Here is a 56244-nt window from a genome sequence, read left to right as displayed (position 1 = left end):
TGGTGGACGCGGCCGGCAACGTCGTGATCGAGCAGCCCGTCGCCGCAGGTGACATCTTCCGCGCCTGCCAGACCAAGGACGCGCCGATCAAGGACTGGGTGAAGCTGGCCGTCACCCGCGCCCGCGCCACCGGCGACCCGGCCGTCTTCTGGCTGGACGAGGGCCGCGCCCACGACGCGCAGCTGATCGCCAAGGTCAACGCGTACCTGCCGGAGCACGACACCGAGGGCCTGGACATCCGGATCCTCTCCCCGATCGAGGCCACCAAGCTCTCGGTCGAGCGCATCCGCCGCGGCGAGAACACCATCTCCGTCACCGGCAACGTGCTCCGCGACTACCTGACCGACCTCTTCCCGATCCTGGAGCTGGGCACCAGCGCCAAGATGCTGTCGGTCGTCCCGCTGATGGCGGGCGGCGGCCTCTTCGAGACGGGCGCCGGCGGCTCCGCCCCGAAGCACGTCCAGCAGCTGGTCAAGGAGAACTACCTGCGCTGGGACTCGCTCGGCGAGTTCTTCGCGCTCGTCCCCTCCTTCGAGCAGTACGCCGACTTCACCGGCAACGCCCGCGCCAAGGTGCTGGCCGACACCCTCGACCGCGCCACGGCGACCTTCCTCAACGAGGACAAGTCCCCGACCCGTCGCGTCGGCGGCATCGACAACCGCGGCAGCCACTTCTACCTGTCCCTGTACTGGGCGCAGGAGCTGGCCGCGCAGACCGACGACGCCGACCTGGCCAAGGCGTTCGCGCCGTTCGCCGAGTCGCTCGCCGCCGACGAGCAGAAGATCGTCGACGAGCTGCTCGCCGTCCAGGGCTCCCCCGCCGACATCGGCGGCTACTACCAGCCCGAGAAGGCCAAGGCGGACGCGGTCATGCGCCCGTCGGCCACCTGGAACGCGGCCCTCGCGGCCCTCTGAGCCACAGCCGCCTCCTGAAGTCCTGAAGTTCTGCAGTCTCCGCCCCGGCAGGCACCCCGCCCGCCGGGGCGGAGCCATGTCCGGGGCCCGTCGCGCCGCCACCGCGGCCGGCGGTGTGTATCCCGTTCGTGAAGTCTGCATGTCACGCGCGCCGGCTGTCTGGTCCGTCCGGATCCGCTGTGGTTCGCTCAGCGCATGACGGTGCTTGTGAGCCGACGCCACGTGGACCTCGTGCGCGTCACCACCATGGGTTGTCCGGCCGTGAGCTGACCTCCGGCCCGACCCCGACTCTCTTCCGTTCTGCCGACGCGTGCCCCCGCGCGCACGCCGTCATGCCTTCCGCACGAGGAGCAGCACCATGAGCCAGCCCATCGACTCCGTCACCGCCGGTCACACGCCCGAGGAGCCGTCCGCCGGGCCCGACACGTCGGCCTGGTCGTTCGAGACCCGGCAGATCCACGCCGGGGCCGTGCCGGACCCGACGACCGGCGCCCGGGCGACGCCGATCTACCAGACGACGTCGTTCGTGTTCCGGGACACGCAGCACGCCGCCGACCTGTTCTCGCTCGCCGAGCCCGGCAACATCTACACCCGGATCCACAACCCCACCCAGGACGTCTTCGAGCAGCGGATCGCCGCCCTGGAGGGCGGGGTCGCGGCGGTGGCGCTGGCGTCCGGGCAGGCCGCGGAGACCCTGGCGATCCTGACGCTGGCGGGCGCGGGCGACCACATCGTCTCCAGCACGTCCCTGTACGGCGGCACCTACAACCTGCTCCGGCACACGCTGCCGAAGTTCGGGATCGAGGTGTCCTTCGTGGACGACCCCGACGACGCCGAGGCCTGGCGGGCGGCGGTCCGGCCGAACACGAAGGCGCTGTTCGCGGAGACGCTCGGCAACCCGCGCGGCAACGTCCTCGACGTACGGGCGGTCGCGGACGTGGCGCACACGGCGGGCGTGCCGCTGATCGTGGACAACACCGTCCCGACGCCCTACCTGCTGCGGCCCCTCGAACACGGCGCGGACATCGTGGTGCACTCGGCGACCAAGTTCCTCGGCGGGCATGGCACGGCGATCGCGGGCGTGGTCGTGGACGGCGGCAGCTTCGACTTCGGCGCCCACTCCGACCGCTTCCCCGACTTCACCGAGCCCGACCCCAGCTACCACGGCCTGCGGTACTGGCCCGCCCTCGGCCCGGGTGCCTTCGCCATCAAGCTGCGGGTGCAGCTGCTGCGCGACCTCGGCCCGGCGCTCTCCCCGCACTCGGCGTTCCTGCTGCTCCAGGGCGTGGAGACACTGAGCCTGCGTCTTGAGCGGCACTCGGCCAACGCCCAGGCGCTGGCCGAGTGGCTGGAGCAGCGCGACGAGGTCGCCGCCGTCCACTATCCGGGCCTGCCGTCCAGCCGCTGGTACGAGGCGGGGCAGAAGTACCTGCCGAACGGCGCCGGCGCGATCGTCTCCTTCGAACTGCGGGACGGCATCGAGGCGGGCAAGCGGTTCGTGGACGCCGTCGAGCTGTTCAGCCACCTCGCCAACATCGGTGACGTCCGCAGTCTGATCATCCACCCGGCGTCCACCACCCACAGCCAGCTGGACGAGGAGCAGCTGGCCGCCACCGGGACCACGCCAGGGCTGGTGCGCCTGTCCGTCGGCATCGAGAACCTCGCCGACCTCAAGGCCGACCTGGAGGCCGGTTTCCGCGCGGCCAAGGGCGCGGCGTCCTGAACGCCACGGCGCGCCCCGAGGTTCCCCTTCCGCCGGCCGGCGGGGCCTGGCGGGAGGGGGATCCGGTGGGGAGGCGCCAGTGGTATGTCACACAGCACCCGCTCCCCCTGGAGACCGGCGGCCAACTGCCCGGCATCCGGCTGGCCTTCGAGACCTGGGGCCGGCTCGCCCCGGACGCCTCCAACGCCGTGCTCGTGCTGCACGCGCTCACCGGTGACAGTCATGTCGCCGGGACGGCCGGGCCCGGTCATCCGACCCCGGGCTGGTGGGACGGGCTGGTCGGGCCGGGGCTGGCGCTGGACACCGACCGCTGGTTCGTCGTCGCCCCGAACGTCCTCGGCGGCTGCCAGGGCAGCACCGGCCCGGCCTCCCCGCGTACCGACGGGCGCGGCCCCTGGGGCGGCGCCTTCCCCTTCCTGACCCAGCGCGACCAGGTCGCCGCCGAGGCCGGGCTGGCCGACGCCCTGGGCGTCGGGCGGTGGGCGCTGGTCGTCGGCGGCTCGATGGGCGGGATGCGGGCCGTGGAGTGGGCGGTGTCGTACCCGGAGCGGGTCGGCGCCCTGCTGCTGCTCGCCACGGCGGCCGCGGCCGGCGCGGAGCAGATCGCGTGGACGAACACCCAGCTCACCGCTATCCGTTCGGACCCCGACTGGCACGGCGGCGACTACCACGGCACCGGGCGCGCCCCGCACACCGGCCTGGGCCTGGCCCGCCGGATCGCCCATGTCACCTACCGCAGCGAGCCCGAGCTCGCGATCCGCTTCGGCCGGACCGCGCAGGATGCCGAGGACCCCTTCGCCGGCGGCCGCTACCGGATCGAGTCCTACCTCGACCACCACGCAGCCAAGCTGGTACGGCGGTTCGACGCGGGCAGCTACGTGGTCCTGTCGGAGGCGATGAACGCCCATGACGTCGGCCGCGCCCGGGGCGGGGTGCGCGCTGCCCTCGGCCGGGTCACGGCCCGTACCCTGGTGGCGGGCGTGGACTCCGACCGGCTCTATCCGCCGTCCCAGCAGGCCGAGTTGGCGGCCCTGATCCCGTCCGCGGACCGGCTCCGGGTGATCGAGTCGCCGTACGGGCACGACGGCTTCCTGATCGAGACCGGGCAGGTGGGGGCGCTGGTGCGGGAGCTGCTCGGCTGACGGCTCACCACTCCCGGGGCGCGATCAGCTCCTCGATGTCGGCGTCCGCGAAGCCGTAGGCCTGGGCGACGACCCAGAAGTCCCCGCCTATCTCCTCGCGGGCCACGGTCTCGATCTCGCTGCCGGCCGCCTCGAACTCGGCCTCCAGGGCGTTGAACTCCTCGGTGGCCGCGTGGGTGAGGACATAGAGCGCGGACAGGTCGGCGGGGCGGTCCGCCTCGATGCGCTCGCACAGCCTCAGGAGGATGTCCCGGCCCCGGTCCACCACCTGATCGGGGAAATATCCGTCCTTGTACAGTCCCGCGAGAAACGTGTGCCCGGTGATCCGGGGATTGCCGATCGGCATGGTGCCGCCCCACCCTCGTCCGTGGTCGATGTGACACCTTGATCCTGCACCCCGCCACTGACAACGCCCCGGAGCCGCCCGTGTCCCAGCCGTCGTACGCGCTCCTGCCCGGCGCCGACGAGTCACCCGTGATCCTGCACGTCCCGCACTCCGCACGGACGATCCCGGCCGCCGTACGGGCGGACATCGTGCTCGGCGACGCCGCGCTGGAGCGGGAGCTGGACCACATCACGGACGCGCACACCGCCGAGCTCGCGGAGGCCGCGGCCGGTCTGGCCGGGGTGACCCCCTGGCGGTTCGTCAACCGGCTGTCGCGGCTGGTGGTCGATCCCGAGCGGTTCCCGGACGAGCGGGAGGAGATGCTCGCCGTCGGCATGGGTGCCGTGTACACGCGGACCACGCACCGGGAGGTGCTGCGGGACGCGTCCTGCGCCGCCGAGCCGCTGATCGAGCGGTACTTCCGGCCGTACGCGCGGGCGATGACCGAGGCCGTCGCCGGTCGGCTGGCCGCGACCGGGCGGGCCGTGGTCATCGACGTGCACTCCTACCCGAGCCGGGCCTTGCCCTACGAACTGCACGCGGCGGGGCCCCGGCCGCCGGTGTGCCTGGGCACGGACGCCTTCCACACGCCGGCCGGGCTGACGGCGGCGGCCCGCGAAGCCTTCGCGGAGTGCGGAGAGACCGGACTGGACAGCCCGTTCGGCGGGACCTACGTACCGCTGGAGTTCTACGGGACGGACGCGCGGGTCGGCGCGCTGATGGTGGAGATCCGGCGGGACCTCTACATGACCGAGCCGGGCGGTCCGGCGGGCGCGGGGCTGGAACGGCCCGCCGCCGCCCTCGCCGCGCTCGTGGACGCCGCCGGCCGCTGACCCTCCGGCTGGAGCATTCCGGCAGGACACCGGGTGCGGGCCGTACGACCGTGGAGGCATGACCACGGAGATAACCGCGCCCACGACCACGGAGACGGCCGAGCCGGCCACCACGGAACCGCTCGTGCCCGTCCGCGAGACCGCGCCGCCGGTCGAGCCGCCGGTGCGGGACTGGCCCGCGCTCGACCTGGAGGGGACGGACTTCGACCCGGTCCTCGCCTCCCTGATGACGGAAGCGCCGGTCACCCGGATCCGGCTGCCGTTCGGCGAGGGCTGGGCGTGGCTCGCCACCCGGTACGAGGACGTCCGGACCGTCACCAACGACCCGAGGTTCAGCCGCGCCGAGGTCACCCGGCGCCAGGTGACCCGGCTCGCCCCGCACTTCAAGCCCCGGCCGGGCTCGCTGGCCTGGGCCGACCAGCCCGACCACAACCGGCTGCGCAAACCGCTCGCCGGTGCCTTCACGGTGGGCGCGATGAAGCGGCTGCGGCCCCGGGCGCAGCAGATCCTCGACGACCTGGTCGACGGGGTCCTGCGGGACGGGCCGCCCGCCGATCTGGTCGAGCGGGTCCTCGAACCGTTCCCGATCACCGTGGTCAGCGAGGTGATGGGGGTGCCGGCGGCCGACCGGGAGCGGGTGCACGCCTGGACCCGGCAGATCATCTCCACGTCCGGCGGGGTGGAGGGCGCGGACCGGGCCAAGCAGGGCCTGTACGGGTGGATCACCGAGGCGGTCCGCGCGCGCGGCGACGGGTCCGGCGACGACGTGTACACGCTGCTCGGGCGTGCCGTGGCCGGTGGCGAGATCGGCCTGGAGGAGGCCGTGGGGCTGGCGGGTCCGCTGCAGATCGGCGGCGAGGCGGTCACCCACAACTGCGGCCAGATGCTGTTCCTGATGCTGACCCGGCCGGAGCTGATGGCACGGATGCGGGACCGGCCGGTGGAGCGCGGGCCCGTCCTGGACGAGCTGCTGCGCTGGATCCCGCACCGCAGCACGGTCGGGCTCGCCCGGATCGCCCTGGAGGACGTCGAGTTGAGCGACGGCACCAGGATCGCGGCCGGCGACCCGGTGTACGTCTCCTATCTCGCCGCCAACCGCGACCCGGCCGTCTTCCCCGACCCGGACCGCATCCTCCCGGACCGCGAGCCCAACCCGCACCTGGCCTTCGGCAACGGCTCCCACTACTGCACCGGCGCGGTCCTGGCCCGGCTGCAGACCGAGCTGCTGGTCGACACCCTCCTCGACCGGCTGCCGGGGCTGCGCCTCGCGACGCCGGCCGGGGAGGTGGAGTGGCGGCGCAAGACGATGATCCGGGGGCCGGTGACGTTGCCTGTCGTGTGGTGACGGGGCGGTGGTATGTCACATGCCACGCAGGGTGGGGTGGTATGTCACATGCCACGCAGAGCCCGGTGGTATGTGACATGCCACCCCCGCTCGGTGCCGTGTGACATACCACCGGGCCCGGTTCAGGCCCGCAGCCACTCCGTCACGATCACCTCGCCCCCGGCCCGCAGCCGCAGCGCGAACGGCCCGGACGGTGGGGTGGCGGTGGTGAAGCGGCCCATGCCGTCGACTGTGAGCGGGTGGGCGGCGGCGGGGCCGCCGAGCACCTCGATGTGCGCCGACTGCGGGGGCAGCACCTGCCCGAGCAGCCCGTCGTCGGTGACCTCGACGTCCACGGTGAGTTCGCCCGCCCGGAAGGTCAGCATCCGGGGCGGGTCCTCGACGCCTCTGACCGGGATGGCGTCGACGAGGGAGTCGAAGGTCAGCTCGGCGATCCGGGCGTCCAGGTCGTGCAGCGCGTAGGCGTCCATGGCCAGTTGGAGCAGCCCGGCGGGGAGCGGGTCGAGGACGGCGGCCGCCTGGCGCAGTTCCTCCTCCAGGAGATCGGCGTCGAACTCGGCGTCGCCCGGGCCCTCGTCGTCCGGGAAACCGTCGTCGTCGGTCATGTCACACCGCTCCCCTCGCGTCGAGCCGGGCCCGCAGCCGGCGCAGACAGCGCTGGCGCAGCGGGCCGATGCTGCCCACGGCGATGCCCAGTGCGACGGACACCTCGACGTAGCTGGGCGGCGGTGAGGTCATCAGGACGCGCAGCAACTGCCTGCAGCGGTCGCCGAGTTCCTCGAACTCCTGCCACAGCAGGCGGACCCGCTCGGTGTGGTCCGCCTCGTCCTCGGCGTCGATCAGGGACTGTTCGGGCGTACGGTCGTCGCTGACCCGGTCGAGGACCTGGGGGTCGTCGGTCGGCAGCAGCCTGGTCAGTCCGCGGATCACCTTCAGGGACTCGTTGCGTGCCGTGCTGGCCAGCCAGGAGCCCGCCTTGTCGGGTTCCCGGATGCGGCCCAGGTGCTGGGCGAACCGGAACCACACGGTCTGGTACACCTCGTGCCCGTCGGCGTCGGAGAGCCGGTGCGCGCGCACCACCGACCACACCAGTGGGCTCAGCCCTTCCACGAGCGCCTTCCAGGCCGCCGCGTCGCCGTCGACGGCGGACTGGACCAACGCGCCGACCTCTGCTCGGTCCACGGCCCCACCCCTCGTGTACGGCAAGTCATCGTACGCCGTGGAAGGGAGTGTTCCGGACCTCAGGGCGTCGGTGCCAGTTGTACGACCGGGACGGGCTGCCAGCTCGCCGGGCGGAGCGCCGGGACGGTCGCCCCGCGCACCTCGGCGTACTCCGTGATGCTCTGCAGGAGTTGGGCGCCTGCCGTGCGCGGGTCGGCCTCCTGGGTCGTGGTCATCCGGTCGGCGACGAGGCCGGCGGTGATGGGGGTGGCGAACGACGTTCCGCTCCACTGTGCGAACCCTTCGAACATCACTTGGTCCGGTTTGCCGGGGCCGGTCGTCCCGGTGTCGGTCAACACGCCGGTGTGGCGCGGGTACTGGCAGGTGCAGGCGTAGGTGAAGCCGAACCGGCAGGCTTCGTAGGTGGTGTGCTGGTAGACGTAGGGCACGGGTGCGTCGAAGCCGGCCATGGCCCCGATCAGCTGCTCGCCGGGGGCGTAGACCTTGACCCAGCTGCCGTGGTTGGTGAAGCAGGCGCCGTACTCGCCGTCGCTGCGCAGCGCGCCGACCGAGAGGACGGTGTCCTCGTAGCCGGTCAGGTCGGCGCAGGCGGCGGGCCAGAAGTTGGTGGCGCTGCCGTTGTTGCCGGCGGCGGCGACGAGCAGCGTGGACTGGTCGCGCATCGCGTCCATGAAGGCCTCGACGGCGAGCAGTCCGTCGGCGCTGCCGTTCGAGGTGCCGGCGGAGAGGCTGATGATGTCGGGCCAGCCGTGCTGGTCGACCGCCTCGAAGAGCTTGGCGCCGAACTCGGACTCCAGGATGGCGCCCGCGTCGTTGAGGGTGTTGGTGACGGTGATGTCGGTGTTGGGGGCGAGTGCGGCGATGAGTCCGGCGATGAACGTGCCGTGGCCGACGTACTGCTGGAGGATGCCCTCGGCGTCGGTCTCGGCGATCTGCAGGTCGCCCTGGACGCGGGCGAGGAGCGGGTAGGAGCGGTAGTCGTGCACCAGACCGGTGTCCATCACCAGGACGCTGACGGCGGTGTCCGGGTCGTAGCTCCCCGCCACGGCCTCGGGGTTGGGGGTCTGGGTGAGCAGGGCGGGGAGCGGTTCGCACGGGTTGCAGGAGTTGGCGTTGCCGGTGGTGGACACGATGTGGTTGCGGCTGACCATGCGGCGCCCGGTGCGGCCCTCCGCCTCCCGCAGGGCGCGCAGCGCGTGGCGGACGGCGCGGTCGCCGGTGCGGTCGCCGTGGTTCGGGTCGCCGACCTGGATGCGGGTGACGCCGGTGCGGTTGGTCTCCGGTCCCGCCCTGCGCACGTGGTCCTCGACCAGGTCGGCGGTGGCGGTGAAGTGGGCGCGCACGGTGTCCTCGACGACCCGGGCCTCGGCGCCGTCGCGGGCGAGGACGACCCCCTTCTCGTACAGGAACTCGGCCGCGTCGTCGGGCCCCATCGCCAGTGGAACGTCCGGCATGGAGCGCTGGATCTGATCGAACTGCTCATGGAATCGCTGAGGTGCCATGGCCTGTCTCCTCCCCCAGAAACGGCGTTCTTCAGTCAGACTCGCCAGGCCGCTGCTTGATACAGCGTCAAACCTGTGGGGCATGTCTGCCCAGGCCACTACCATCCGAGGGGTGAGTGCGCGAAGCGATTCGGTTACGGAACTCCTGCCGATGGTGTTCGCCGCCCCCGGCGAGGCCCTGGCGCGGGCGGAGGACGTCCTGCGGTCCGATCCGTCGCCGCTCGACGCGTCCGTCGCGCACCAGGTCATCGGTATCTGGCAGCGGGACTTCGGGGACCTGGCCGTGGCCCTCGACCATCTGCGGCGCGCCCGGGACTTCGCGGCCCGGGCGGACTCGGCGGACCGGGAGGCGGACGTCCTCGCCGCCCTCGGGGTCGCCCTGGTGCATGCGGGGCGTACGCGGCAGGGGCTGGCCGCGTTGGACCGCGGGGTGGCCCGGGGCACCGGGCACACCCGGGCGCGGGTGCTGTACCGGCGGGCGTTCGCCGGGTGGGTGCTGGGCCGGCACCGGGAGTCCCTGGAGGATCTGCGGCGGGCGATACCGGTGCTGCGGCAGGCCGACGACGTCATCTGGACCGCGCGGGCGCTGAGCGTGCGGGCCACGGTGCATCTGGCGATGGGCGCGGTGGAGCGGGCCGACGCGGACTTCACGGCGGCGGAGCTGCTGTGGGAGACGACGGGCCAGGAGCACGACAAGGCGGTCGCCGTGGAGAACCGGGGCCTGGCCGCGTACCGGTCCGGCGACATCCCGGCGGCGCTGCGGCTGCTGGCCGAGGCCAAGGAGCGGTACGACGAGCTGGGCACGCCCTCGTTCATGCTGTACATCGCGCGCTGCGACGTGCTGATGGCGGCCGGGCTGGCCCCGGAGGCGCTGGCCGAGGCGGACGCGGCGATCGTCACCCTGGACCGGATCGGCGGGCAGTCCACCCGCAAGGCCGAACTGCTGCTGACCGCCGCCCGGTCCGCGCTCTCGACCGGGGACGCGCAGACCGCGATCGCCCGTGCCGCCGTCGCGGTCCGGCTGTTCTCGGGGCAGCGGCGGTCGTGGTGGGAGACGCATGCCCGGCTGGTGCTGATCGAGGCGCGGGTGGCGGGCGGGGCCGCGTCGGGGCGGCTGGTGCAGGACGCGTCGGCGGTCGCCGACAAGCTGGCGTCGTTCGGTGCGCCGGCCGCGCCGGAGGCCTCGCTGCTCGCGGGGCGGATCGCGTTGGCGCTGGGCTGGACGGCGGACGCGGAACAACATCTGGCGGTGGCCGCGCGCAGCAGGCACGTCGGGCCGCCGCTGGCCCGGATGACGGGGTGGGCCGCGCAGGCGCTGCGGGCCCGGTCCGCCGGTTCGCGGCGGGGTGTGCTGGAGGCGTGCCGGCGCGGTCTGGACGTCCTGGACGACCACCGGATGACGCTGGGCGCCTCGGAGTTGCGGGCCCGGGCCACCGCGCAGGGCGCGGAACTGGCGGCGCTGGCCCAGCAGGCGAGTCTGGCGCACGGCGGGCCGCGTCGACTCCTTGAGTGGAGTGAGCGCTGGCGGGCCACGGTCCTCTCCGCGCCGCCGACCCGGCCGCCGGCCGACCCGGGGCTGCTCGCCTCGCTCACCGCGTTCCGCGAGATCGCCTCCCGTGCGGAGGACGCCCGTCGGCAGGGCCGTCCGGTGCCCGCCCTGGAGCGTGAACAGCGGCGTCTGGAACGGGAGATCCGCTCCCGCACCCACCACATCGGCGGCGGCGCGCCCGGCGGGGGCGACCGCTTCGATCCGGCCCGCCTCCTGGACCGGCTCGGCGAGGCCCGGCTGGTCGAACTCGCGGTCCTGGACGGCCGGGTGCACATCCTGCTGTGCGGGCAGGGCCGGGTACGGCGGTTCGAGGGCGGTCTGCTGGCGGAGGCGGCCGCCGAGGCCGAGCACGTCCAGGCGGGGCTGCGGCGGCTCGCGCATCCCGGGGCGGAGGGGCGGCTGGCGGTGGTCGAGGCGGCGGGGCGGCGGCTGGAGGAGCTGCTGCTGGGCGCGGCGGCGGACCATCTGGGCTCGGGGCCGGTGGTGATCGTGCCGCCGAGCACGCTGCACCGGGTGCCCTGGGCGCTGCTTCCCTCGCTGCGGGAGCGGGTGCTGAGCGTGTCGCCGTCGGCGGGCAGCTGGCTGCGGGCCCGGGAGACCGAGCCGCCGCCGGGCGGGCGGCATGTGCTGGTCCGTGGGCCGGGGCTGGCGACCGAGGGTGCGGAGGTGCCCGAGGTGGCGGGCCACTACGCGACGGCCACGATCCTGGAGCACGACGACGTCCAGGTGCCCCGGGTCCTGGAGGAGCTGGACGGGGCCGCGCTCGCGCACATCGCCGCGCACGGCACCTTCCGTGCGGACAGTCCGCTCTTCTCCTCCCTGCGGATGGCGGACGGCCCGCTGATCGTGCACGACTTCGAGCGCCTCGACCGCAGCCCGTACCGGATCATCCTCTCCAGCTGCGACACCGCCCGCCTGGCCACGGTCGGCGCCGACGAACTCCTCGGCCTCGTCACGGCGTTGCTGCCGCTGGGCACGGCCGGGGTGGTCGCGAGCAGCGCCCCCGTCAACGACGCCGCCGTCGTCCCGCTGATGCTCGCCCTCCACAAGGGCCTGGGCGCGGGCCTCTCCCTGGCGGAGGCCCTCCGCGACGCCCGGTCGGCCCTCCCGGGCGACGCCCTCCACCAGGCCACGGGCTGGGCGTTCGCGGCGTTCGGGGCGGCCTGAGCGCCTCCGGCCGCCCCCGGACGGCCGGCCGGCTCTGGTGACGGCCGGCTCTGGTGACGGCCGGCTTTGCTTACGCCGACTTCCGGTCCGGTTGGTCCAGGAGCCAGGGCAGGGTGGTGCGGTCGGTGGTGCCGAGGCGGGTGTAGGCGCTGTAGAGGTGGTTGCCCACGGTGCGGACGGAGAGGGTGAGGCGGTCGGCGATCTGGCGGTTGCTGAGGCCGGCGGCGGCGAGGGTGACGATCTGGCGCTGGCGGGCGGTGAGTTCGCCGAGGACCAGGCCGGACAGGGCCGGGGTGCGGGCGCCCTGGCAGCGGCGGGCGAGGGCGACCGCGCGGGTGCGGGCCGTCCGGGCGGCGCGCGGGTCGCGGTGGGCGCGGACGGCCTGGGCGTGGGCCTCCGCCGCGAACAGCAGCAGACCGCGTTCCGCCAGGGACTCGGCGGCCCGGTCGAGGGCGGGTCCGTCGCCGCGGGCGAGGGCTTCGGCGTGCCGTGCGAGCACCCCGTCCAGTCGCCCCGCGGCCTCCTCGGGCGCTCCGAGCCGTACGGCTCCGTAGTGCGCGAGACCCCCGTCCTCGCGCACTACGGAGCCTTCCCCCGTCTCGGCGGCGGCCCGGGCGAGTTCGGCACGGCAGGAGGCGTCGCCCGGCGCCGTCCGCAGTCCCTCCCTCGCCCACGCCGCCGCCTCTCGCAGCTCCCCCCGAAGCCGCGAGTACCGGGCACGCACGGCCGCGTACCCGGCCGGTACGGGCAGGTCTCCCGACGCCAGCCACTCCCCCACCGGGGCCGGCACCTCCCGTACGTCCAATTGCTCGATGTGGTCTGCCAGTTGCTGTTCCTCGTCCTTGAGGGCGGGCTCGCACTGGCCGGGGGTGCGGGCCAGCCGCCGGGCCCGGAGCCGGCCCGCGCGGGCGCGCAGCGCGGGGCCGTGCAGGGGGTGGGCGAGGCGGACCAGGCCGTGTTCGTCGACGTGGATCAGGCCGTCCGTCTCCAGCCGTTCTAGGGTGCCGAGGTCCAGGTCGTCGTCGAGGTGGGGCGGCAGGGGTTCGGCGAAGGCGAGCCGTTCGAGGGTGTCGCGCTCGGCGGGGTCCGGCCGGTCCAGCAGCGGTGCGATACGGGCCCGTACGGTCGCGGTGAGCGGCAGCGGGCCGCGCCAGGCCCATTCGCCGGTGTCCGGCACCCGGGTCAGCGGGCCGGATTCGCGCAGGGCGCCGAGCAGGTCGCGCAGCAGCCGCAGATCGCCCCGGCACACCCGGTGCAGCCGGCGCACGGTGAGCGGGTCCAGGTCGGCCCCGGCCAGGAGCCGGGCCGTCTCGTCGTACGGCAGTGGCTCCAGGGCGAGACGGGTGAGGAGTTCGCCGGTCCAGAGCCGGGCGACCGCGTCGGGCAGGGGGGCCGGGTCGGCGGCGGTCACCAGGAGGCGGGTGCGGCCGTGTACGGCGAGCTGGTGGACGAGGGCCGCCGAGGCCTCGTCGAGGAGGTGGGCGTCGTCGACGACCAGGAGCCGTACTCCGGACAGGTGACGGAGCGCGCCGGGGAGGGAGACCCCGTCGGGGAGCAGGTGCGCGAACGCGGCGAACGGGAGGGCGCTGGTCGCGGGGGTGCCGGTCACCCGGGCGCAGTCGGTGCCGCGGACGGCCTCGGTGATCAGCCGGGTCTTGCCGCTGCCTGCCGGGCCGGTCACCACGACGCCCTGCCGGCCGGCCACCGACGACCGCCTGACCAGCTCCAGTTCGTCCTCCCGGCCGGTGAACGGCCAGGGCAGTTCGAGGGTCCGTGCGTCCTGTTCGTAAGTCGTCACATGAGTATGAGTCGGGTTACTCAGCTCTGATACAGGGGGACTTGAGTAGCTTCCGACTCAGGCGCCCGGCCGGGTGAAACGGCAGTCTGGGGCGCATGACCCGACGCTACTGCTCGCTTCCGCAGCAGTCGGACCCGGTGTTCGCGCCGGGCCTGGCCGCCGAGCGGCTCGGCGCGCTCGTGGGCGGGCGGCGGATGTGGGTCAACGGCACGGTGCTGCACTACTACTTCTTCGACGCCGACACCGACACGTCGGTGATCCCGGTCCCGGGGACCGCGGAGACCCGGCTGGTGCCGTGGGCCGGTGCGAAGGAGCAGCGGGACATGGTGCGCGAGTGCTTCCGGGAGTGGCAGGACCTGGGCATCGGGGTGCGGTTCGCCGAGGTCACGGACCGGCGCGAGGCCGAGCTGCGGATCGGTTTCCAGTTGGGGGACGGCTCCTGGTCGGCGGTGGGCCGGGACGCGCTCTCGGTCGGCCGGGGCGAGCGCACCATGAACCTGGGCTGGGATCTGACGGAGCCCGGCGGGCGGTGGACGGCGCTGCACGAGATCGGGCACGCGCTCGGCATGCGGCACGAGCACCAGAGCCCGTTCGCCGGTCTGCACTGGGACGACGAGGCGGTGTACACCGATCTCTTCGGCCCGCCGAACCACTGGAGCCGGGACAAGACGCACTTCAACATCCTGCGCACGCTGGACCCGTCCGAGGCCAACGGCTCGGTGTGGGATCCGCAGTCGGTGATGCAGTACCCGTTCGGTCCGGGGCTGATCCTGGAACCGGAGCAGTACCACAACGGTCTGTACCCGCCGGGGTCGTTGTCCCCGGCGGACAAGGAGTTCGTGCTCCGCTGGTACCCGCCGGCCGACGCCCCGGCCGCGCTGGTGCCGTTCCGCTCGGCGCCGTTCCGGCTGGGGCCGGGCGAGCAGGCGGACTTCGCCGTGGAGCCGTCGGAGACCCGCGTCTACAACGTGGGGACCTTCGGCGAGAGCGACTGCGTCGTCGTGGTCTTCGAGGAGCGCGACGGGGAACCGCGCTATCTCGCGGGCCACGACGACGGAGGCACCCCGGACAACACGAGGATCAGGGTCCGGCTCGTCAAGGGCCGCCGTTACTTCGTCCGCGTCCGTCTCCATTCCACGTGGGGGTCGGGGGAGACAGCGGTCATGTGCTGGTGAGACCGGCACAGGCCCGCGACGCGGAGGTCGGACCACTGTCCGGCGCCGGGGGAAGCGGCTGCGGGACGTCACCTTCGGGGGAGGGAGGCGTCCCGCAGCCATACCCGGCCGGACTCCAGCGGCCGTTCCGGGTCCTTGGACCACTCCTCCAGCGAGCCGTCGTAGACGGAGACGTCCGTGCGTCCGAGCAGGGTGAGCGCGAGGGCCGCCCCCGCCGCCGAGATGCCGCCGCCGCAGTACAGGACGATGGGTGAGGCATCGCTCAACTCCCCTGTCTTCTCGGCGAGTCGGGGACGCGGCAGCATCCGTCCGGTCTCGTCGAGCAGCCCCCGGCCGGGCAGGCTGACGCTCCCCGGGATGTGGCCGCGGCGGCTGTAGCGGGTCGGGGCGGATCCGTCGTATCCGCCCGTCGGCAGCGCGCACACCAGTGTTCCCGGCCGCTCGCCCCGGCTGATCGCCGCCACCTCCTCGATGTCCGACCAGAGTTCGGGGCGCGGCACCGGCGTCACGGGTACGGCGGCGGGCGCGGCCTCGGCCGCACCGGTGGCGACCGGCCGCCCGGCCGCCTCCCAGGCCGCGAGGCCCCCGTCCAGTACCGCGGCCGGCACGGAGATCGCGCGCAGCATCCACCACAGGCGGGCCGCCCAGATACCGCCTCCGGTGTCGTAGGCGACGACCTCGCTGCCCTCACCCACGCCCAGCCGGGCCAGTGCGGCGGCGAGCGCGTCCGGTGCCGGAGCGGCGAAGTGGTGGGGTGCGTCGGGGTCGGAGAGGTCCCCGGTCAGGTCGGCGTGGTGGGCGCCGGGCAGATGGCGTGCGGCCCAGCCCGGGCAGCCGCTCGCCGAGCGGTGGTCGCCGTCGTGGCGGGGCGAGGGCAGCAGCGCGGTGGCGTCGAGGACGACCAGGCGGGGGTCGTCCAGGTGGGCGGCGAGCCAGGTGTCGTCGACCAGGGGGCCGGGCAGCAGGGAGGTCATGGCGGCCGATCGTACGCCCGCGACCTGCTCGTCTCGATGCGCGGGCAGCGGCGTCCCACATCCCGGACGCGGCTTGCACAGCGTCCGGGAGCTGCGGTTATGGTTTCGGCCATCTACGCGGGAGCCCCTCCCCGACCGGGCTGAGAGGGCGTCTGGGATCCGTTCGCCCTGGTGCGGACGCGGTCCCCACGGGGACGCCGACCGCACCAGCAGCGCTATGCGCCCCGCGTAGGAGTTCACGTGTCCACAGCAGTCGAGCCGCAGGTCCCGGTGTTCCGCCGAGCCGCCCGCTCCTGTTGTTGTCGCTCCTCGCACTGACACGGCCGCTTCCCTCCCGCTTCCCTCGCACCCTCGTGCGCCGCTCACGGAGTACCCCCATGCCACACATACGGGTCATGCTCGACTATTTCCATCCTTGGCCTAATTCTGCCGGTCTGTACATCTCGCGTGCCCGCGGGTGGTTCGACACCGCCGGACTCGACGTCGAGCTGGTGGTGCAGGACCCGGGACGGGGCGACACGCTGGAGTACCTGGCGCGGGGCGAGGTGGACTTCGGGATCTTCCCGCCCAACCGGCTGCTCGCCCGGCGGGCGCTGCACGGCCAGCCGCTGATCGCCGTGGCCGCCGTCAACCACCGGGGGCTGGAGGCGGTGCAGACCACGCGGTCCACCGGCATCACCCGGCCGCGTGACCTGGCCGGCCGCCGGCTCGCCTACAACCCGACTCCGCGAGGGCGGGCCATGGTCCGCCACCTGGTCGCGGCCGACGGCGGCGATCCGGACGCGGTGATCACCGTCGACGCCGGCAGCCGGGAGCTGACCGTGGACGACATCGAGGCGGGCGAGGCGGACGCGACCTTCGGCAACTACTGGTCCTGGGACGCCCTGCGCGGCGACCTGCCGGAGGACCGGCGGCTGACCTGGCCGGTGGACGAGATCGGCGCTCCCCGCTACCACAGCTACCTGCTCGGCACGAGTGAGCGACTGCTCGACGAACACCCCTCGCTGGTGCGGGACTTCCTGACCGCCACGGCCCGCGGCTACGCGTCCGCCGCCCAGCAGCCGGACACGGCACTGGAGTTGCTGGAGCGGGTCATCCCGTACTTCCCGCGACCGCTCATCGCCCGCTCACTCTCGCTGGTGGCCCCCACCTGGACGGACGCCCGGGGCCGCTGGGGCGTGATCGACGCCGACCGCATGGGCCCGTACGCGCACTGGCTCGCCGAGCACGGTGCCATCGCGCACGGCCACGACTGGGACCGGTCCTTCACCAACAGCCTGCTGGACGTGACCGCATGACCCTGCTCACCCGGCGGCTCGCCGTCGACTTCAAGCGGGTGGACAGCGCGCTGTGTCGGGCCTGACCGCCCCGCAGCCCGACTCCCCTCCGTACGAAGGAACTTCCCCATGCTCCGCCGCACCGCGCTGTCGGCCCTCGCCGCCACCGCGCTCCTCACCGTCACCACCGCCTGCTCGGCCGGCGCCGACTCCACGGCCGCCGCCCAGGACGGCACCACCACCGTCACCCTGGCCCTGGACTGGACGCCGAACACCAACCACACGGGCATCTACGTCGCCCAGGCCGAGGGCTGGTTCAAGGACGCCGGAATCGACCTGAGGATCGTCCCCTACGGTTCGACCGCGCCCGAGACCCTGATCGCGAGCCACAAGGCCGACTTCGGCATCTCCTACCAGGAGGGCGTCACCACCGCCCGCGCCGCCGGCCAGGACATCACCTCCGTCTACGCCGTGACCCAGAAGACGGACGTGACCGTGTCCGTGCGCGCCGACCGCACCGACATCACCTCGCCGAAGGACCTGGACGGCAGGACGTACGCCGGGTTCGGCGCTCCCTACGAGAAGCCGCTGCTGCAGAAGGTGATCAGGAACGCGGGCGGCAAGGGCGACTTCAAGCAGGTCACCCTCAACACCTCGGCGTACGCGGCGCTCTACGCGGGCAAGGCGGACTTCGCGATGCCGATGCCGACCTGGGAGGGCCTGGAGGCGAAGCTCAGCGGGAAACCGCTGAAGGACTTCCAGCTCTCCGACTACGGCTTCCCCGCGATCTACTCGACGCTCGTCGCCTCCTCCGACCAGTACCTGAAGAAGAACCCGGCGGTGGCGAGGAAGTTCCTCGAGGCCGTCGACAAGGGCTACCGGTACGCGGCCGACCACCCCGACCGGGCCGCGGACCTCCTCATCGCCGCCAACAAGAGCGTGCTCACCAACACCAAGCTGGTGAAGGAGAGTTCGCGGCTGCTGGCCAAGGAGTACTACCGGGGCGCCGACGGCACGATCGGCACCCAGAGCGCGGCCCGCTGGAAGGCGTTCGCCGACTTCGAGTACGGCGCCGGGCTGCTCGTCGACGCGGACGGCAAGAAGCTGACGAAGGCACCGGACACCTCCGCGTTCTTCACCGACGCCTACCTTCCGGACACCAAGTGAGGACCGTGCTGCGGTCGTTGTGGCCGCCCGCCCTGGTGCTCGCCGTGCTGCTCGGCGGCTGGCAGCTCTACGTCACCACGGCCGGCGTCGATCCGACGACGCTGCCCTCCCCCGCCCGGGTCCTGGAGCAGGGCTGGGCGAACCGCGCCGACCTGTGGGCCCAGACGCTGCCCACGCTCCAGGAGACGCTGCTGGGCTTCGCGCTGTCGTTCACGGCGGCCTGGCTGGTGGCGGTGGTGCTGGACTTCTCGTCCGCCGCCCGCCGCGGCCTGTACCCCCTGCTGGTGGCCTCGCAGACGATCCCGGTGGTCGCCGTGGCACCCCTGCTGATCATCTGGTTCGGCTTCGGGCTGCTGCCGAAGATGCTGGTGGTGACGCTGACGACGTTCTTCCCGCTGGCCGCCAACCTGGCCGCCGGGTTCGCGGCGACCGACCGGGAGGCGATGCGGCTGCTGCGGTCCCTGGGGGCGGGCCGGTGGCGGACGTTCCGGCTGGTGCGGGTACCGGGGGCGATGCCGTACTTCTTCACGGGGCTGCGGGTGAGCATCACCTACGCCGTGGTCGGCGCGGTCTTCGCGGAGTACGCGGGCGCCGAGTCGGGGCTCGGCATCTACATGCAGGCGCAGAAGAGCGCGTTCCGGACGGACCTGGTGTTCGCCGCGGTGGCGGTCACGGCCGCGCTGAGCGTCGCGCTGTTCGGCGCGACCTATCTGGTGCAGCGGCTGGTGCTGCCCTGGGAGCGGAAGGAGCGCCGGTCATGAGCGGACTGCGGGTGACGGGGGTGAGCAAGTCCTTCGGCACGCTCGATGTGCTGCGCGACCTCGAACTGGCCGTGGAGCCGGGCGAGTTCGCGGCCGTCATCGGACCGAGCGGCAGCGGCAAGAGCACCCTGTTCAACCTGGTGTCGGGGCTGGACCGGCCGACCTCGGGGCAGGTGCTGGTGGAGGACGAACCGGCCGGGGTGGCCTCCGGCAAGGTCGCCTACATGCCGCAGAAGGACCTGCTGTTCCCCTGGCGGACGGTGCTGGACAACACGGCGCTGGGCCTGGAGGCACAGGGCGTCCGGAAGAAGGAGGCACGGGCACGCGCCGGGGCGCTGTTCGCCGACTTCGGGCTGGAGGGATTCCAGCGGGCGTATCCGTCCGAGCTCAGCGGCGGTATGCGGCAGCGGGCCGCGCTGCTGCGCACGGTGGTGCTCGGCCGGCCGGTGCTGCTGCTGGACGAGCCGTTCGGCGCGCTGGACTCGCTGACCCGCACCGAGCTGCAGCTGTGGCTGGCCGGGATGTGGCAGCGCCACCGCTGGACGGTCGTCCTGGTGACCCACGACATCCGGGAGGCGGTCCTGCTCGCGGACACCGTCCATGTGCTGTCCCCGCGTCCGGCCACCGTGGTCGACCGGGTGGCGGTGCCGCTGCCGCACGGCGAACGGGACTTCACCGCACCGGAGTTCACGGCCGTGGAACGCCGGATCCTGGACGCCCTGCGCGGTACGACGGCGGTGACGGCACCGTGAGCGCGCACCTCTCCCACGGTCTGGGCACCGAGCTGGTCGAGCCGGACTGGCCGCCGCTGACCGACGCCGAGGTCACGGACGTGGTGGGCCCGGCGCGGGTGGTGTGGCGCAGCCCGCGCCCGCTGTCGGCGGCGGCCGTCGTGGAGCGGGACGGACGGCGGCTGTTCGTGAAGCGGCACCATGTCCGGGTACGGCCGCCGGAGGCCCTCGCCGAGGAGCACGCCTTCCTGCGCCATCTGGGAGAGCGCGGGGCGCCGGTGGTGCGGGTGCTGGACGCGGGGGCGCGCGGCGAGTGGACGTACGAGGTGCACTCCACCGGGACCGGCACCGACCTCTACCGGGACGCCCTGTCCTGGTCGCCGTTCGTCGGCCCGGCCCACGCCCGGGCGGCCGGCGAGGCACTGGCCCGGCTCCATCTGGCGGCGGAGGGTTTCACCGCGTCCCGCCGTGCCCCGCGCCCCCTGGTCGCCTCCTTCACGGTGTTCGCGACCCCGGACCCCCGGCCGGCCCTGGACGCGTACATCGCCGAACGGCCGCTTCTGGCAGCGGCGTTGGCGGACTTCCCGTGGCGGAGGGACACCGAACGCGTCCTGCTCCCCCTGCATGAGCGGCTGGCCCCGCACCTCTCCGGGCTGGCCCCGCTGTGGACCCACAACGACTGGCACGCCTCCAATCTCCTGTGGGGCGAGGACGGCGAGGTGTCCACGGTCCTGGACTTCGGCATGAGCGACCGCACGACCGCCGTGCACGACCTGGCCACCGCGCTGGAACGCAACACCGTGCAGTGGCTGAGCCCCGACCGCCCGGTCCGGGAACGGGACGCGGTGGCGCTGCTGCGCGGCTACCAGTCGGTCCGCCCCCTCTCCCCGCCCGAGTCGGCGGCCCTCCCCGCCCTTCTCCCCCTGGTCCACGCCGAGTTCGCCCTCTCCGAGCTGGACTACTTCCACGGGGTCACCCGGTCGGCGGAGAACGCGCGGCTGGCGTACGAGTACTACGTCGGGCACGCCGAGTGGTTCCACGGGCGGGCGGGGCGCGGGCTCGTGGAGCTGGTGGCGGCGGAGGTCTGAGGCTCCGGAGGCGCTCCGTACCCGACAGAGGATGTCGGGTACGGGGCCTAGCGTGAGCGCGGTATCAGTCCCGCTCCCGAGGAGTGCCACGTGATCAACGGCTATGTCATCGGTGAAAGCCTGTGCCCCGGCGCCGAGTTCGCCCCCGCCGGGGTCCGGCTGCGCGCGGTCCGGCGGCTCGACGTCTCGGCGAGCGCCACCGATGCGCAGCCCGGCCGGTGGACCCTCGTGGAGTGGGAGGCCGACGAGGCTCTCGCCGGTCCGCTCGCGGTGGCGCTCGCCGACGTCCTGCGCCCGGAGAACGGCTGGTACGCCGACTTCACGGCCGGGGACGAGCGTGTGGTCGTGTTCGCCGGGAGGGTGTTCCGGTACCGGCGCGGGGACGGGGCCGGGCGTGAGGCCGCGGTCGCGTACGGGCGGTCGGTGGGCACGCCGGAGCATCAGCTGGACTGGAGGGAGTGAGCCGGGAGTGGCTCACCGCCTCGCCCACTCCTGGGCGAGGAGTTCGTACGAGCGGACGCGGTCGCGTGGGTCGTGGGTGATCGTCGTGATGAGCAACTCGTCGGCGCCGGTGGCCTCCTGGAGCTGTTCCAGGCGGTCGGCGACGTGCTGGGGGCTGCCGACGAACTGGGTGTCGAGGCGGTCCTGGACCAGGGCGCGGTCCTCGGCCGTCCAGACGTGGGCACGGGCCTCCTCGGGCGTGGGGAAGGGGATCGCTCCCTCGGCCGTACGGATGCTGCGGACCCAGGGGCCGTAGCCGGTGGCGAGTTCGCGGGCGGTGGCGTCGTCCGCGGCGACCACCACGTCGGCGGAGACACTGACGTAGGGCTTGCCGAGGCGGTCGGAGGGCTGGAAGAAGGAGCGGTAGCCGTCGACCGCCTCCAGGACGGTGGCCGGGCTGACGTGGTAGTTGGCGGCGAAGGGCAGGCCCCGGGCGCCCGCGGCCTCGGCGCTCTCGCCGCCGCTGCTGCCCAGGATCCACACCTCGATGTCGGCGCCCTCCCCGGGGACGACATGGGCCTCGGCGCCGTCCTCGGTGCGGTAGGTGCCGGCGAGCAGCGCGAGGATGTCGTCGAGCTGCCCGGCGTACTCCGGGGACTCGGCGTTCGGGAGCAGGAGCAGCCGGCGCTGGAGGGCGATGCGCGGGGAGCCGAGGAGGTGGGCGAAGGAGAAGCGGGGCGGGATGAGGAGGCCGTTGGGCGCCCGGCCGTCGACCACGGGGGTCGCGGTGGCCGGCGGGGTGGTCCGCTCTCCCGGTGGCCGTCCTGCGGAGCGGCCCAGGCCCAGGTCGAGGCGGCCCGGGTGCAGGGCGTCGATCAGGCCGAACTCCTCCACCGTGGACAGCGCGGTGCGATGGCCCAGCTGTACGGCGCCGGAGCCGAGCCGGATCCTGGAGGTCGCCGCGGCGGTCAGTGCGAGGACGACCGCCGGGGAGGTGCCGGCGACGCCCGGGTTCAGGTGGTGCTCGGCGAACCAGTAGCGGGCGTAGCCGAACTCCTCGGCGCGCCGAGCGAGTTCGATGGAGTTGCGCAGGGCGTCGGCGGCGGTGGCGCCGCTCGGGATCGGCACCAGGTCGAGGACGCCGAGGGGGATGTCAGACATGGGCGGGCTCCTCGACGGCCGGCAGTACAGGGGCCCAGGCGAACGGCGGGTCCGGGATCTCCTCGCGGAGCACGGGCGCGACCGCGGACTGGAACAGTTCGAGGGAGTTGCGGTGCTGAGTGTCCGTCAGACCGCCCGCGTCCGCGTGCAGATGCAGGACGGTGTGCCCGAACCGCTCGTGGTAGCGGTGGACCTTGTCGATGATCTGCTGGGGGCTGCCGATCAGCGCCGAGCTGCGCTCGACGAAGTCCTCGACCGTCTCGAAGACCACCGGCAGACCGGCCTTCTTCTGGAACGCGAGGTTGCTCTCGAAGATCGGCCGGTACACCTCCACCGCCTCCTGCGAGGTGGGCGCCGCGTACAGGCCCGCGCTGCCCGCGCCGACGGCGATGTCCGCCGGGTCGTGCCCGTAGTGCTCCCAGCGCTCCCGGTAGTAGCGGATCAACTCGGCGTACGGCTCTATGGGGTTGGTGACGTTCGCGGAGAACAGCGGGTCGCCGTAGCGGGCGGCGAGGTCCACGGACTCCTTGCTGGTGGCGCTGCCGTGCCAGACCCGGACCGGCTTCTGGTAGGGGCGCGGCCAGACCTCGGCGTCGGTCAGCGGCGGGCGGAAGCGCGTGTCCGCGGTGACCTTGTCCTGCCGCCAGATCCGCCGGAACACCTCGTAGCTCTCGGCGTTGCGGTCCCACTGGTCCTCGGGGGTGACGTGGAACAGCTCGCGCTGGGCGGCGCCGTTGCCCTTGCCGATGATCAGGTCGAGGCGGCCCTCGGAGAGGTGGTCGAGGGTCGCGTAGTCCTCGTACGCCCGGACCGGGTCCAGCAGGCTGAGCGTGGTGACGGCGGTGAACAGCCGGATGCGCCGGGTGCGGGCGGCGACATGGCTGAGGACGACGGTCGGGGAGGAGGAGATGAACGGCCGCTCGTGCCGCTCCCCCACCCCGAAGCCGTCGAAGCCCAGTTCCTCGGCGAGCACCGCGTTGTCGAGGACCTCCCGGAACCGGTCGTGGGTCGGCTTCCGGACGCCGGTGAGCGGGTCCGGGCGGTGCACGATCAGGGTGATCGCCAGGAACTTCACGACGCGGCCCGTTCGCCGCGCGTGTCGTCGGGGTGGGAGAGGCCCAGGTGGTCGCGGAGGGTGGTGCCTTCGTACTCGGTGCGGTACACGCCCTGTTCCTGGAGCAGCGGTACGACCGTGTCGGCGAAGACGTCGAGGCCGCCGGGGGTGATGTGCGGGACCAGGATGAAGCCGTCGGAGACGTCGGCCTGCACGAAGTCGTTGATCGTCCTCGCGACGGTGTCCGGGGAGCCGACGAAGGTCTGCCGGTTGCCGGTGTTGATCACGAGGTCGCGGATGGACCACTTGTTGGCCTCGGCCAGCTCCCGCCACTCACGGGCGATGGCGAGCGGGTCGCGGTACATCCTGACCTGGGCCCGGCCCCGGGAGATGTGCTCCTCGCCGACCAGCGGGTCGACGTCCGGCAGCGGGCCCTCCGGGTCGTACGACGACAGGTCCCGGTTCCAGACGAACTCCAGGTGCTTGAGGGCCGTCGCCCCGCTGACCTGCTGCCGGCGAACCTGGTGGGCGATCTCCTCGGCCTCCTCGTCGGTGTCGCCGAGGACGAAGCTGGCTGCGGGCAGGATGAGCAGGTCGCCGGGGGCCCGGCCGTACTTGGCGAGGCGGGACTTCACGTCCGTGTAGAAGGCCTGGCCGGCGTCGAGGGTGGCGTACCGGCTGAAGATCGCGTCGGCACCGGAGGCGGCGAACTCCCGGCCCTCGTCGGACTCGCCTGCCTGGAAGATCACCGGGCGGCCCTGCGGGGAGCGCGGCACGTTGAACTGGCCGTGGATGTCGAACTGGGCGCCCTTGTGCACGAAGGAGCCCGCGCCCGCGTCCCGCAGGAAGGTGCCGGTGGCCTGGTCGGCGAGGATCTCGTCGCCGTGCCAGGAGTCGAAGAGCTCGTTGGCGGTGGTGAGGAACTCCTTGGCGCGGGAGTAGCGCTCATCCTGCGGGAGGAAGCCGCCGCGGCGGAAGTTCTCGCCGGTGAAGGCGTCCCAGGAGGTGACCACGTTCCAGGCGGCCCGGCCGCCGGAGAGGTGGTCGAGGCTGGCGAACTGGCGGGCCACCTCGTAGGGCTCGTTGAAGGTGGAGTTGATGGTGCCGGTCAGGCCGAGGTGCTCGGTGACGGCGGCCAGCGCGGCGAGGATCGTGAAGGTGTCGGGGCGGCCGACCACGTCCAGGTCGTATATCTTCCCGCCCTGTTCGCGCAGCCTCAGGCCCTCGGCCAGGAACAGGAAGTCGAACCGGGCGCGTTCGGCGGTCCTCGCGAAGTGCGCGAAGGAGCTGAACTCGATGTGGCTGCCGGCGGCCGGATCGCTCCACACGGTGGTGTTGTTGACGCCCGGGAAGTGGGCGGCCAGGTGGATCTGCTTCAGCGGCTTGCTCATGACGGGGTGCGGTCCTTCCGGCTCAGGCGGCGGCGTAGCGGTTGGCGGGGCGGGCGAGCCCGAGCAGGCCGCGCAGGGTGTCGGCCTCGTAGGCGGTCCGGAAGCGGCCGCGGCGCTGGAGTTCGGGGACCAGGTCCGCGGTGATGCGCGGCAGGTCGTGGCCGAGCACGGCGGGCCGGAGCCGGAAGCCGGTCAGCCCCTCGGCTGCGAACTCCTCCAGGAGATCGGCGAGTTGGGCGGCCGTCCCGGTGAAGATCCGGGTGTCGCTGGTGAGCGCTCCGCCGTCCAGGGCGTCCAGGCGTTCCTTGCGGGCGGCGGCGGTGGCCGGTTCGTCGTCCAGGAAGACCACGAGGTCGCCGAAGACGTGCACGGTGTCGCCGGCGCGTCCGGCGGCCTCCTGCTCGGCGCGGATCTCGGCGACGATCGCACGGGCCTCGGCGGTGTCGTGCGGGGTGATGTAGCCGACGTCGGTCTGGCGGGCGATCAGCCGGTAGGGGACGCTCTGGTGGCCGAGGGCGGTGACGAGCGGCTGGCCCTGCGGCGGGCGCGGGGTGATGGAGGGGCCCTTGACGCTGAAGTGGCGGCCCTCGAAGTCGATGTAGTGCAGCTTGTCGCGGTCGACGAAGCGGCCCGTGGCGGCATCCCGGATCTCGGCGTCATCCTCCCAGCTGTCCCAGAGCCGGCGCACGACCTCGACGTAGTCGGCGGCCTCGCCGAAGTGGTCGTCGAGCCGCTCCTGCCCCGCCGGGGAACCCAGTTCCGCCAGGTCGATCGGCGGGAAGACGCGCCGGCCGAAGTGGTCCGCCTCGTGCGGGCGGGCGGAGACCTGCACCCGCAGCCCCGCGCGGCCGGTGCTCACGTAGTCCAGGGTGGCGATCGCCTTGGAGATGTGGAACGGCTCGGTGTGGGTGGCGATCACCGTCGGCACCAGGCCGATGTGGCGGGACAGGGGCGCGACCCGGGAGGCGGTCAGGACGGCGTCCAGGCGGCCCCGGACCTGGTCGGTGCGGCCGTCCAGCTCGCCGAAGTGCGAGGACTGCAGGCCGAGGCCGTCCTCGAAGGTGACGAAGTCGAGCAGACCGCGCTCGGCCTCGGCGACCAGGTCGGCCCAGTATCCGGCGGTGAACAGGTCGCGGGGGCGGGCGGCCGGCTCGCGCCAGGAGGCGGGGTGCCAGCCGGTGCCGTCGAGGGCGACGGCGAGGTGCAGGGGAGAAACGGGTGCTGAGGACACGGAGGTGCCTTCCTGAAGATCCGTACGAGGGCACGCCGGTGCGGGGGCGTGGCGGGGTGGGAACGGGTCAGGAGCAACAGAGCGCGGCGGCCACGCGCTGGAGGTCGATGTGGGGCCGGGAGTGCAGGACGGTTCGGCGGCTGGGGCTGAGGACACGTGTCACGTCCCGCACCTCCCGGCCTGCTCCGCGTGCATCCCGTCGTGACTCACAACTGACCGGCGTTCGTGGATGTTCCCGGGGTGCGCAGCAGCAGGGTGCGGCCGCGCAGGCGCTCGGTGAAGCCGATCGACTCGTAGAGCCGGATCGCCGTGGCGTTGCCCGGTGCCGCGTGCAGGAACGGGGTGTCGCCGCGGTCCCGGATGCCGGCGGCGACCGCGCGCACCAGGCGGGTCGCCAGGCCCCGGCCTCGATGGTCGGGGTCGGTGCAGACGGCGCTGATCTCCGTCCAGCCGGGCGGCCGCAGGCGCTCCCCCGCCATGGCGATCAGCCGTCCGCGGTGCCGGATGCCGAGATAGGTGCCCATCTCGACGGTCCGGCGGCGGAACGGCCCCGGCTCGGTGCGGGCGACGAGGTCCAGCATCTCGGGCACGTCGCCGGGTCCGAGCCGTACCGCCTCGGGGTCGGGCTCGGCCCGCAGGGCCGTGGCGACGAACTGGACGCCCGTGCCGCCGCCGACGACCTCCCAGCCGGGCGGGGCCTGCTCGACCGGCTTGATCTTCACGGTGACGCCGGGGCCCACGAGCGTGTGCAGGTCGGCCCAGGCGTCCGGGTCGGTGGGGTCGGCGAGGGCCGCGTAGGCGTAGACGTCGTCGGGATACCGGGCCGCCCGCCCGAACCGCTCCGCCAGGTGGGCGTGCGGGCCGGTCAGGGCGGACCATACGGCGTTGTCGAGCACGGCGGTGCCAAGGTCTCCGCCGCCGCGGACGTCGGTGGGGACGGTCACGGTGGCGGAGTCCTCTCTTGCTTCAACCGACATGGTGCACGGTGTTCTTGATGACTGATCAGGAGTTGTCGAGGGGCAGTCCGGGCGGGTTGACCTCGGACTTGGCGACGGCCTCGTCGGAGAGGTTGTAGGCCTTGAGCCACTCGGCGTACTGGCCGTTCTTGATCAGGTAGTTGATGGCGTCGGCGAGCGGCTTGGCGAGTCCGCTGTCCTTCTTGGCGGTGGCCGCGATCAGGCCCTGCAGGCTGGCGCCGGCGCCCGAGTAGGTGCCCGCGGTGCGGGTGGCGTTGGGCGTGTTCGCCGTCTGCTTGTTGTGGTAGGCGAAGCCGGGGTTGGGGCCGAAGGAGGCGTCGATCTTCCCGCTGTTGAGGGCCAGGAAGGTGCTGGTGCTGTCCTGGAAGTACTTGACGGTGAGCTTCTTGCCCTCCTTGGCCAGCTTCGCCTTCCACTCCAGGAGGATCTTCTCCTGGTTGGTGCCGGAGCCGACGGCGATCGTCTTGCCGGCGAGGTTCTCGTAGTCGCCGTCGAAGTTCCAGGTGCTCTTCTTCGGCACGATGAAGGCGAGGTTGTCCTGCCGGTAGGAGGCGAACTCGTACTTCTTCTTGCGCTCTTCGGTGATCGTGATGTTGGAGAGGGCCACATCGACCTTGCCGCTGTCGATGCCGACGAACATGTTCTCCCAGGTGGCGTTCTTGACCTCCGGCGTGAGTCCGAAGACGGCGGCGATCAGCCGGGCGAGGTCGGGCTCGGAGCCGGTCAGGGTCTTCTGGTCGCTGCCGACGTACGCCAGCGGCGGGAATCCGGCGGGCAGGGCGCCCTCGCCGATGACGAGCTTGCCGCTCTTGCGGACGGCCGCCGGCAGTTCGGCGCTGATGGACTTGACCTCGGAGACCTTGATGGTGGTCTGGGTGCCGGCGCCGTTGGAGACCCGTCCGACGACGACCTCGCCGGACTTGGCGCTGTCGGTGGTGGTGGCCGCGTCGCTGTCGCCCCCGCAGGCGGCGAGCCCGGTGGCGAGGGTGGCGACGGCGGTGGCCGCGGTGATGCCTCTGAGCAGGCTGCGTCGGGTGAGGTGGGTGGGCATGGCCGTTCCTTGTCGCTGGAAGAGGGTGCTGAGGGTTGGCGTGGGGGGAAATCTGGGGGTGCGGTTCACAGGACCTTGCTGAGGAAGTCCCTGGTCCGTTCGTGCCGCGGTTTGTCGAGGACCTCGGAGGGCGGGCCCTGCTCGACGATCCGGCCCTCGTCGATGAAGACGACCCGGTCGGCGATCTCGCGGGCGAAGCCGATCTCGTGGGTGACGATGACGAGCGTGGTGCCGCTGGTGGCCAGGTCCTTGATGACGGCGAGGACCTCGCCGACCAGTTCCGGGTCCAGGGCGGAGGTGGGCTCGTCGAAGAGGATCACGCCGGGGCGCAGGGCGAGGGCGCGGGCGATGGCGACGCGCTGCTGCTGGCCGCCGGAGAGCTGGCGGGGGTAGGCGCCGACGCGCTCGCCGAGGCCGACCCGCTCCAGGAGTTCCTTGGCCAGGGCCTGCGCCTCGGGCTTGGTGAGCTTCCCGGTGGCGACGGGGGCGGCGGCCACGTTGTCGAGGACGGTCAGGTGCGGGAAGAGGTTGAAGTTCTGGAAGACGAAGCCGATCCGGCCGCGCTGGGCCAGGATGGCGCGCTCGCTCAGTTCCTTGAGCCGCTCGCCCTGCCGTTTCACCCCGATCGGTTCGCCGTTGATGCTGACATGGCCGATCTCGGGCTTCTCCAGGTGGTTGATGACCCTGAGGAGGGTGGACTTGCCCGAGCCGGACGGGCCGAGGATGACGGTGACCTCGCCGGGGCGGATGGTCAGGTCGATGCCGTCGAGGACGCGGTGGGTGCCGTACCACTTGTGGACGTCGTGGATCTCCAGGGCGGCGGGGGCCGTCTCCAGGGTGTCGGTGCTGCTCATACGGCGGCCTCCCGGCGGATGCGGGCCCGCAGGTCGGTGAGGCCGGCCCGGAGCTTCTGCAGGGGCGTCGGCGGCAGTGCGCGGGTGGCGCCGCGGGCGTAGTACCGCTCGACGTAGAACTGGATCACGGAGACGACGCTGGTCAGGATCAGGTACCAGACGGTCACCACCAGGAGCAGCGGCACGATGTCGCCGGGGTAGGTGGAGCCCATGCTCTGCGCGGTCCCGAAGAGGTCGAGCAGCGAGACGTAGAAGACCAGCGAGGTGCCCTTGATCAGGCCGATCAGCTGGTTGACGTAGTTCGGGGTGATCGACCTGAGGGCCTGCGGGAAGACGATCCTGCGGAACTGGTAGCCCTTGGGCAGGCCGAGCGCGGCGGCGGCCTCGTGCTGGCCCTGGTCCACGGAGAGGATGCCGCCGCGGACCACCTCGGCCGCGTAGGCGGCCTCGTTGAGGCTGAGACCGATGACGGCGATCACCATGTCGGTGGCGAGTTTCGACTCGTCGAAGGAGAAGAAGGCCGGCCCGAAGGGGACGCCGACGCTCAACGTCTTGTACAGGGCGCTGAAGTTGTAGAGGAAGAGCAGGACCACGATGAGCGGGATGGAGCGCAGCGCCCAGACATAGGTCCAGCTGACCGCGCGCAGCACCGGGCTCTTCGAGAGCCGGGCCAGGGCGAGCAGGATGCCGCCGAGCAGGCCCAGTACCGCGCTGTAGGCGGTGACTTCGAGGGTGATGACCAGTCCGTCGAGGAGGGTCGGCCGCAGGAACCAGTAGCCGAAGCGGTCCCACTGGTAGAAGGGGTTGGTCACCAGCCCGTGGGCGAACTGGGCGACCAGGACCAGGACGGCGGCGGTGGCGATCCACCGTCCGGGTCGGCGCAGCGGGAGAACTCGCTGCGCTGCCAATGGTTTTGACGGTTTGTCAGCGGGGGGCGCGGCGGGCGCGGTTATGGTGGCGCCTGGGGGTTCACTCATGGCGGGCTCCGGCGGAGTCGGACACCCCTGGTGCCGCGGCCGGGAACGCGGTACCGCGCCGTGTTCGGGCACGGCACGGCACGCGGGGCGCGCGGGATGCGGGGGTGGGCGGACGGCGTCACACCGGGCGGCCGGTGTCTACGTCAGAGAAGCGGTGTCTACGTCAGGAAAGCCGAGCGGCGAGAACTGCGGGGCGAAGGCGGAAGAGCCTGGTCAGACCCGACAGCGGGCACAGCCCGGTGCGGTACACGCGCTACACAGGGCGCTGTTGACACGGAGCAGGTCGACGGCACGGTCGGCGACGAGCGGGCTCGGATACGGCTGTACGCAGCCCTGGGCACGGCGCTCGGCCGTCCTGGAGGCTGCGTACATGTCCGTCACCTGTCTTGTGTGATGGCCCCGGGGCGGGGCCTCGCGCTTACCGAACGTCGTCATCCGGTCCGGTCGTCACCTGGGGCACCCCACCGCGATGCGAGGGTTGCCGGTCAGCAAGCCAGGGCTTGATGCTGACGCTCTTGACCGTTCTGGTCCGTAAGTAACGCAGTTGCCCGAACGAATGTCAACGCCTGTCCAGCTGGCGAAACGGTTCGGGCCGCTCTCACCTGCGGGAAACGTCCGCCGCATGGCCGGCCCAGTCCAGGATCTGGACGGCCGCGCCGGCGGCTTCCAGGCCCTGGCAACGGCCGTGGTGGCGGCGGGCGATGCCGTCGAGGTCGAGGTGGGCGCCGAAGGCCGGATGCGCGGCCAGCCGCCGGGCGTAGGCCCACAGCACCGGGTGGTCGGCGATGCGGTGCACGGCGGAGGCGTCCAGATGGGTGCGGTGCACGGTGTCGAGTTGCACCAGCGCCACCCACAACTCGATGTCAGCGGCGGTGAGCTGACCGCCGATCAGGAACTCCACCCCGGTCAGCCGGCGCTCCAGCTCGTCCAGGGTGGCGAGCAGCGTCTCCAGTGCCTCCGGGTCGCCGCCCTCGCGCCCGGCGCGCTGTGCGGCCTGTTCGACGCCCTCCGCGCAGAGCCGCTCGACGGCCTCGATCTCGGCCTCGGCGCCGCACGGGTGGAGCCGGGTGACGCCGTCGCCGAAGTGCCGGTCCAGGTCGCGCAGGATGTCACGGCTGTGGGTGCTGACGATCCGGCCGGACCAGTCGTCGCTGAGCACGGGCGCCAGGGCCGGTCCCACGTAGCGGTGGGCGCTCGCCTCGTACAGCGGGCGCAGCGCCGTGTGGCTGCCGTCGGGACAGTCGGGGACCGCGGGCAGGAAGGTGACCGGACAACAGTCGTCGAGGCCGAGCAGGCTGTGGCCGACGGCGATGCGCAGGCCGTCGGCACAGGCGGTGGCCAGATGGAGCCGGTAGCGGCGCGGCACCGCGTAGTGGCCGCTGCGCGCGTCGCGGCCGATGCGGCCCCGGAAGGCGGGGGCGGTGCGGACGGACGGCAGGGCGGCGAGCGGAGTGATGGACATGCGTCTCCCCAGATGCGGGCGCGCGGACGTACGCGCGGCGGAAGCGTTCGTCGGTGGGCGGGGGCCCGGCTCGTGCGGGGCGAGCGGGCGTTCAGCCCCTGCGGCCGAGGGCTCTGCGGCCGGTCGCGCCGAGGCCGGTGGCGCCGAGGCTGATGGCGCTGCACACACGCTGCAGATCGATGTGCAGGCGGGAGGTGAGCAGGGGGGCCGCCCAGGGCGTACGGCTCTCTCGGCGCGGTCTGCCGGTGAGCGTGCGCACGCGACCCATCTTTCCCTACCTTTTCACTAGGATTCCCATCTGGAGTGTCGATCCGCCTCCGCCCGACGTCAAGGGGGCGTCCACGCCTGGGACACCCGGCCCCGGGTTGCCGCCGGACGGCGGGGGCGGTCCGCTGGAGACGCAGGCCGAGTGACAGGAGCCGGATCCGATGAGCGAGCCCCCGGGTCCCGGGCCCGTGCCCGGGGCCGTGCCCGAGACCTTCGCGTTCGCCTGCGGGCGGTGCGGCAAGGCCTGGGAGGCCACCTTCCAGGCGGTGTTCTTCATCGACCCGATCGCCGACCCGGACCTGCAGAGCACCCAGGAGTACGTCGACGAGGCCGGGCGGGCGGTCCGCTCACCGCTCGCGGACGCGGTGTGCCCGCGCTGCGGCAGCCGCCGGGTGCGGATCACCGCCCCCGGATCGTGACACTCCCGCACCGCGCCCCGGCACTCACCCGAATGGCCCGTGCGGGTGGTCCGTGGTCCCGGCGGATGGTGGCGTGGAGGGAGCTACCGCGTTCCCGAGGAGGCAGTCGCGATGACCCGTCCGTCCCGACCCGCGCGTGTTCTCGCCTCGGCCCTGGCGGCGGGAACCCTGCTCGCCACGGCGGCCTGTGCGGACGAGAGCGGCGCCCCCGAGGCCGTGTCCGTCTCGGCCGCAGCCGAGCGCTCCCCCTCCCCGTCGGCGACGCCGGCCCTCACCGGGGCCGGCGCGCAGGCCGCGCTGATCACGCCGGCCGACATCGAGAACGACTGGCAGGTCGCCACCGACGCCGCGACCTGGCGCAACTCCATGCTGATCGGCAAGGTCGACGTGGCCGGCTTCCTCACCGCCAAGTCCGACGCCGCCGACTGCCAGCGGCTGCTGGACGGCCTCTACTCCGACAGCCTCCTCGGCCGCGCCACCGGCGCCTCCGCCCTGCGCGGCTTCACCTCGGAGGACTCCCGGATGCTGTACCAGGTCGGGGACTACGGCTCGGCGAACGTCGACGCCACCCTGGACTGGATGAAGACCCTGCCGGAGAAGTGCAACCAGTTCACGGCCACCGGCCAGGACGGCGGCAAGCGGACGGTGCAGGTCGTGGCGCTGGAGGTGCCGAAGGCGGGCGACGCGCGCGAGGCCCTGACGGTGACCGTCCAGGGCACCGCCGCGGGCCAGCCGTCCACCTTCAGCACGGATGTCGCGATCCTGCGCGTCGGCGCCTCCGGGGCGGCCGTCACCAACGGCGGCCTCTCCGCCGTCGACCACGACAGCACCGACCGCGCGGTACAGGGCGGCGCCCAGCGCCTCAAGGACGTCCTGTCCGGCAAGACCCCCGCCCCGCTGCCCAGTCAGTGGGACTGAGCCGGCGGGACTGATCCCCGTCAGCCGATCCGAGCCCCGGTGCCGCTGACCCGGACACGCGGGTCGCCGGTGCGCAGGGTCACCGTGAGTTCGCCGGGACGGCCCAGGTCCTCGCCCTGGTGCAGGGTGAGGACGGCGTCCTCGGGGACCAGGCCCAGCTCGCGGACGTACGCGCCGAACGCGGCGGCCGCGGCGCCGGTCGCCGGGTCCTCGACGACGCCGCCGACGGGGAACGGGTCCCGGACGTGGAAGACGGTCGCCGACTCCCGCCACACCAGCTGCAGCGTGGTCAGGTCCAGGCGGTGCATCAGGGCTTCGAGGCGCGCGAAGTCGTAGGCGAGACCGGCGAGCCGGGCGCGGGTCGCCGCCGCGAGCACGAGATGGCGGGCGCCGGCGAACGCGATCCGCGGCGGGAAGCCCGGGTCCAGGTCGGCGGCCGGCCAGTCGAGCGCGGCCAGCGCCTCGGCGAGGTCGGCCTCGGCGATCTCCTCGGTGTGCGGCTCGACGCTGGTGAGCGTGGCCCGGACCGTCCCGTCCGCCACGGCCACCTCCACCGGCACGGTACCGGCGCGCGTCGCGAACACCAGCTCCCCGGGGCCGGTCCGCTCGGCGAGCGCGACGGCGGTCGCGATGGTGGCGTGCCCGCAGAACGGCACCTCCGCCTTGGGGCTGAAGTAGCGGATGGTGAACGCCCGACCCGCCGGGCCGCCGAGGCCCTCCGGGGGTGCGGTCAGGAACGCGGACTCGGAGTATCCGAGGTCGGCGGCGATGGCCAGCATGTCGCTGTCGTCCAGGGCGGAGGCGTCCAGGACGACACCGGCGGGGTTTCCCCCGTCGGGGGTGCTGGAGAAGGCGGTGTATCGCAGGACCTCGGGCCGCGGCGCGTTCGTCGTCATGATCTCGGCAACACGCGGCGGAGCCGGAGCTATTCCTGGCGGGTCCGGTGTCGGTTCAGTGGGGCATGGGCTCCTCGGAGTTGCGCTGGGCGGTGCCCGGTTCGCCGTTGTCGCGGTGCCACTCGACGACGAGTTCGTCCCGGGCGCCGAAGCGGACCAGGTGCCGGCCGACGACGCCCTCCAGGAGGTCGAGATGGGCCGGCTCCGCCTCCACGGCGAGCAGCAGCGCGCCGTCGGTGGCGGTGAGGGTGCCGGTGCCGCCGTTGTCGAAGGCGAGGGTGCCGGTGCCGCTCTCCTCGTCCCAGTCGGTCCGGGAGCGGCGGCCGAGATGCGAGGCGAGCTGCTTGGCGTAGCGGGCGGGGCGGTCGGTGGGGACACGGGCTTCGGAGCGGGCCATCCAGGGCTCCCGGGGTAGCGGCGGGTGTACGTCGACGGGCCCACGCTACGTCGGGAGGCGGGGCGGGGTGCCCTAGCGGGATCCGCAAGATATGGACTCGGCGCACGGACGCTCGCCAGGAAACCCAGGGAAGGGGATCGGACCGGAGGCGGTGTACGGGACCGGAGTGACACAGGTGACGCGTGGGGCGACTGCCTTCGGTTCGCCTCGTACGGCCGTGGCCGAATCCCTACCGGTCGACCGCCACGACCGTTCCGACGCGGCGCTCATATCGGCCAGACAGAACGTGACTGGTTGTCATCATGGAACGCCGTCTGTCCGTCGGGCAATTGCCTGATGGGCAGACGCCTGTCCAGACCGGACGGATCCTGTTCGTACTTGAGCCGAATCCCTCCGTGACATGCCGTAATGAGGACAACTTGCGCCCCATATCGCACAGTCGAAGCGGAATGCAAGGTGCCGCGTTTCAGTCAAAGTCGCGTTGCGATCTTGGCTGAGATCGGTCGATAAGTAGACAATAAATTGGGCGAACGACCTGGGGGAACAAAGAGCCACTGCCCGACGAACCACCTCCGGTTCCGTACCGACCCGGAGGCAGCGCGCAGGAGGGGTTGTGGAACGCTATTTCACTAGTGAGTGGCACGACGGCTTGCGGCATCGAGTGCGCGAGTTCGCCGAGCGGGAGGTGCGTCCGCGGATCGCGGAGATGGAGCGTTCGCGGGCCGTGGCCCACGAGCTCTCCGCCCTCATCGCCCGGCAGGGCTGGATCGGCGTCACCATCGGCACCGAGTACGGCGGGATGAGCGCCGGACATCTCGCCAAGACGATCATCATCGAGGAACTTGCCCGCGTCAGCGGCGCCATGGGGGCCATGGTGCAGGCCTCCCAGCTCGGCGTCGCCAAGATCATTCATTTCGGCGACGCACAGCAGAAGAGCACGTGGCTGCCGCGTATCGCCGCGGGCGACTGCCTGCCGACCATCGCCGTCACGGAACCGGAGTCGGGCGGCCATGTGCTGGGCATGGGCAGCACCGCGGTCCGCGACGGCGACGACTACATCCTCAACGGCCGCAAGGTCTTCGTCGGCAACAGCCATGTCGGCGACCTGCACGGGGTGGTCGTCAGGACCGGCGAGGGATCGCGAGGGCTGTCGGCCTTCCTGGTCGAGGCCGACCGCCCCGGCTTCTCGCTCGGCGAGCACCAGCCGGCCATGGGGCTGCACGGCTTCAGCTTCGGCGAGCTGATCTTCGACAACTGCCGGGTGCCGGCCGCGAACCTGCTCGGCGCGGAGGGCACGGGCCTGGCCGTCGCCTACTCGTCGAGCATCCTGTACGGCCGGCCCAACCTGACCGCGGTCTCCCTCGGCATCCACCAGGCCGTGTTCGAGGAGACGACCGCCCTGTGCATCGAGCGGGAACGCTACGGCGCGCCCCTGGGCGAACTCACCAACATCAAGCTCCGGCTCGGCCGGATGAAGTCGCGGCTGATGACCGCCAGACTGGCCGCCTATCACGCCGTACACCTGCTCGACCAGGGGTTGTCCTGCGACACCGAGCTGATGAACGCCAAGCTCCTCAACGTCGAGGCAGCCATCGAGTCCGCCCGTGACGGCATGGAGATCCACGCCGCCAGCGGCCTGTTCACCGACCGCCCGGTGGAGCGCTACCTGCGCGACGCCCATCACATCTACGCGCCCGCCGGCACCTCCGACATCCAGTTGCTGCGCCTGGGCGAGACCGCGCTCGGCACCGCCAAGGGCCAGTGGTCCGAGCGCCTGGCCGACCTCGTGCGCAGCGTGGCGCCGCGGCCGCGCGAAGAGCAGCTGGAAGCCGCCGGGCACGCGGGCTGAACCCCCTGCGCGCACCGGCTCAGATCCCTCCTCGCTCCTCCATCTCATGGATACGGTCGACCAGTTGCTGCGCCAGTGACTTGATGGTCGCCAGCCCCTCGCGCCCCCACGGGTGGGTCTCCGTGTCCACCACGCAGATCGTTCCCAGGGCCATCCCGGTCTTCCAGTCGATCAGGGGGGCGCCCATGTACGAGCGGATACCGATCTCGTCCACGACCCGGTTGCCCGCGAACCGCGGGTAGTCGCAGACGTCCTCGAGCACCAGGGCCTTCTTCCGCACGACGACGTGCGGGCAGTAGCCCTGGTCACGTGTCATCGTCCGGCCGACCTGGTTCTCCTGCGGCTCCAGCTGCACCCCGGGTCGGCCGGCCGCGTACAGGCCGGCGAAGTACTGGCGGTTCTCGTCGATGAAGTTGACCATCGAGAACGGTGCGCCGGTGACCTGCGCGAGGTTGCGCGCGAACTCGTCGAACTCCGGGATCGGGACGTCTCCGATGCCGAGCTCGCGCAGCCTGGCGACCCGGGCGGGGGCGTCCCGGTCGTCCGGCGTGAGCAGCAGATGGCGGGTCGGGTCGTACTGGGGCGTCTGGTAGGGAACCGGGGCAGACATGCAGGCTCCATTCGGCCGCGCTGAGGATGCCTCAGCGCAGCGGGTCAAGCTCCGCGGGCGGTGTGCCGGGAGTCGAGGCGAGAAGGTGCTGGAGGAGCGCGATCAACACGCGCGTTCCGGAGTTGCACTGGCGTGCGTCGCACGCCACCACGGGTACGTCGGGCTTGAGGTCGAGAGCCGAGCGGATCTCGTCGGACGTGTAGCGGTAGGAGCCGTCGAACTCGTTGACGGCGACGATGAATCCGATGCCCCGCCGTTCGAAGAAGTCGACCGCGGCGAAACAGTGGTCCAGCCGGCGGGTGTCGGCGAGCACGACCGCGCCCAGGGCGCCGTTGGACAGTTCGTCCCACATGAACCAGAACCGCTCCTGCCCGGGCGTGCCGAACAGGTACAGGACGTGGTCGCGGTCCAGGGACATCCGGCCGAAGTCCATCGCCACGGTGGTGGTCGACTTCCCCTCGATGCCCACCAGGCTGTCGGTACGGGCGCTGACCTGGGTCAGCAGCTCCTCGGTGCTCAGCGGCTCGATCTCGCTGACAGCTCCTACGAACGTGGTCTTGCCGACCCCGAAGCCACCGGCGATGAGGATCTTCAGCGCGGTGGGAAAGGGGTCAGAGCCGCTTGCGAAGGCCATGCAGCACCGTCTCCAGAAGGTGTCGGTCGGTGGGGGAACCCGCCAGGATGGCGCGCGGCGCACTCGTGGTCACCGCGCGGTGTGTGACGAGGTCGGACAGCAGGACTTTGGTGATGACGGCCGGCAGCTTCAGGTGCGCGGCCACCTCGGCGACGGACAGCGGCACGCCGCACAGGGCCAGCACCTGGTCGTGGTCGGGGCCGAGATAGGTCTTCGGCCGTTCACCCGTCGCCATGACCAGGGTGAGCAGGTCGAACTGCGACGAGGGGCGGGTACGTCCGTTGCTGACGGTGTAGGGCCGTATCAGCCGGCCCGCGTCGTCGTCGAGCCAGGCCCCGTCCTCCGCGTCCGACATGGTCAGCGCCCCGGATCGAGCGACGTGCCGGCCGCCTGCTGCCGGACGGGGGTCGCCAGGTACGGGCGGACGCTCTTGACCAGCATGGCCATCTCGTAGCCCAGCACGGCCGCGTCGGCCTCGCGGTCGGCCAGCACGGCCAGACAGGCGCCCGAGCCGGCCGCGCAGACGAACAGCAGAGCCGTGTCCAGCTCCACCACCACCTGCCGTACGTCGGCACCGTGGGCGAACTGCATGCCCGCGCTGCGCGCCAGCGAGTGGAGACCCGACGCGAGGGCGGCCAGGTGCTCCGCCTCGGCCACTGTTTCGAGCCCGTCGTACGCCTTCGCCAGTCCGTCGGAGGACAGCAGCAGGGCACTGCGGGTGAAGGGGACCCTCTGGATGAGTCCCGACAGGAGCCAGTCGAGGTTCTGCGACTGGCCGGCATGCATGTCGCTCACGGTGGCGTTCTTCTCCTTGTGTTGCGAGTCCAGAGCCTGCATCAGCGAGCGCTGTTGGTGGGGGGCTCGTCGGGTTCGTTGTCGGCGAGGCGGACCCCTCGCTGGAACATGGCCATCAGTCCCGGATCGTGCTCCGTCTCCTTCTCGTCGCCCGTGCGCACCGCGGGACCGTTGCGCAGTTCGGGCGCCAGGTGCTCCTGGGCGTGGCGCTGCGGGAGCTGCGGCCGGTCGTCACGGGGCGGGCCGCCGAGCTGGGGAGCGGGTACGTACGCCGGCGGCGCTCCGGCGCCGTGGCCGTGGCCGTGGCCGTGGCCGTACTGCTGGGCCGCGGGCGCCGGTCCGGCCGCGGCCTGCGTCTGGGCCGGCGGCAGCGGCTGGCGCAGGGCCGGCGGCGGGGCCACCGGGCGGCCGTGGGAGGCCTGCGCGGGAGGCTGCGGGACCGAGGGCATCCGGGCCTGCTGGGGCAGGTCGACGACCTGGTACTGGTCGGACGGGCCGTCGACCTCGTCGCCCAGCAGGGCGCGCGGCACGACCAGGATCGCCTGGACACCGCCGTAGATGTTGCTCTGCAGCCGGACCGCGATGCTGTGCCGGCGGGCCAGCGCGGACACCACGTACAGGCCGATACGGCCGTCGGCGAGCAGCTTGCTGAGGTCGATGTGGTCGGGCTCGGCGAGCAGCGAGTTGATCCGGGCCTGCTCCTCCAGGGGCATGCCCAGACCGCGGTCCTCGACCTCGATGGCGAGCCCGGCGGTCACCCGCTGGGCGCGCAGCAGGACCTGGGTGCCGGGCTCGGAGAACGTCGTGGCGTTCTCGACCAGTTCGGCGAGCAGGTGGATGACGTCGGCGACGGCGTGGCCGCGCAGCGTCCCCTCGATCGGCGGCACCAGCTTGACCCGGGAGTAGTGCTCGACCTCGGCGATCGAGGAGCGCAGCACCTCGGTCAGGGTCACCGGACGGGTCCACTGGCGGCGGGAGACCGAGCCGCCGAGCACGGCAACGTTCTCCGCGTGGCGGCGGATACGGGTGGCCAGGTGGTCGACGTGGAACAGGCCCTTGAGCAGCTCCGGGTCCTCGACCTCGTTCTCCAGCTGGTCGAGCATGTTGATGGCGCGGTGGACGAGCGACTGCAGACGCCGGGCGAGGTTCACGAAGACCTCGACCCGCTCCTCGCTCTCCTGCGCGTTCGTCGGGGCGTACTGCGCGCGCTGCACCACGGCGGTGCGGGCCTGCCAGAGGGCGACGCTCATCTCGTACCCGAGCGTCCCGAGCCGGTCGGTCCGGGACGGCGCGGGCAGGGTGAACGCGACCTGCTCCACCGGCTCGCCCCGCTCCAGCCGCTGCAGGGCATCCTGCAGGCCGGCCTGGCTCGCGGCGACGGTACGGCTCAGCGCCGCGTACTGCCGGGACGCCGTCCGGTCCGCCGTGCGGCCGGCCCGTACGGCCGCAGCCAGCACTCCGCAGCCGATCACGGCGCCGACGCCGAGCACCGTCCAGGTGGCCGCGTCGGCGGTGCCCCGCTGGGCCTTGAGGACGAAGACGAGCAGGACGGCGGCGAGGACCGCCATGGACAGCGCGGGAAGGACCGCGAGGCGAACCGTACGGGACCGAGTGGCCGATTCTGTCGGTTCGTCCTGGGCGGGAGGCCTGGCGTGCCTGTTGTGAACCGAGCCCGGCACGGTCATCCGACCAGGTCCCGAACGCCCTGCATGAGTCGCGGTTTCGGACATGGAGCCCTCTCGATGAACCAGTTCGGAGACACAGCGTGCAGCGCAAACAAACTGTCAACTCCCGTCCAGAAGTGGACAGTTATCAGGCCAGCAACCCTACGCCACAGACCCCTATGTGACGTAATCAGATCACCACGGAAACGGAACCTTCACTTGCCGAAACGATTCCCTGGTGACACTCCCCCGCCGGCACCCTGACCGGAATCGGGGTGAGCGACCCTTTTGCACCCTTCGGCACCGCTTCCTCGGAGAACGTCAACCTCGGTCTCTCGCCCAACAGTTGGCGTCACCCGAACGGACAGACAGCGCGACTTCTCGACCATCATGGGGCAGCCCCGGACACGCCGACCCCGGGAACCCCGCCCGCCCCTACGGTCCATGCATCGGACGGACCGGCCGGGGCCGGTCCGTCGCAACGGCTACCGAAGGGGAGGACGCCGCCATGGCGAGCGTGGAAGTGTCACTGAAGGAAATGATGGCCGGGGTCGAGGGGGCGATGGGCGCCGCCGTCGTCGACTACACCAGCGGGATGGCGCTGGGGACGCTGGGCGGGGGCAAGGACCTCGACCTGACGATCGCCGCGGCCGGGAACACGGACGTGATCCGGGCCAAGGTGCGCACCATGGAGGAGCTGGGCCTCAAGGGCCGGATCGAGGACATCCTGATCACGCTGGAGAAGCAGTACCACCTCATCCGCCTGATCACCGGGCGCAGCGGGAACGGCCTGTTCCTCTACCTGGTGCTCGACAAGGCCCGCTCGAACCTGGCGATGGCCCGCCACCAGCTCAAGCGGGTCGAGGAACAGCTCGAGGTCTAGCGACGACGCGGCGCCCGGGGTTTCGTGCGCCCACGATGTGAAAACTTCTTCAAGTGACCACATCAGCATGATCCCAATTCACGCCTGCACCGGGCCACGGGCGGCAAGGATCGGCTGTGCAGGGCCGATGCGGCGGTGTCGCGAGGCGCCGCCGCACCCCGGCGGCCCCACCCCACCCGACCCGGCAGAGAGCGAGCTGTCATGCAAGTCCCCCTGTACCAGGCCAAGGCGGACTTCTTCCGCATGCTCGGGCACCCCGTACGGATCAGGGTCCTGGAACTGCTCCAGCACGGACCGGTCCCGGTACGGGACCTGCTCGCCGACATCGAGATCGAGCCGTCCAGCCTCTCCCAGCAGCTGGCCGTGCTGCGCCGGTCCGGCATCGTGGTCTCCATCCGGGAGGGATCCACGGTCAGCTACGCCCTGGCAGGCGGCGATGTCGCGGAACTCCTGCGTGCGGCCCGCCGTATCCTCACCGAACTGCTGGACGGGCAGAACGTCCTGCTCGCCGAACTGCGGCAGGCCGACGCGTCCGTCCGGCCGGTGTCCGCCGACAGCCGCGGCTGAGCCGCGCCCGGATGCGCCCCGACCGCAAGTACCGCGCCCGGATGTGCCGCGCGCGGCCCGGGCGTAGGCTGGGCGGGTACTTCCGGACCGCGCCCCGAGGGCGTGCATTCGTCGGTCCCGCGTGCCCGGACCTCTGTCTCGCCGGGGCGCACCCCGAGCGAGCGGAGGACAAGCGATGGGGACAGTCACCACGGGCGACGGCACCACTCTCTTCTACAAGGACTGGGGCCCGCGCGACGGGCAGCCGATCGTCTTCCACCACGGATGGCCGCTGAGCGCCGACGACTGGGACAACCAGATGTTGTTCTTCCTGTCGCACGGCTACCGCGTCATCGCCCACGACCGCCGGGGGCACGGCCGCTCCACCCAGACCGCCGGCGGCCACGACATGGACACCTACAGCGACGACGTGATCGCGCTCGCGGCGGCGCTCGACCTGCGGGACGCCGTGCACATCGGCCACTCCACCGGCGGCGGCGAGGTCACCCGCTACGTGGCCCGCGCCGAACCGGGCCGGGTCGCCAAGGCCGTGCTGGTGGGCGCCGTACCGCCCCTCATGCTCAAGACGGACGCCAACCCGGGCGGCCTGCCCATGGAGGTCTTCGACGGCTTCCGCGCCGGGGTGGCCGGCAATCGCTCGCAGTTCTTCATCGACGTGCCCTCGGGACCGTTCTACGGCTTCAACCGCCCCGGCGCGCAGGTGTCCCAGGGCCTGATCGACAACTGGTGGCGGCAGGGCATGATGGGCGCGGCCAACGCCCACTACGAATGCGTCAAGGCGTTCTCCGAGACCGACTTCACCGAGGACCTCCGGCAGATCGAGGTACCGGTCCTCGTCGCCCACGGCACCGACGACCAGGTCGTCCCGTACGAGGACTCGGCGCCGCTGACCGTGCAACTCCTCAAGAACGGCACGCTCAAGAGCTACGAGGGCCTTCCGCACGGCATGCTCACCACCCGGCCCGAGGTCCTCAACCCCGACATCCTGGAGTTCGTGCGCTCCTGACCGCGGCCGCCGGCAGGTGTCGCGGCAAGGGCACGCGGCGCGCGGGCCGTCGGGTCCCGGCGGGACCCGCGGAGGAAGGAACCCGCGCACCGCGTGCCGTTCGCGGGGTCAGCCCAGGTGGACCGCGGGGGCGCCGTCCTCGGCGTGCTGACGCGGAGCGGTGGCGGCCGCCGCGGTGACGAGCAGGCCCGCGAGGAACATGGCGGCCGCGGCGGCGAAGGCCACGGTGTAGCCGTGGGTCAGGGCGTCGGCCGCGCGGGCCACCAGGCCGAAGTCCTGGGCGGCGAGGCCTCGGTAGAGCGTGGTGGCCGCGTCGGGGACCTTGTCGTCCGCGGCCGAGGTGGCGATCGTCGACAGCACGGCCAGGCCGAGCGCGCCGCCGATCTGCTGGGCGGTGTTCAGCAGGGCCGACGCGATCCCCGTGTCGTGGCGGTCGACGCCGCTCACCGCGCCGAGCGTCATCGGCACGAAGCTCGCGCCCAGGCCGAGGGAGGTCACGAACATCGCGGGCATCAGGTGCGCGGTGTAGGAGGAGCCGGGTTCCAGGGTGGCGAACCAGAACATGCCGGCGGCCGCCACCAGCAGCCCCGGACCGGCGATCAGCCGGGGGGCGACATGGGTGACGAGCTTGGAGCTGATGCCTGCCGCCGCCGCCATGCCGAAGCTGAAGGGCAGATAGGCGAAGCCGGTCCTGACCGGGCTGTAGCCGAGGATCAGCTGCATGTACAGCGTCAGGAAGTAGAAGGTGGCGAACATGCCGGCGCCGATGAACAGCATCGTGGTGTAACTGCCGGAGCGGTTGCGGTCCTTGAGCAGACGCAACGGCATCATCGGGTCCGCGCCGCGGGCCTGCAGGACGAGGAAGGCGGCGAGCAGCGCGGCCGCTCCCGCGAAGGAGGCCAGGGTCAGTGCGTCGGTCCAGCCGTGCTCACCGCCCCTGGTGATGCCGTAGACCAGGGAGATCAGGCCGCCGGTGCCGGTGACGGCGCCGGGCACGTCCAGGCGGCCGGGGTGGCGGTCCGCCTCGACGAGGGTCCTGGTGCCGGCGAGGACCGCGACGCCGATGGGGATGTTCACGAAGAACACCCAGCGCCAGTCGAGGAGATCGGTGAGGGTGCCGCCCAGCAGCAGGCCGACGGTGGCTCCGACGCCGCCCATCGCGGCGTACACGCCCATCGCGGTGTTGCGCGGCTTGCCCTGCGGGAACGTGGTGGTGATCAGCGCGAGGGCACTGGGCGCGGCGAGCGCGGCTCCGACGCCCTGCAGGATCCGGGCGGCGATCAGCAGGCCCTCGGCCGGAGCCAGCCCGCCGAGCAGCGAGGCCAGGGTGAAGACGGCTATGCCGGCCCGGAACATCCGCCGCCGCCCGAACAGGTCACCGGCCCGCCCGCCGAGCAGCAGCAGCCCGCCGAAGGCCAGGGCATAGGAGTTGACGATCCAGGCGAGGTTCGCGTCGGTGACGTCCAGGTCGGTCTGGATGGCCGGGAGCGCGATGTTGGTGATGGTGGCGTCGAGGACGACCATCAGCTGGGCGGCGGCGATGACGAACAGCGCCAGTCCGAGATGCCGGCCCCGGACGGGCGGTGTGTTCGACGTATCGGCCGGTGTGACGGCCGGCGCCACGCTGTCCGTGGGCATGTCTGTGGACATGGGAGAAGGCTCCGTAAAGGGGTCGCTGGTGGAATGGAGACTGCGAGGAGAACGCGTCGTCGCGAAATGCGCAGCGCCATGAGAAAACGCCGAGACGCCTGCGGCGGAGAGAAACCTAGCATCACCGAAGGACCGGCTCGGACCAATTCAGGACGGTGAAAATCACGCTTGACATGGGGAGTTGACCTGTGGGCACAAGAAATTGAATCGGCTACTCACAGCTTTCCGGAAAATGCAAGTAATGGCCTACGGAGTTCCCTCCCTTCGCCCCTGAGCCCGTGATCACGTCGCCGGTGCCGGGCTGCTGTTAGGGTCCGGGTCATGGAGACCCCCTGGCTGTCCGCGGACGAGCTGCGTGCCTGGCGTGCCTTCAGAGATCTCACGCTGGTCATGGAGGACACCCTCGATCAGCAGCTCCGCCACGACTCGGGTCTCAGTCATCTGCAGTACTCCGTACTGGTGTTCCTCTCCGAGGCGCCCGAAGGCCGGCTCCGGATGACCGATCTCGCCGAGAACCTCAAGTACGGCTTCGGCTACCTGAGGAAGCTGCTCGCGCAGAACCCGAAGTTCGTGCGCGGCACCCAGGACTCCTCCGACCTGGTCGGCACCGGTGACTACGTCGCCGACTTCGGCAGCGGCGGCAGCGCGAGCGGCCTGTCGCAGGTGACGCTCCCGAAGCGGTCCCCCTGGGTCGCCTGGCCCCAGACCGGCGCCATCCTGAAGAACGCCCCGCACCAGGCCGCCGCCAAGCTCTACCTGAGCTGGATCCTCTCCAAGGACGCCCAGACCCACGACATCGGCACCTGGAGCAGCCGCACCGACGTCGCCCCGCCGGCCGGCCGCAAGGGCATCTTCGACTACAAGAACATGAACCCGCTCGGCCTCGGCGCGTTCATGAGCGACCGCACCGCCCTGGACCGCTACAAGGCCCGCGTCAACCTGTACGTCGGCGACGTCCAGGGCGTGAACCCCTCGGACCCGAAGGGCGTCCTGGGTCTGTACCCGGTCTCCCAGAACGGCGCCCAGGGCTGAACAGCCTCGGGCTCAGGAGCCGTCGAGGTAGTCCCGCAGTACCTGTGAGCGGGACGGGTGGCGGAGCTTGGTCATGGTCTTGGCCTCGATCTGGCGGATGCGTTCCCGGGTGACGCCGTAGACCTGTCCGATCTCCTCCAGGGTGCGCGGGCGGCCGTCGGTGAGTCCGTAGCGCAGCGCGACGATGCCCGCCTCGCGGGCGGTCATGCCGGTGAGCAAGCCGCGGATGGTGTCCTGGAGGAGGTGGTGGGTGACGGCCTCCCAGGGGGCGGGCGAGTCGGTGTCCTCGATGAGGTCGCCGAACTCACCGTCCCCGTCCTCGCTGAGGCGGGCGTGCAGGGAGACGGGTTCCTTGGTGTAGGCGTCCAGTTCGAGGAGCCGTTCCACGGTGATCTCGGCGCGCTCGGCGAGCCGCTCCGGTGCCGGCGCGGTGCCCGTCTCCCGGGTCAGTTCCCGGCGGGCGCGCGCCACCCGGTTGATCACCTCCACGGTGTGCACCGGGATGCGGATGGTGCGGCTCTGGTCGGCCAGGGCACGGGTGACGGCCTGTTTGATCCACCAGGTCGCGTAGGTGGAGAACTTGAAGCCCTTGGCGTAGTCGAACTTCTCCACCGCGCGGATGAGACCGGCGTTGCCCTCCTGGACGAGGTCGAGCAGGTCCAGCCCGCGGCCGGTGAAGCGCTTGGCCACGGAGACGACCAGCCGGAGGTTGGCCTCGGTCAGGTGCTCCTTGGCCCGCCGGCCGTCCGCGGCGAGGGCCGCCAGTTCCTCCTCGCGGTACCGGAAGTCCCCCTCCTCCAGCAGCCGTTCGGCGTACAGGCCCGCCTCGACGCGCCGGGCGATGTCCACTTCCTGTTCGGCGGTGAGCAGCCGGACCCGGGCGATGAGACGCAGGTAGTCCTTCACCGGGTCGGTACTGCCGCCCTCCGCCGACAACAGCGGCTCGGGGCCGTCGGCTTCGTCGTCGTACGACAGGACCTCCCGCGTGCTCTGCGCCACGGCGCTCACGCGACCGCCTCCTTCAGCAGCGGGCCGAGGAACCGGCCGGTGTGCGAGTCCGGGTGGGCAGCGATCTGTTCCGGGGTGCCCTCGGCGATGACCTGTCCGCCGCGCCGGCCGCCCTCGGGACCCATGTCGATCAGCCAGTCGGCCGTCTTGACCACGTCGAGGTGGTGCTCGATGACCACCACCGTGTTCCCGCCGTCGACGAGCCGCTGCAACGCCGTCAGCAGCCGCTCCACGTCGGCGGTGTGCAGTCCGGTGGTGGGCTCGTCCAGCACGTAGAGGGTGCGTCCCCCGGTACGGCGCTGCAACTCGGCGGCGATCTTGACCCGTTGGGCCTCGCCGCCGGACAGGGTGGTGGCCGGCTGGCCGAGCCGCACATAGCCGAGTCCCACGTCGTGCAGGGTGCGCAGATGGCGGGCGATGATCCGGTGGCCCTCGAAGAAGTCCAGGCCCTCCGCCACGGTCATCGCGAGCACGTCGGCGATGGACCGGCCCCGGTACCGCACGTCGAGCGTCTCGCGGTTGTACTGGGCGCCCTGGCAGACCTCGCACGGCACGTACACGTCGGGCAGGAAGTTCATCTCCACCTTGACGGTGCCGTCGCCGTGGCAGTGTTCGCAGCGGCCGCCTTTGACGTTGAAGGAGAAGCGGCCCGGCTGGTAGCCGCGCAGCTTGGCCTCGGGGGTCTGTGCGAACAGCCTGCGCAGGTGGTCGAGGACACCGGTGTAGCCGGCGGGGCTGGAGCGGGGGCTGCGGCCGATGGGTGCCTGGTCGACCTGGACGACCTTGTCGAGGTGCTCGACGCCGGTGAGGGCGCGGTGGCGGCCGGGCGCCCGGTGCGCGCGGTGCAGGTGGCGGGCCAGGGCGGTGTGCAGGACGTCGTTGACGAGGGTGGACTTGCCGGAGCCGGAGACGCCGGTGACCGCGGTGAACAGGCCGAGCGGGAAGGACACGGTGGTGCCGCGCAGGTTGTGCTCGGCGGCCTCGTGCACGGTGAGCAGGCGGTCCGGCCGCGGGGGCCGTCGCCGGGCGGGCACGGGGACGGCACGCCGTCCGGACAGATAGGCCCCGGTGACGGACTCGGGATGCGCCGCCAGCTCCGCGACGGTCCCCGAGTGCACGATGCGGCCGCCTTCCGTCCCGGCGCCCGGCCCGATGTCGACGACCCAGTCGGCGACCCGCAGGGTCTCCTCGTCGTGCTCGACGACGATCACGCTGTTGCCGCGGTCGCGCAGCCGCTTCAGCGTCTCGATCAGCCGCTGGTTGTCACGCTGGTGCAGTCCGACGGACGGTTCGTCGAGGACGTACAGCACTCCGGTCAGCCCGGCGCCGATCTGGGTGGCCAGCCGGATCCGCTGGGCCTCGCCGCCGGAGAGGGAGGCCGCCGGGCGGTCCAGGGAGAGGTAGTCGAGACCGACGTCCAGCAGGAACCGCAGCCGCTCACCGATCTCGGCGAGCACGGCCCGCGCGATCCGCCGCTCGCTCCCGGTCAGTTCCAGCGCGCCCATGGCGGCGGCGAGCCGGTCGAGCGGCAGCGCGGCCGTCTCGGCGATGCTCCGCCCGCCCACGGTCACGGCCAGGACTCCGGGCACCAGCCGGGCGCCCCCGCAGGCCGCGCACGGCACCTCCCGCAGATACCCGGTGAACCGGCTCCGGGCGGTGTCGGCGGCGACCGCCTCGCCATGACGGCGTTCGATGTGCGGGACGACACCCTCGAAGCGGCTCAGGTGCGAGCGTTCGCGGCCGAAGCGGTTGCGGTACGACAGCCGCAGCGGCCGTTCGGTGCCGTACAGGACCATCTTCCTGGCGTCGGGCGGCAGTTCGCGCCAGGGAGTGGCGGTGCTGAACCCGGCTTCGGCGGCCAGGGCTTCCAGCAGCAGGGTGAAGTAGTCGGCGCCGCTGGTGTCCGTCCACGGCGCGACGGCGCCCTCGGCCAGGGACTTGCTGTCGTCCGGGACCACGAGTGACGGGTCGACCTGGGTGCGGGAGCCCAGTCCCGCGCAGTCGGGGCAGGCACCCCAGGGCGCGTTGAAGGAGAACAACCGGGGTTCGAGCGCGGGCAGGCCGATCTCGTGGGAGCGCGGGCAGGCCATCTCCTCCGAGAACATCAACTCCCTTTCCGCATCGTCGGGTTCACGGTCCACGAACTCGACTCGGACGACTCCGCCGGCCAGCCCCAGGGCGGTCTCGACGGACTCGGTCAGCCGCTGCCGTATCCCCGGCGCGACGGCCAGCCGGTCCACGACGACGTCGATGGAGTGGCGCCTGCGCGGATCCGGGGCGGGTGGCGTGGTGAGCGCGTACACGGTGCCGTCGACGCGGACGCGACTGAACCCGTCCGTGACCAACTGCCGGAAGACCTCGGCGTGTTCACCCTTACGGTCGCGGACCACGGGGGCGAGCAGCTGGAAGCGGGTGCCCTCCCCGCTGCTCAGCAGCCGGTCGACGATGCGCTGCGGGGTCTGCCGGCTGACCGGCTCGCCGCACTCGGGGCAGTGCGGACGGCCGATCCGGGCGTAGAGCAGCCGCAGGTGGTCGTACACCTCGGTGAGGGTGCCGACCGTGGAGCGCGGGTTGCGTCCGGTCGTCTTCTGGTCGATGGCGATCGCCGGGGACAGTCCCTCCACGGCGTCGACATCGGGCTTGTCCAGCTGCCCCAGGAATTGCCGTGCGTACGCGGACAGCGATTCGACATAACGCCGCTGCCCTTCCGCGAATATGGTGTCGAACGCCAGGCTCGACTTACCGGAACCGGAAACACCCGTAAAAACGACGAGCGAGTCCCTCGGGAATTCCACGGACACGTCTCGGAGATTGTGCTGACGGGCGCCTTTGACGACGAGTCGGTTGCTCACTCATTCGAGGCTACCACCGCGAAACCGCCGTATAAGGCCGCCCAGAAGCGCTTTTCACATGTGAGGAACATCGCGCTTGACAGGCATTCCCGCACTGTGAGCAAAGAATCCGGGTCGCGGACTTCCACCCTCGGACATCCATTCTCCGGGGCCGCGCATTCGGGTCCGACCGGCGTCCGGTCAGCCCAGTCGGCACACCGACTGACGGATCACCAGCTGGGTGCTCAGGACCACGTGGTCGTCGCCGGTGATGCGTTCCGTGTTGTCCAGGGCCAGCCGCACCGCCGTACGGCCCAGGTCCTCGTACGGGACCCGGATCGAGGTGAGCGAGGGGACGAGGTCCGCGGCGAAGGGCACGTCGTCGAAGCCGACCACCGAGACGTCGGCGGGGACGTCCAGTCCGGCGTCGCGGAGTGCGGCGAGCGCGCCGAGGGCGACCATGTCGGTGCCCGCGATGACGGCGGTGAAGTCCACCCCCGCCTTCAGCGCGTCCCGGGTGCGCTGGTAGCCGGAGACTCGGGTGTACTCACCGGGCACGTCGAGTTCCTCGGCGTACGGCAGTCCGTGGGCGCGCAAGGCGTGCAGGTAGCCCTCCCGGCGTTGCAGGCCGGTGCTCAGCCGGGGATCGGCGCCGAGGAAGAGGGCGCGCCGGTGGCCCTGGACGAAGACATGGTCGGCGGCCTGGAAGCCGCCGCCGCGGTTGTCGTAGTCCACGACGGTCACCGGCAGGTTCCCGGGCAGGGGCGGGCGGCCCACCAGAACCAGCCGGGATCCGGCGGCGTCCAGGGCGCGCGCGTACTCGGCCATGCGCTGGAAGTAGGCCTCGTCCTGCACCGTGCCGCCCACGAGTACGACCGCCGCCGCGTGCTGCTCACGCATCAGCTGCACCAGGGCGTCCTCCCGCTCCGGGTCCCCGTGCGTGGCACAGACCAGGCTCAGCCGGCCCCGCAGCGCCGCCTCCTGTTCGACCCCGGCGGCGACATGGGCCAGCGAGGGCCCGGTGATGTCCCGCAGGACCAGGGCGATGGGGCCGGCGACCTGCCCGGAGAGCGCCTTGGCGTGGACGTTCACCACATAGTGGAGCTCGTCCACCGCGGCCATGACCCGTTCCCGGGTGGCGGTGGAGACGGGGTAGTTGCCCGCCAGTGTCCTGGAAACGGTTGCTACCGAGACACCGGCCCGCTCGGCGACGTCGCGGATGGTGCTGGGGCGATCACCATCTGCGGCCCTCTTCCGCCGGCGCCTGGCCGTACCAGTCTCTTGACCCGCACCGGAGTCTTTTCCATTCACCGTCACACCGCGACGTTACTGCATCCAGCCCCCTTGCGACCCCGCCGAGGCGGGAACTGGTGCGACCAGAGCGGAAATCGTTTACTAGCAATCGCACCTGGAACCGGGTGCGATCCGGGCCCACCCGCTCCCCGAGCACAACCCGGCGGAACTCGGGATGGTGCTCGTGCCGGCCTTCTGCTCATGGCGCGCCCGAAGGGGCGCGGGGAACTGCGCGACCAGCCACGACGGCGCGGCAGCCGAACGGCGACCCGTCACGGCGACCGCGGCGGAGCTGCCAGCGGCAGCCAGACCCGCATGCCGCCCGCCTCGCGGTTGGCCCACGCGTAGTACGGCACCGCCGTCAGCTCCACGCCCTCCCCGGACTGCGGTTCCTCCGCACCGAGCGGCCGGTACGGCCAGCCCGCGCGTTCGTCCGCGGCGAGCAGACGCCCCACTCCAGTCACCGTGCTGACCCCGCCGAGCAACCCGGGCTGCCAGTCCACTGTCAGCGGCACTCCCGGATCCAGCGCCACGTCGTCGGGGTCCAGACCTGCGGGCTGGTCGGTCTGTTCGAGGCAGTACACCAACGGCCCCCGCTCGATCGCGGCGCACCCCCGGACCGCGTCGACACGCGGGTCCGCGACGGTGAGCCGGGCCGGCATCGCGAGTTCGAGCCGGACGGTGTCGCCGCGCACGAAGGCGTGGGTGACCCGGAGCCATCCCGACTCCGCCCGCCCGTCGACCACGGCGCCGTTCAGCGCGAGCGTGTAGTGCGTGCACCATGCCGGCACGCGCAACGCGAGAGTGCTCGGCCCGGTGCCGGCGGCCTCCTCGACGGCCACCGTCACCGTGCCGTCCCACGGGTAGTCGGTCGTGACCCGCACGGTGAGGTCGTCGCCGCCGTAGACGCCGGTGGCGTACTGGTGGAGGTGGAGGCCGTCCTCGCCGGTCGTGGCGATGTAGTGCGGCAGGCTCGCCAGCAGGCGCATCACGTTCGGCGGGCAGCAGGCGCAGCGGAACCACGGCGTGCGGTGGGCGGTCTGGTCGCCGGGGCGTTCGTGGGAGCGGGATCGGTGGTGCAGCGGGTTGACGTACAGCCAGGTCCGCCCGTCCAGGCCGGCTCCGGCGAGGAAGCCGTTGAACAGGGTGCGTTCGACGAGGTCGGAATAGCGGGCCTCGCCGGTGAGCAGGGCCATGCGCCAGGAGAAGTGGATCGAGGCGATGGCGGCGCAGGTCTCGGCGTAGGCGCGGTCGGCGGGCAGTTCGTGGGCGTCGCCGAAGGACTCCCAGTCGTGGCGGGAGCCGACGGCGCCGCTGACGTAGGTCTTGGTGGTGACCATGTCGTCCCACAGCCGTTCCAGCGCCGCGCGCAGCTGCCGGTCGCCGGTCTCCGCCGCGAGGTCGGCGGCCCCGGCCAGCAGATAGAGCTGGCGTACGGCGTGGCCGGCGACCTCGGTCGCCTCGCGGACCGGGGTGTGGTCCTGCCAGAACTCCGGTCCCGGGTCGCGGTCGTGGCCGCGGTCGGCGCCGGAGGACAGGGTGCCGTGGCCGCGCCAGTCGACGAAGTAGCGGGCGAGATCGAGGTAGCGCCGTTCCGAGGTGGTCCGGTAGAGCTCGACGAGCGCGGTCTCCACCTCGGGGTGGCCGCAGACCGTGTCGACCTGCTTGCCGGGGCCGAAGACGGAGTCGATGTGGTCGGCGAACCGGCGCGCCACGTCCAGCAGCCGGCCGGAGCCGGTGGCCCGGTGGTGGGCGACGGCGGCCTGGATCAGGTGCCCCGCGCAGTACAGCTCGTGGCCCCAGCCCAGCTCGGTCCACGGCTCGCCGCCGCCGAGCTGGTAGTACGTCTGCAGGTAGCCGTCCTCCCGCTGGGCGGCGGCGATCAGCCCGACGACGGTCTCGGCCTCGGCGGCGAGTGCGGCCGCGCGTGCGTCGTCGGGGCTGTCCGCCAACTGCCAGCAGGCGGCCTCCAGCCACTTGTAGGCGTCCGAGTCCTGGAACTGGAAGTCCCCCGCGAAGCCCGGGGGCACGGTTCCGCCCTCGGTGCGCAGGAGCGCCGCGGCGCGGAGGTTGGCGAGGTTCCCGGCCGCCTCCAGCCGCTCGGGGCCGTCGGCCAGGGACACCTCGGCGTTGAGCCGCCGGCGCTCGGCCCAGAAACCGCCCTCGACACGGGCCAGGGCGGCGGGACGCGACGGGGAGACGGCATCGGGGGTGGGCCGGACCGGTCCGGCAAGCACGGTGTTCAGGGGAGCCTCCGAAGAAGAGGAGTTTGATGGGGGCGGCGGACGGGACGGGGGCGGTCAGGCGCTGATGGCGAGCTGGGCCCGGTGCACCGGGTGCGCGAGGGGCAGGCCGGAGGCGATGCGTTCCAGCTCCTGGACGACGGTGTCGCCGAGGCGGGCCAGTTCGTTGCCCAGGGAGCCGGCGATGTGCGGGGTGAGGAAGACGTTGGGGAGGCTGTAGAGCGGGGAGCCGGCGGGCAGCGGTTCCGGGTCGGTGACGTCCAGGACCGCGCTGATGCGTCCGCTGACCAGTTCCTCGGTGAGCGCGGTGTGGTCGATCAGGGCTCCCCGCGAGGTGTTGATCAGTACGCCGCCGTCGGGGATGAGCGCGAGTCGCTCGCGGCCGAGCATGCCCTGCGTCTGCGGGATGTCGGGCGCGTGCACGCTGACGATGTCGCTGGTGCGCAGCAGCTCGTCCAGCGGCAGGGGGACGGCTCCGAGCCGCGCCGCCTCCGCCGGGTCGACGTAGGGGTCGTACAGGCTCACCGACAGGTCGAACGGCCGGAGCAGCTCAAGGACCCGGCGGCCCACTCGCGAGGCGCCGATCAGGCCGACACGACGGCCGACGTTGCCCACGGCCGCGAAGTCCGTCGGCGCGGGATACACCCGCTCGGTGCGGAAACGCTCGCGCAGCCCGAAGGCGTCCTTGCCGGAGAGCAGGATCGCGGCGAGCGTGTACTCGGCCACGGGCAGCGCGTTGGCCCGCACCGCGCTGGACAGGGCGATGTCCCGCTCCCAGAACGGCTCCCCGACCATGTGCCGGACGCTGCCGGCCGCGTGCAGCACCGTCCGCAGCCGTGGCGCCCCGTCCAGGACCGGTGCGCCCAGATGGGGGCAGCCCCAGCCGGTGATGAGCACCTCGGCCCGGCCGAGGGCTGCCGCTGCCGCCGGCTCGGCGAAGTCCTGGACGACGAGATCGGGGTCGATCCGTACGAGTCGGCGGAGCCGGTCCATCAGCCGCGGCGGGAACAGTTCGCGCAGATGGACGGGGTTCATGACGAAAAGCGCGTGGGGCGACACTGCTGCCGACATGGTGATGCTCCTGCTCGGGCTCAGGGGTGGCGCGCGAGACGCCGCACGGTTCAGTAAACGTATTCCACGCTAGAAGCCGTCCCGGCACCGGTCAATGCTTCACCGTGGAGTCACCGATACCTCCCGACCCCTCGCCCGACGCCAGAAAAACCGAACCACGCAGGTCAGACGAGCGCTCAGGTAACGTTCTTGAAAGTTTGGCGAAACAATCCGGCCCTTCCCCCTTGTGGATCCGGCCACCACGGCCGTACGGTCCACGACAAACGATTACTGCCGTCAGTGGGCAGTGCCGGTTTCATTCCCCTTTGCGCCGCCCGACCGCGCCGCCTTCCCCACGCTGCAGGCGCCGTCTCGTTCCCCTCGTGGAGGACCGATGTCCAAGTCCCGCATCCGCAGCAGAGCCCTCGTCCCGTTGGCCGCCGCCGCGTCCCTCTCCCTGCTCCTGGCAGCCTGCTCGGACGGCGGCGGCTCCGAGGCCTCGCCGAAGACCAAGGGCAAGGTCACGCTGGAGTTCTGGAGCTGGACCGACGGCATCGAGGCCCAGACGAAGGTGTGGAACAAGGAGCACCCCGAGACGCAGATCAAGTTCGTCAACGCTGCGGGCGAGACCGTCTACCAGAAGCTCCGCGCCGCCGTGAACGCGGGCACGGCCCCGTGTCTGTCCAAGATGGACGGGATGAACCTGGCGAGCTTCGCCGCGGACGGCCTGCTGACCGACGTCAGCAAGGTCGCCGCCCCGTACAGGAGCGCGTACACGACGGCGGCGTGGAACGCGGTCAGCCCCGGCGGCACCACCTTCGGCATCCCGATGGGTTCCTCGCCCCTGTTCACGGCCTACCGCGCGGACCTGTTCCAGAAGTACGGCATCCAGGCGCCGAAGACCTGGGACGACCTGATCGCGGCCGGCAAGAAGGTCCAGCAGCAGGACAAGAACGTCAAGATCTACAACATGGCGGGCGAGGACCCGAGCACCCTCGTCGACCTGTCCTGGTCCGCGGGTGCCCAGTGGTACAAGGCCGACGGCGACCACTGGGTCATCGACTTCACCTCGCCCGACGCCCTCAAGGCCGGCGACGTGGTCCAGCAACTGGTCGACAACGACCTCGCCTCCAACGCCTCCTACGCCGACCCGGGCGTCTTCAAGACCTGGGACCTCGGCAAGACCATCGCGATGACCACCTCCACCTGGCAGCTGCCGATCTACGACACCAACTTCCCCAAGTCCAAGGGCAAGTGGCAGCTCGCGGACGCCCCGCTCTTCGACACCGCGACGCCGCGGACATCCAGCAACTTCGACACCACCGCCGTCCTCAAGGGCTGCAAGTACCCCGACCGCGCCGCACAGTTCGCCGCCTGGCTGTCCAGCAGCAAGGAGTCGCTGACCACCCTCACCGACCCGGCCTCCAAGTCCGGCCTGTTCCCGGCCGTCAAGGACGTCTCGCCGTACGTCGACAAGATCATCCCCACCGAGATGTTCAACGGGAAGTCCGACAGCGCGAACGTCATCACCACCGCCGCGTCCCGGGTCGGCGAGCAGTGGCAGTACGGCCCCGACTACGCGGCCATGTACTCCGAGATGCAGAAGCAGTGGGGCCAGGTCATGAAGAAGCAGCTCACCGTGAAGGCGATGCTGACGCATCTGCAGCAGTGGACCCTCGACGACCTCAAGGGCAAGGGCATCAAGGCCGTCGCCGGCAGCTGATCCCCCAGGCCGCCCACCCCCTCTTCGCACTGGAGATATCCGTGTCCACCCAGACGCGACCGCCCGAGGTCGCCACCGGCTCCCCGGTCCGGCGGCCCTCCCCCCGCCGGACCGGGAGACGGGGGACCTACAAGGGAGTGCTGTTCACACTGCCCTTCCTCGTGGGGTTCCTGGTCACCTATGTGCTGCCGATCGGCTACGCCTTCGGCCAGAGCCTGTACGAGAAGAAGGGCACCGGTCTCGGCTTCGGGCCGACGCGCACCGTCTACAGCGGATTCGACAACTTCGCCTCCGTCTTCGGCAACGACGCCTTCTGGGCGAGCATGCTGCGCACCCTGCTGTTCGGCCTGGTCCAGATCACGGTGATGCTCGGGATCTCGCTGTTCCTGGCGCTGCTGCTCGACGGGGTCGCGGCGCGGGCGGTGCGGTTCTTCCGGGCGGCGCTGCTGATCCCGTACGTCGTGCCCGCGGTCGTCTCGACCGTCATGTGGCTGTTCCTCTACAGCCCCACCGGCAGCCCACTGCTCGACCTGGCACACCGGGCCGGCACCGACGTCGACTTCTTCGGCGGCCTCAACACCTATCTCTCGCTGGGCAATCTGCTGACCTGGCAGGGCATCGGCTTCAACATGATCCTCATCTCCGCCTCCCTGCAGGCGCTGCCGCGCGAACTGTACGAGGCGGCCCGGCTGGACGGGGCGAAGGAGTGGCGGATCGCCTGGTCGATAAAGGTCCCGAACATCACCGGGATCCTCGTCCTGACCGGCATGTTCTCCCTCATCGGCCGGCTCCAGCTGTTCACCGAACCGCTGATGCTGCGGCAGATCGCACCGGAGTCGATCAACACCGACTTCACTCCGATGATGGAGATCTTCGACCAGGCGTTCAAGGCCGGCAACTACCAGTACGCGGCCGCCGAGTCGCTGGTGCTGGCCGTCGTCACCGGCATCCTCGCCTTCGTGTTCCACCGCGTGACGAACAGGAAGATGTCATGAGCAGTGTCGCCACCGGGGGCGGAGCACGCCCCACCCGCCGCGCCGTGGCCCTCACCACCGGCCTGCTGGTCCTCTTCCTGCTGTACTCCCTTGCACCGACCTGGTTCCTGATCGTCTCCGCGACCAAGAACCAGACCGACCTGTACTCCACCTTCGGCCTGTGGTTCTCCTCGAACCACCTCGGCGACAACCTCCAGCAGAT

Annotated in this window: 53 protein-coding genes and 1 riboswitch (2 of these 54 only partly in view); of the genes, 23 read left to right on the top strand and 30 right to left on the bottom strand. The window is 71.9% G+C overall.

All coding sequences use genetic code 11. The features are described 5' to 3' along the window. The 3 genes from ACIPSJ_RS33310 to ACIPSJ_RS33300 all read left to right on the top strand — a co-directional run. A protein-coding gene (locus ACIPSJ_RS33310; protein ID WP_401351378.1) for an NADP-dependent isocitrate dehydrogenase crosses the window boundary here: on the top strand, positions 1-914 show its 3' end. 1303 nt of this gene lie to the left of the window's left edge; 914 of the gene's 2217 nt are visible here — the last part of the coding sequence; its start codon lies off the left edge, out of view; it ends in the stop codon at positions 912-914. A gap of 358 nt (positions 915-1272) precedes the next feature. Then, complete coding sequence (locus tag ACIPSJ_RS33305; RefSeq protein WP_359222972.1) at positions 1273-2637, top strand: bifunctional o-acetylhomoserine/o-acetylserine sulfhydrylase; 1365 nt, start codon at positions 1273-1275, stop codon at positions 2635-2637. Then, positions 2634-3779, top strand: coding sequence for a homoserine O-acetyltransferase (locus tag ACIPSJ_RS33300; protein WP_401351566.1), 1146 nt, complete (start codon positions 2634-2636; stop codon positions 3777-3779). The genes ACIPSJ_RS33305 and ACIPSJ_RS33300 overlap by 4 nt, the downstream gene beginning before the upstream one ends. Positions 3780-3783: 4 nt before the next feature. On the opposite strand, the gene ACIPSJ_RS33295 is transcribed toward ACIPSJ_RS33300, so the two are convergent. Next, positions 3784-4125 carry a DUF5713 family protein gene (locus ACIPSJ_RS33295; protein ID WP_401351377.1) on the bottom strand — a complete coding sequence of 114 codons (342 nt, stop codon included), beginning with the start codon at positions 4123-4125 and terminating at the stop codon, positions 3784-3786. 80 nt (positions 4126-4205) lie between these two features. On the opposite strand from ACIPSJ_RS33295, the gene ACIPSJ_RS33290 reads away from it, so the two are divergent. Together ACIPSJ_RS33290 and ACIPSJ_RS33285 are read left to right on the top strand one after the other, a co-directional pair. Continuing rightward, positions 4206-4997 carry an N-formylglutamate amidohydrolase gene (locus ACIPSJ_RS33290; protein WP_401351376.1) on the top strand — a complete coding sequence of 264 codons (792 nt, stop codon included), beginning with the start codon at positions 4206-4208 and terminating at the stop codon, positions 4995-4997. 58 nt (positions 4998-5055) lie between these two features. Beyond that, positions 5056-6342 (top strand): cytochrome P450, encoded by a 1287-nt coding sequence (locus tag ACIPSJ_RS33285; protein ID WP_401351375.1) that lies wholly within the window; start codon positions 5056-5058, stop codon positions 6340-6342. Positions 6343-6464: 122 nt separating this feature from the next. On the opposite strand, the gene ACIPSJ_RS33280 is transcribed toward ACIPSJ_RS33285, so the two are convergent. The 3 genes from ACIPSJ_RS33280 to ACIPSJ_RS33270 are packed head-to-tail and all read right to left on the bottom strand — an operon-like array spanning position 6465 to position 9026. Continuing rightward, positions 6465-6947 carry a hypothetical protein gene (locus tag ACIPSJ_RS33280; RefSeq protein ID WP_359222964.1) on the bottom strand — a complete coding sequence of 161 codons (483 nt, stop codon included), beginning with the start codon at positions 6945-6947 and terminating at the stop codon, positions 6465-6467. A gap of 1 nt (position 6948) precedes the next feature. Further along, complete coding sequence (locus ACIPSJ_RS33275; protein WP_393534234.1) at positions 6949-7548, bottom strand: RNA polymerase sigma factor; 600 nt, start codon at positions 7546-7548, stop codon at positions 6949-6951. 35 nt (positions 7549-7583) lie between these two features. Next, positions 7584-9026: a S8/S53 family peptidase gene (locus ACIPSJ_RS33270; protein ID WP_359222962.1), complete on the bottom strand. Its 1443-nt coding sequence runs from the start codon at positions 9024-9026 to the stop codon at positions 7584-7586. A 151-nt stretch (positions 9027-9177) separates the two neighbouring features. On the opposite strand from ACIPSJ_RS33270, the gene ACIPSJ_RS33265 reads away from it, so the two are divergent. Beyond that, positions 9178-11742, top strand: a complete 2565-nt coding sequence (locus ACIPSJ_RS33265) for a CHAT domain-containing protein (RefSeq protein WP_401351564.1) — start codon at positions 9178-9180, stop codon at positions 11740-11742. A 70-nt stretch (positions 11743-11812) separates the two neighbouring features. Here the strand turns inward: ACIPSJ_RS33265 and ACIPSJ_RS33260 are convergent, their stop codons facing one another. Continuing rightward, positions 11813-13540: a LuxR C-terminal-related transcriptional regulator gene (locus tag ACIPSJ_RS33260; protein WP_401351373.1), complete on the bottom strand. Its 1728-nt coding sequence runs from the start codon at positions 13538-13540 to the stop codon at positions 11813-11815. A 95-nt stretch (positions 13541-13635) separates the two neighbouring features. Here ACIPSJ_RS33260 and ACIPSJ_RS33255 point away from each other — a divergent pair, with 95 nt between their 5' ends. After that, positions 13636-14715 carry a M12 family metallopeptidase gene (locus ACIPSJ_RS33255; protein WP_359222959.1) on the top strand — a complete coding sequence of 360 codons (1080 nt, stop codon included), beginning with the start codon at positions 13636-13638 and terminating at the stop codon, positions 14713-14715. Positions 14716-14783: 68 nt separating this feature from the next. On the opposite strand, the gene ACIPSJ_RS33250 is transcribed toward ACIPSJ_RS33255, so the two are convergent. Continuing rightward, positions 14784-15689: a sulfurtransferase gene (locus ACIPSJ_RS33250; protein WP_401351371.1), complete on the bottom strand. Its 906-nt coding sequence runs from the start codon at positions 15687-15689 to the stop codon at positions 14784-14786. Positions 15690-16066: 377 nt separating this feature from the next. On the opposite strand from ACIPSJ_RS33250, the gene ACIPSJ_RS33245 reads away from it, so the two are divergent. The 6 genes from ACIPSJ_RS33245 (at position 16067) to ACIPSJ_RS33220 (ending at position 21175) form a co-directional block, all read left to right on the top strand. Next, positions 16067-16987 (top strand): ABC transporter substrate-binding protein, encoded by a 921-nt coding sequence (locus ACIPSJ_RS33245; protein WP_401351370.1) that lies wholly within the window; start codon positions 16067-16069, stop codon positions 16985-16987. A 108-nt stretch (positions 16988-17095) separates the two neighbouring features. After that, entirely contained in the window at positions 17096-18133 is a 1038-nt protein-coding gene (locus ACIPSJ_RS33240; protein ID WP_401351369.1) for an ABC transporter substrate-binding protein, read from the top strand. Next, the gene (locus ACIPSJ_RS33235) at positions 18130-18894 is read left to right on the top strand and encodes an ABC transporter permease (RefSeq protein ID WP_359222951.1); all 765 of its coding nucleotides are present in this window, start codon (positions 18130-18132) and stop codon (positions 18892-18894) included. The genes ACIPSJ_RS33240 and ACIPSJ_RS33235 overlap by 4 nt, the downstream gene beginning before the upstream one ends. Further along, positions 18891-19646, top strand: a complete 756-nt coding sequence (locus tag ACIPSJ_RS33230) for an ABC transporter ATP-binding protein (protein ID WP_401351368.1) — start codon at positions 18891-18893, stop codon at positions 19644-19646. Before ACIPSJ_RS33235 ends, ACIPSJ_RS33230 begins: the two co-directional genes overlap by 4 nt. Continuing rightward, complete coding sequence (locus ACIPSJ_RS33225; protein WP_401351367.1) at positions 19643-20713, top strand: phosphotransferase enzyme family protein; 1071 nt, start codon at positions 19643-19645, stop codon at positions 20711-20713. The genes ACIPSJ_RS33230 and ACIPSJ_RS33225 overlap by 4 nt, the downstream gene beginning before the upstream one ends. 90 nt (positions 20714-20803) lie before the next feature. After that, complete coding sequence (locus ACIPSJ_RS33220; protein ID WP_401351366.1) at positions 20804-21175, top strand: hypothetical protein; 372 nt, start codon at positions 20804-20806, stop codon at positions 21173-21175. Positions 21176-21187: 12 nt separating this feature from the next. Here the strand turns inward: ACIPSJ_RS33220 and ACIPSJ_RS33215 are convergent, their stop codons facing one another. The 11 genes from ACIPSJ_RS33215 to ACIPSJ_RS33165 all read right to left on the bottom strand — a co-directional run bounded on the left by ACIPSJ_RS33215 (position 21188) and on the right by ACIPSJ_RS33165 (position 31571). Further along, the gene (locus ACIPSJ_RS33215) at positions 21188-22315 is read right to left on the bottom strand and encodes an LLM class flavin-dependent oxidoreductase (protein WP_401351365.1); all 1128 of its coding nucleotides are present in this window, start codon (positions 22313-22315) and stop codon (positions 21188-21190) included. Next, positions 22308-23390 (bottom strand): LLM class flavin-dependent oxidoreductase, encoded by a 1083-nt coding sequence (locus ACIPSJ_RS33210; RefSeq protein WP_401351364.1) that lies wholly within the window; start codon positions 23388-23390, stop codon positions 22308-22310. Before ACIPSJ_RS33210 ends, ACIPSJ_RS33215 begins: the two co-directional genes overlap by 8 nt. After that, the gene (locus tag ACIPSJ_RS33205; RefSeq protein WP_359222942.1) at positions 23387-24760 is read right to left on the bottom strand and encodes an NtaA/DmoA family FMN-dependent monooxygenase; all 1374 of its coding nucleotides are present in this window, start codon (positions 24758-24760) and stop codon (positions 23387-23389) included. Before ACIPSJ_RS33205 ends, ACIPSJ_RS33210 begins: the two co-directional genes overlap by 4 nt. Positions 24761-24782: 22 nt before the next feature. Beyond that, complete coding sequence (locus ACIPSJ_RS33200; protein WP_401351363.1) at positions 24783-25991, bottom strand: LLM class flavin-dependent oxidoreductase; 1209 nt, start codon at positions 25989-25991, stop codon at positions 24783-24785. Positions 25992-26058: 67 nt separating this feature from the next. After that, a complete protein-coding gene (locus ACIPSJ_RS33195) occupies positions 26059-26154 on the bottom strand; it encodes a putative leader peptide (protein ID WP_355717949.1) in 96 nt (31 codons plus the stop codon). 43 nt (positions 26155-26197) lie between these two features. Beyond that, positions 26198-26935 carry a GNAT family N-acetyltransferase gene (locus tag ACIPSJ_RS33190; RefSeq protein ID WP_401351362.1) on the bottom strand — a complete coding sequence of 246 codons (738 nt, stop codon included), beginning with the start codon at positions 26933-26935 and terminating at the stop codon, positions 26198-26200. 58 nt (positions 26936-26993) lie between these two features. Further along, complete coding sequence (locus ACIPSJ_RS33185; RefSeq protein WP_365683114.1) at positions 26994-28019, bottom strand: ABC transporter substrate-binding protein; 1026 nt, start codon at positions 28017-28019, stop codon at positions 26994-26996. A 65-nt stretch (positions 28020-28084) separates the two neighbouring features. Beyond that, positions 28085-28873: an amino acid ABC transporter ATP-binding protein gene (locus ACIPSJ_RS33180; RefSeq protein ID WP_401351361.1), complete on the bottom strand. Its 789-nt coding sequence runs from the start codon at positions 28871-28873 to the stop codon at positions 28085-28087. Then, the gene (locus tag ACIPSJ_RS33175; RefSeq protein ID WP_401351360.1) at positions 28870-29850 is read right to left on the bottom strand and encodes an amino acid ABC transporter permease; all 981 of its coding nucleotides are present in this window, start codon (positions 29848-29850) and stop codon (positions 28870-28872) included. The genes ACIPSJ_RS33180 and ACIPSJ_RS33175 overlap by 4 nt, the downstream gene beginning before the upstream one ends. Positions 29851-30259: 409 nt before the next feature. Then, positions 30260-30371, bottom strand: a riboswitch (SAM riboswitch). 77 nt (positions 30372-30448) lie between these two features. Beyond that, a complete protein-coding gene (locus ACIPSJ_RS33170; protein ID WP_359222931.1) occupies positions 30449-31312 on the bottom strand; it encodes a glutathione S-transferase C-terminal domain-containing protein in 864 nt (287 codons plus the stop codon). Between the two features lie 91 nt (positions 31313-31403). Further along, positions 31404-31571, bottom strand: a complete 168-nt coding sequence (locus ACIPSJ_RS33165; protein WP_401351359.1) for a putative leader peptide — start codon at positions 31569-31571, stop codon at positions 31404-31406. Between the two features lie 169 nt (positions 31572-31740). Between ACIPSJ_RS33165 and ACIPSJ_RS33160 the strand changes: the two genes are divergently transcribed. After that, positions 31741-31998: a hypothetical protein gene (locus ACIPSJ_RS33160; protein WP_355717968.1), complete on the top strand. Its 258-nt coding sequence runs from the start codon at positions 31741-31743 to the stop codon at positions 31996-31998. A gap of 111 nt (positions 31999-32109) precedes the next feature. Then, complete coding sequence (locus tag ACIPSJ_RS33155) at positions 32110-32916, top strand: hypothetical protein (RefSeq protein WP_359222926.1); 807 nt, start codon at positions 32110-32112, stop codon at positions 32914-32916. A gap of 20 nt (positions 32917-32936) precedes the next feature. On the opposite strand, the gene ACIPSJ_RS33150 is transcribed toward ACIPSJ_RS33155, so the two are convergent. Continuing rightward, on the bottom strand, positions 32937-33812 hold the full coding sequence (locus tag ACIPSJ_RS33150) for a PhzF family phenazine biosynthesis isomerase (protein WP_359222924.1): 876 nt from the start codon (positions 33810-33812) through the stop codon (positions 32937-32939). Between the two features lie 55 nt (positions 33813-33867). Beyond that, positions 33868-34209 carry a DUF2218 domain-containing protein gene (locus tag ACIPSJ_RS33145; RefSeq protein ID WP_365683098.1) on the bottom strand — a complete coding sequence of 114 codons (342 nt, stop codon included), beginning with the start codon at positions 34207-34209 and terminating at the stop codon, positions 33868-33870. Between the two features lie 613 nt (positions 34210-34822). On the opposite strand from ACIPSJ_RS33145, the gene ACIPSJ_RS33140 reads away from it, so the two are divergent. Further along, positions 34823-36058, top strand: coding sequence for an acyl-CoA dehydrogenase family protein (locus tag ACIPSJ_RS33140; protein WP_359222920.1), 1236 nt, complete (start codon positions 34823-34825; stop codon positions 36056-36058). Positions 36059-36077: 19 nt separating this feature from the next. Here the strand turns inward: ACIPSJ_RS33140 and ACIPSJ_RS33135 are convergent, their stop codons facing one another. Genes ACIPSJ_RS33135 through ACIPSJ_RS33115 form a run of 5 tightly spaced genes read right to left on the bottom strand, consistent with a single transcriptional unit; the run spans position 36078 to position 39665 of the window. Beyond that, positions 36078-36668 carry a GAF domain-containing protein gene (locus ACIPSJ_RS33135; protein WP_355717982.1) on the bottom strand — a complete coding sequence of 197 codons (591 nt, stop codon included), beginning with the start codon at positions 36666-36668 and terminating at the stop codon, positions 36078-36080. 31 nt (positions 36669-36699) lie between these two features. After that, positions 36700-37302 (bottom strand): ATP/GTP-binding protein, encoded by a 603-nt coding sequence (locus ACIPSJ_RS33130; protein WP_359222917.1) that lies wholly within the window; start codon positions 37300-37302, stop codon positions 36700-36702. Further along, entirely contained in the window at positions 37280-37657 is a 378-nt protein-coding gene (locus tag ACIPSJ_RS33125; protein ID WP_359222915.1) for a DUF742 domain-containing protein, read from the bottom strand. The genes ACIPSJ_RS33130 and ACIPSJ_RS33125 overlap by 23 nt, the downstream gene beginning before the upstream one ends. Positions 37658-37659: 2 nt before the next feature. After that, entirely contained in the window at positions 37660-38088 is a 429-nt protein-coding gene (locus ACIPSJ_RS33120) for a roadblock/LC7 domain-containing protein (RefSeq protein ID WP_359223020.1), read from the bottom strand. Between the two features lie 50 nt (positions 38089-38138). Further along, a complete protein-coding gene (locus ACIPSJ_RS33115; RefSeq protein ID WP_401351357.1) occupies positions 38139-39665 on the bottom strand; it encodes a sensor histidine kinase in 1527 nt (508 codons plus the stop codon). A gap of 604 nt (positions 39666-40269) precedes the next feature. Here ACIPSJ_RS33115 and ACIPSJ_RS33110 point away from each other — a divergent pair. The 3 genes from ACIPSJ_RS33110 (at position 40270) to ACIPSJ_RS33100 (ending at position 42217) form a co-directional block, all read left to right on the top strand. Further along, positions 40270-40644: a hypothetical protein gene (locus ACIPSJ_RS33110; protein WP_355717992.1), complete on the top strand. Its 375-nt coding sequence runs from the start codon at positions 40270-40272 to the stop codon at positions 40642-40644. Positions 40645-40845: 201 nt separating this feature from the next. Continuing rightward, a complete protein-coding gene (locus ACIPSJ_RS33105; RefSeq protein ID WP_401351356.1) occupies positions 40846-41211 on the top strand; it encodes an ArsR/SmtB family transcription factor in 366 nt (121 codons plus the stop codon). 175 nt (positions 41212-41386) lie between these two features. Next, on the top strand, positions 41387-42217 hold the full coding sequence (locus ACIPSJ_RS33100; RefSeq protein ID WP_359222909.1) for an alpha/beta hydrolase: 831 nt from the start codon (positions 41387-41389) through the stop codon (positions 42215-42217). Positions 42218-42325: 108 nt separating this feature from the next. On the opposite strand, the gene ACIPSJ_RS33095 is transcribed toward ACIPSJ_RS33100, so the two are convergent. Continuing rightward, on the bottom strand, positions 42326-43867 hold the full coding sequence (locus tag ACIPSJ_RS33095; protein WP_401351354.1) for an MFS transporter: 1542 nt from the start codon (positions 43865-43867) through the stop codon (positions 42326-42328). Positions 43868-44188: 321 nt separating this feature from the next. Between ACIPSJ_RS33095 and ACIPSJ_RS33090 the strand changes: the two genes are divergently transcribed. Then, entirely contained in the window at positions 44189-44899 is a 711-nt protein-coding gene (locus tag ACIPSJ_RS33090; protein ID WP_401351353.1) for a hypothetical protein, read from the top strand. A 12-nt stretch (positions 44900-44911) separates the two neighbouring features. Here ACIPSJ_RS33090 and ACIPSJ_RS33085 read toward each other — a convergent pair whose 3' ends face one another. From ACIPSJ_RS33085 to ACIPSJ_RS33065, 5 genes are all read right to left on the bottom strand, one after another. Further along, positions 44912-45907, bottom strand: coding sequence for an RNA polymerase sigma factor (locus ACIPSJ_RS33085; RefSeq protein ID WP_401351352.1), 996 nt, complete (start codon positions 45905-45907; stop codon positions 44912-44914). Then, positions 45904-48759 (bottom strand): excinuclease ABC subunit UvrA, encoded by a 2856-nt coding sequence (gene uvrA / locus ACIPSJ_RS33080; RefSeq protein WP_401351351.1) that lies wholly within the window; start codon positions 48757-48759, stop codon positions 45904-45906. Before uvrA ends, ACIPSJ_RS33085 begins: the two co-directional genes overlap by 4 nt. A gap of 180 nt (positions 48760-48939) precedes the next feature. Further along, positions 48940-49959: a LacI family DNA-binding transcriptional regulator gene (locus tag ACIPSJ_RS33075; protein ID WP_359219048.1), complete on the bottom strand. Its 1020-nt coding sequence runs from the start codon at positions 49957-49959 to the stop codon at positions 48940-48942. 344 nt (positions 49960-50303) lie between these two features. After that, the gene (locus tag ACIPSJ_RS33070; protein ID WP_401351562.1) at positions 50304-52277 is read right to left on the bottom strand and encodes a glycoside hydrolase family 127 protein; all 1974 of its coding nucleotides are present in this window, start codon (positions 52275-52277) and stop codon (positions 50304-50306) included. A 54-nt stretch (positions 52278-52331) separates the two neighbouring features. Next, the gene (locus ACIPSJ_RS33065; RefSeq protein WP_401351350.1) at positions 52332-53345 is read right to left on the bottom strand and encodes a hydroxyacid dehydrogenase; all 1014 of its coding nucleotides are present in this window, start codon (positions 53343-53345) and stop codon (positions 52332-52334) included. Positions 53346-53718: 373 nt separating this feature from the next. On the opposite strand from ACIPSJ_RS33065, the gene ACIPSJ_RS33060 reads away from it, so the two are divergent. The 3 genes in view from ACIPSJ_RS33060 to ACIPSJ_RS33050 are tightly spaced (at most 41 nt apart) and all read left to right on the top strand, a layout consistent with a single transcriptional unit that may run on beyond the window. After that, positions 53719-55047 (top strand): ABC transporter substrate-binding protein, encoded by a 1329-nt coding sequence (locus tag ACIPSJ_RS33060; protein WP_401351349.1) that lies wholly within the window; start codon positions 53719-53721, stop codon positions 55045-55047. Positions 55048-55088: 41 nt separating this feature from the next. Further along, a complete protein-coding gene (locus ACIPSJ_RS33055) occupies positions 55089-56042 on the top strand; it encodes a sugar ABC transporter permease (protein WP_359218877.1) in 954 nt (317 codons plus the stop codon). After that, positions 56039-56244: the 5' portion of a carbohydrate ABC transporter permease gene (locus tag ACIPSJ_RS33050; RefSeq protein WP_401351348.1), read on the top strand. It continues 661 nt past the right edge of the window; 206 of the gene's 867 nt are visible here — the first part of the coding sequence; its start codon is at positions 56039-56041; its stop codon lies off the right edge, out of view. Before ACIPSJ_RS33055 ends, ACIPSJ_RS33050 begins: the two co-directional genes overlap by 4 nt.

The organism is Streptomyces sp. NPDC090088 (assembly GCF_044747345.1).
Lineage (GTDB): Bacteria > Actinomycetota > Actinomycetes > Streptomycetales > Streptomycetaceae > Streptomyces.
This window is presented reverse-complemented; position numbering and strand designations above follow the sequence as displayed.

Coding starts and splice junctions, on each gene's coding strand:
- ACIPSJ_RS33175 (WP_401351360.1), bottom strand. CDS start 29,850: ATGAGTGAACCCCCAGGCGCCACCATAACCGCGCCCGCCGCGCCCCCC.
- ACIPSJ_RS33270 (WP_359222962.1), bottom strand. CDS start 9,026: ATGGCACCTCAGCGATTCCATGAGCAGTTCGATCAGATCCAGCGCTCC.
- ACIPSJ_RS33180 (WP_401351361.1), bottom strand. CDS start 28,873: ATGAGCAGCACCGACACCCTGGAGACGGCCCCCGCCGCCCTGGAGATC.
- ACIPSJ_RS33255 (WP_359222959.1), top strand. CDS start 13,636: ATGACCCGACGCTACTGCTCGCTTCCGCAGCAGTCGGACCCGGTGTTC.
- ACIPSJ_RS33105 (WP_401351356.1), top strand. CDS start 40,846: ATGCAAGTCCCCCTGTACCAGGCCAAGGCGGACTTCTTCCGCATGCTC.
- ACIPSJ_RS33135 (WP_355717982.1), bottom strand. CDS start 36,668: ATGTCTGCCCCGGTTCCCTACCAGACGCCCCAGTACGACCCGACCCGC.
- ACIPSJ_RS33090 (WP_401351353.1), top strand. CDS start 44,189: ATGGAGACCCCCTGGCTGTCCGCGGACGAGCTGCGTGCCTGGCGTGCC.
- ACIPSJ_RS33155 (WP_359222926.1), top strand. CDS start 32,110: ATGACCCGTCCGTCCCGACCCGCGCGTGTTCTCGCCTCGGCCCTGGCG.
- ACIPSJ_RS33285 (WP_401351375.1), top strand. CDS start 5,056: ATGACCACGGAGATAACCGCGCCCACGACCACGGAGACGGCCGAGCCG.
- ACIPSJ_RS33130 (WP_359222917.1), bottom strand. CDS start 37,302: ATGGCCTTCGCAAGCGGCTCTGACCCCTTTCCCACCGCGCTGAAGATC.
- ACIPSJ_RS33095 (WP_401351354.1), bottom strand. CDS start 43,867: ATGTCCACAGACATGCCCACGGACAGCGTGGCGCCGGCCGTCACACCG.
- ACIPSJ_RS33110 (WP_355717992.1), top strand. CDS start 40,270: ATGGCGAGCGTGGAAGTGTCACTGAAGGAAATGATGGCCGGGGTCGAG.
- ACIPSJ_RS33205 (WP_359222942.1), bottom strand. CDS start 24,760: ATGAGCAAGCCGCTGAAGCAGATCCACCTGGCCGCCCACTTCCCGGGC.
- ACIPSJ_RS33150 (WP_359222924.1), bottom strand. CDS start 33,812: ATGACGACGAACGCGCCGCGGCCCGAGGTCCTGCGATACACCGCCTTC.
- ACIPSJ_RS33215 (WP_401351365.1), bottom strand. CDS start 22,315: ATGTCTGACATCCCCCTCGGCGTCCTCGACCTGGTGCCGATCCCGAGC.
- ACIPSJ_RS33295 (WP_401351377.1), bottom strand. CDS start 4,125: ATGCCGATCGGCAATCCCCGGATCACCGGGCACACGTTTCTCGCGGGA.
- ACIPSJ_RS33280 (WP_359222964.1), bottom strand. CDS start 6,947: ATGACCGACGACGACGGTTTCCCGGACGACGAGGGCCCGGGCGACGCC.
- ACIPSJ_RS33060 (WP_401351349.1), top strand. CDS start 53,719: ATGTCCAAGTCCCGCATCCGCAGCAGAGCCCTCGTCCCGTTGGCCGCC.
- ACIPSJ_RS33305 (WP_359222972.1), top strand. CDS start 1,273: ATGAGCCAGCCCATCGACTCCGTCACCGCCGGTCACACGCCCGAGGAG.
- ACIPSJ_RS33115 (WP_401351357.1), bottom strand. CDS start 39,665: ATGGCGGTCCTCGCCGCCGTCCTGCTCGTCTTCGTCCTCAAGGCCCAG.
- ACIPSJ_RS33125 (WP_359222915.1), bottom strand. CDS start 37,657: ATGTCGGACGCGGAGGACGGGGCCTGGCTCGACGACGACGCGGGCCGG.
- ACIPSJ_RS33160 (WP_355717968.1), top strand. CDS start 31,741: ATGAGCGAGCCCCCGGGTCCCGGGCCCGTGCCCGGGGCCGTGCCCGAG.
- ACIPSJ_RS33265 (WP_401351564.1), top strand. CDS start 9,178: ATGGTGTTCGCCGCCCCCGGCGAGGCCCTGGCGCGGGCGGAGGACGTC.
- ACIPSJ_RS33120 (WP_359223020.1), bottom strand. CDS start 38,088: ATGCATGCCGGCCAGTCGCAGAACCTCGACTGGCTCCTGTCGGGACTC.
- ACIPSJ_RS33230 (WP_401351368.1), top strand. CDS start 18,891: ATGAGCGGACTGCGGGTGACGGGGGTGAGCAAGTCCTTCGGCACGCTC.
- ACIPSJ_RS33145 (WP_365683098.1), bottom strand. CDS start 34,209: ATGGCCCGCTCCGAAGCCCGTGTCCCCACCGACCGCCCCGCCCGCTAC.
- ACIPSJ_RS33240 (WP_401351369.1), top strand. CDS start 17,096: ATGCTCCGCCGCACCGCGCTGTCGGCCCTCGCCGCCACCGCGCTCCTC.
- ACIPSJ_RS33065 (WP_401351350.1), bottom strand. CDS start 53,345: ATGTCGGCAGCAGTGTCGCCCCACGCGCTTTTCGTCATGAACCCCGTC.
- ACIPSJ_RS33245 (WP_401351370.1), top strand. CDS start 16,067: ATGCCACACATACGGGTCATGCTCGACTATTTCCATCCTTGGCCTAAT.
- ACIPSJ_RS33185 (WP_365683114.1), bottom strand. CDS start 28,019: ATGCCCACCCACCTCACCCGACGCAGCCTGCTCAGAGGCATCACCGCG.
- ACIPSJ_RS33100 (WP_359222909.1), top strand. CDS start 41,387: ATGGGGACAGTCACCACGGGCGACGGCACCACTCTCTTCTACAAGGAC.
- ACIPSJ_RS33250 (WP_401351371.1), bottom strand. CDS start 15,689: ATGACCTCCCTGCTGCCCGGCCCCCTGGTCGACGACACCTGGCTCGCC.
- ACIPSJ_RS33170 (WP_359222931.1), bottom strand. CDS start 31,312: ATGTCCATCACTCCGCTCGCCGCCCTGCCGTCCGTCCGCACCGCCCCC.